Source organism: Corynebacterium sp. (assembly GCF_030152825.1).
In the GTDB taxonomy this organism is placed as follows: Bacteria; Actinomycetota; Actinomycetes; order Mycobacteriales; family Mycobacteriaceae; genus Corynebacterium.
In genome coordinates this window covers 1-49,210 of the sequence record NZ_JASLIP010000062.1, presented here as the reverse complement: position 1 = coordinate 49,210, position 49,210 = coordinate 1, and the positions used below count along the sequence as shown (strand labels likewise).

The window sequence follows — 49,210 nt, the reverse complement described above, 5'->3', positions numbered from 1 at the left end:
ATCTGCTCGCTGTGCTGCCTGCTGCAGCGCTGGGTCGGCTGGCTCGCACCACTGGGTCGCATGCCGCTCACGATCTACTGCATCCACGTGCTCACGGCGGATCGGCTGGCACCGGAATGGTTCGGCTTCTGGGTCAGCCTGGGCGGCGCCATCCTCATCTCTTATGCGTGGCTCGCGGTCTTTGACCGTGGACCGCTGGAAACACTGCTTCGCCGCATCACCGCGGCATTTGGAAAGGATAAAAATGAAGAAGTTCGCAGCTAGCGTGGCCCCCGGGGTGGTCGCAGCAGGAGCGCTCGCCATCGCACCCGCCGGAGCCATGGAGAGCAAGACCTTCGCCGGGGATACCGAGGAGGCCAAGCCGGTCGTTTCCGTCCGCGTCGATGATTCCGACCCCGACGAGGGCGTGTGCACCGGCACCGCCATCGACCCGCACTGGGTGATCACCGCCCGCCACTGCATCGACGCGGCCGCCAAGCCGGGCGGTTCGGTACGCATCGGCCAAGGTGATGAGCAGCGGGTATACAAGGTTGACCGTCACGAGGTTGCCCCACGCGGGGATATCGCCCTGCTCCACACTGAGCAGGAGATCAATCTCGACACCTTCGCCGAGGTCGCCGATGAGGTGCCTAACGGGGACGTGAACATCTACGGCTGGTCCTCCGACGGTTCCGGTGGCTCCACCAAGCTGCCGTCCGCCAAGACTAAGGTCCGCGGCGACTCGCCGCTCGCGCTCTACGAGGCCCCGAAGGCCCTCGACGTTGCCCTGAAGGACGGCGCGCGCATCCAGCCGGGCGACTCCGGTGGCGCGATCTTCGCCGATGGCAAGGTTGCAGGCATCATGTCCGCATGTCTGTTCGAGGACCCGGAGAACCCGACGGAGGAGGAGATGAAGTCGAACGCTGCTGTATCTGTCGCACCAGTGGCAGAGCAGGCCGACTGGATCCGCGGGATCATCGGCGGCGGTGATGCGAAGGGCGGCGACAAGAAGGAAGACTCCAGCGAACCTGCAGCCGCGGCGTCCTCGGAGGACTCCGGGAACACGGCCCGCAACGTCGGCATCGGCGCGGGCGTCGTCGTCCTCGTTGCGGCTGGCGCCTGGCTGCTGCTGCGTCGTCGCGGTGCCTAAGACCCGCCTAGTGGCCTGCTTTCTCACCGGCGGGCCTGCATGATCGCGCCTACACTTGGGGTGTAGCCGTTTAACCGCGGAATACATCGGCTCAGCCGAAACAGACTGAACCGAAGAATCTCAAGGACAAGGAGTAGTCATGGCAGAGACACGCGATCAGGGACCGAAGCCGTTCGTCGTCGATATCGAGAAGGAAACCCTCGATAACGAGACCTTCCGCACCGCCCTGTGGACCGGGGAACAGTTCCAGGTCACCGTGATGAGCATCCCGGTGGGCGGGGACGTCGGCCTCGAGGTTCACACCAAGGAGGACCAGTTCCTGCGCCTCGAGTCCGGTCGCGGTCGCGTAGAGATGGGCCCGTCCAAGGATGAGGTGACCTTCACCGAGGAGGTCTCCGCCGACTGGGCAGTCATCGTTCCGAAGGGGACCTGGCACAACATCATCAACATTGGTGATGAGCCGATGAAGCTCTACAGCATCTACGCACCGCCGCACCACGCGCACGGCACCGTCCACCAGACCCAGGCGGACGACGTCGACTAGAAAGCACGCTTCGCGCTCAAGACAAAGCGCCCGGCCTACCGGTCGGGCGCTTTTGCCGTCTTGTTATCGTGAACCTTCCCTTTCCGTTCTTTTCCAGGGCCTGCTTCGAGCCCTTTTTGAGATACCAATCCCCACCGAAAGGACCCCGTGAGCAGCACTGAATCCGAAAGACTCATCACCGTCAGCGCCACCGTGATCCAGGACTGCCAGGGCCGGGTGCTCTGTGTGCGCAAGGAGGGCTCGCCCTACTTCCAGCTGCCCGGCGGCAAGCCGGAAGCCGGGGAGACCAGTGCGCAGGCTGCCACGCGGGAGATCACGGAGGAGATCGGGGTGGCGCTCAAGGAGGAAGCCCTCAGCTTCCTAGGCATCTTCAGCGCGCAGGCTGCCAACGAGGACGGCTTTAAGGTGCGCAGCACCGTGTACACCCACCCGTACAACGAGGCGCTGGGGCAGGTGGCCGGTGGCCAGGCGGAGATCGCGGAGGCCCGGTGGCTGGACATCACCGCACCCGAGGAACTGGATGAACAGCTCGCCCCGCTGCTGGCCCAGCGCATCGGGCCGGCGCTGAAGCGCAGGATCAATTCGCTGACCGTGTTCACCGGTGCGAAGACCGGCACGGGGGAGGAGTACGTGGCACAGGCCCGCGAGTTTGGCCAGCAGCTGGCGGACCGGGGCATCACCTTGGTCTACGGCGGCGGCCACGTCGGGCTGATGGGGGAGATCGCCGACGGCGTCCTAGAAAACGGCGGCCACGTGGTCGGCGTGATGCCGCGGCACCTGGTGGATGAGGAGATCGCTCACCCCGGGCTCTCCGCGCTGCTGGTGGTGGACTCCATGGCCGAGCGCAAGCAAGTAATGACCGACCTGGCGGATGGCTTCGTCGCGCTGCCGGGTGGGGTGGGCACCCTCGACGAGGTCTTCGAAGTGTGGACCGGCCTCCAGCTCGGCACCCACGGCAAGCCAGTGGCGTTGTGTAACTCCCGGTTCTGGCAGCCGCTGGTCACGGGGCTGGCCGCGATGGCCGGCGAGGGCTTCATCCGCGCGGCGGACTTTGATTCGCTGATTCTCACCGAGGGCGCGGCCGAGACCTTGGAGCGCTTCGAAGACTGGCAGCCGCCGCGCCCACGCTGGTCTTAGCTCTGCTTCAGTGCGTCCGCTGCAGCGTCAAGGGTCTGATCCGTCGCACCCGCGGCTTGTTGTGCCGCGTAGCGCTCGTCGTACTCCTCGAGCTTGTCGAGCATCTCCTGGTGCTGAGCAGGCTCCCGGGAGTCCTCGTATTCGCCCTCACCCTCGTGCTGCTGCTCCAGCTCATCCTGCAGCTTCTCACGGAAGCGCTCATTCTCCGGCGCGGTACCGCGGATCAGTGTTGCGATGCGGCGCAGGTCGCGGGTAGACGCCTTGGCCGGAGCCGTGGCGTACTTCCAGATGCGGGAGCGGGCCTTGCCTTCTGCCTCGATGCGGCTGGCCGTCTTGAAGCGCCACAGGATCAACGCGCCCACGATGACCATGCCGATCCAGCCCAGGATCGGGAAGACCATGTTGATCAGGTCGCCGAAGCCCACGAAGCTCACGCCGAAGCCGACCAGCACACCCAGCAGGTACATCGGGCGGTAGGCCTCCGGCTTCTTGGCGGTTAGGCGGCGACCCAGGGCGTAGAACATGCCCAGAGCCGTGTTGAAGACCATGAACACCACGACCACGCTGGCGAAGTGGCTGAACCACGGTGCGATGTGCGTCGTCAGCGCCAAGATCGGGACGTCGGAGCCGAGGACCAGCGGGGCGGCCAGCAGCAGCATGATGACCTCGATGACCACCATGGTGCTGTAAATTAGCCCGCCCAGCAGGCCGCCGCGGATGGCGTTCTGCATGTTGGCGCTATCGCCACCGATGACCAGGATCATGCTGATGCCGGTGGCTAGCGTCATGCCCGTGTAGTTCAGGGCGGAGAGCCACCATGGGTGCACTGGGGACTCGTTCTGCGCGCCGATGGCGGCCAGCTCGGTGAAGGAGCCGTCCGGCTTATTCAGCAGCACCCACACGAAGACGATGAAGATCACCACGACGATTAGGGGCGTTGCCCCGCCGATGATCGTTGAGACGCGATCCACGTCCAACAAGCCCACCAGGGCGATGATGATCGTCAGGCCCAGGGCACCGATCCAGGGCTGAAATGCCCCATTGCTGCTCGACGACGGCACCGGCGCCGGCGATCATGATGAAGCCAATTGCAAATTGGGTGACCGTTGCCCCCGCATCCATCACCCTGGAGATGATCGGGTGCGAGATGCGGTTGAAGACGGAGGAGTGCTCCTCGGCGAGGAAGAAACTTCCCGCCGTCATCGCGACAATTGCGGCACCGGCGGTGGTGATGGCTGCGACGAGCACACCCCACACACCCATCGTGCCAAGCTGACAAAGTACTGGGTAACTTCCTTGCCAGTTGCGAAGCCAGCGCCGACCAGTAGCCCGACGAGCGCCAACCCAATTTTGATGCTTCTCATTCTTAAATTTTTCCTTGAAGGTACTTGCCGCTACTTCCGGAAGTTCACATCCGGAAGCAGCTCTAGCGCCTTCGCCCGGGCGAAACCATAAACCTGGGAGGGCTCGATTTCACCCGGCACCGACACCTCGTCGGGGTTGGTGAGAACTTCGACCAGGTAGGGCTTGGGGGAGTGCACTGCAGTGCGCAGGGCTTCGGCCAGTTCCTCTGGCTCGGAGACCTGCACCGTCTCCAAGCCCATGGCACGGCCAAGTTCAGCGAAGTCTGGATTATCCAAGTCAGTACCGTACTCCGGAAGGCCGACCTGTTCCATTTCCAGCTTCACCATGCCGAGCTTCGTGTTGTTGAAAACCACGACGGTGATCGGCAGATCGTAGGTCACCGCGGTGCGCAGATCGCCTGCCAGCATCATCAGTCCGCCGTCGCCTGCCATCGCCACCACCTGGCGGTCCGGGTACTCCGCCTGCGCGCCCAGCGCCATCGGCAGGGCATTGGCCATGGAGCCCAGGTTATAGGAGCCGATGAGGCGCCGGGTGCCGCGCATCGGCAGCAGCCGGGAGGGCCACACCGTCGACATGCCGGTATCTGAGGTGAAAATCGCATCGTCGGCGCAGACCTCGTCCAGCGCGGTGGCCACACCCTCCGGGCGGATCCGCTTGCTGGGGTTATCGCCCAGAGAACGCAGCTTGCCTAGCAGCGTTTCGTCGAAGTGCGGGTTGGCGAGCTTCTTCTGCCCATCCAGCCAGCGCTCGTAGCGCTTGCGCAGCCCTTCGGCCCAGTCCTTCTCATCCTTTTCGACGCCGGCGCTGCGCAGCGCGCCGATCAGCAAGCGGAGGCTTTCGGTGGCGTCGCCGACCAGGGCGACGTCGATCTGGGCGCGGCGACCGATGTGGCTGGCGTTGATATCCAGCTGAATCATCTGCTTGCCGGAGGGGATCCACTCCCGGTACGGGAAGTCGGTGCCGATCATGAAGATCGTGTCGGATTCCTCCATGGCTTTAATCGCCGCCGGGTTACCAATCAGCCCGGATTGACCAAGCTGCCATGGGTTCTCATCCTCCAGGAATTCCTTGCCCTTAAGCGTCAGCACCATCGGGGAGTCCAGGATTTCAGCCAGCTCCAGCAGCTCCTCGCGGGAGTTCTGTGCTCCGCGGCCGACCAACAGCGAGACCTTCTCCGCCGACTGTAGCGCGTTTACCGCCTCGCCGACCCGGTCGGCGGATGGGGTAGAACCCGTGGGCTTCGGCGCGAAGCGTGGGGTGGTGGCCTCCTTGGGCAGGGTCAGGCCGCCCACGTCGGCGGGGATGCTCAGCACCGCCACGCCACTCTGGGCGATCGCGGCGTTGACGGCCTGCTCGAAGAGGTAGGGCATCTGCTCGGCGGTGGTGACCGTCGCGGTGAAGACGGAGACGTCGTCGAAGAGGCGGTCGTTGTTGACCTCCTGGAAGAAGTTGGTCCCGATGGAGGCTTGTGGAACCTGGCCCACGATGGCCAGCACCGGGGCGTGGGACTTCTGGGCGTCATAAAGGCCGTTGAGCAGGTGGATCGCGCCGGGGCCGACGGTGCCCATGACCACCCCGAGCTCACCGGTAAGCTGGGCCTGCGCGGAGGCGGCGAAGGCGCCGGCCTCCTCGTGGCGCACACCGATCCAGTCGATGCGGTCCTCGCGCCGGATTGCGTCCGTAAGGGGGTTGAGGGCATCTCCCACCACGCCCCAGACCTTGGAGACCCCGTGCTCGGCCAGGGCCTTCACCATCATTTCGCCGACTGTCATAGCCATGGGTTCAATCGCTCCTCGAATTCAGACCTAAGTTTCTGTGTTTTTAAGAAGCAGTTGTGGCTGGTTGCTGGTCTAGATCGACCAGCCACAGTGGTGCCCTTTGAATCCCACTGTAACGGCCGGGTCAGAAGTCCGCAGTGCGCGTGCAGCGCCACAGCATGAAGAGCGGGCGAAGAATTAACGGAGGGCTTAACGCTGCGCGGAACCTTCGAGATTGGCCACCGGGGCCTGCAGCGCCCGCAGCGCGTAGAGGATCGCCGCGAGGTCCACGACCTCCTGCAACAGGGCGCCCGCGACCGCCGGGATGTACCCGAAGGCGGCCACCAGCATCAGCCCCACCGAGAGCGCGATACCGATGATGATCGCGGTCTTCGCGGTGCGTAGCGTGTGCCGGGCGATCTCGATCGCCTCGGCCAGGGGAGCGAGGCTGTCCTTCAGGATGACGGCGTCCGCGGCCTCGCCGGCCGCCGTCGTTCCCCGCACACCAAGGGCGACGCCGACGTCTGCGGCGGCGAGCACCGGGGCGTCATTGATACCGTCGCCGACCATCATCGTCGGGTGGGGAGCGAGGTTGCCCGCCAGCTCCACCTTGTCCTTCGGCAGCAACCCCGCGTGGACCTCGTTGATTCCCAGTTTTTCGGCCACGGCCTTTGCCGTCGGCTCTGCGTCGCCGGTGAGGATCGCAAGCTTGCCCACGCCCTGGTTCCGCAGCCAGCGAATCAACGCACCCGCTTCCGGGCGTACCTGGTCGGCCAGGTGCAGGGAGCCCGCGAATTGGCCGTCGACCGCGACATAGGCGTCCGTCTCCCCGGACAACACATCCGCCTCACTCGCTGTCGGGTCGATCTGCTGGATGAAGCTCAGCTTGCCGACCCGGACTTGGTGCCGGCCGACCTCGGCAGCTACACCATTCGTGGCGATTTCTTCGAAATCCGTGGCCGTGGGGACGGTGACTCCGCGAGCTTCGGCGGCCTGCATGATCCCATCGGCGAGCGCGTGGGTGGAGCCGCGCTCCGCAGCCGCGGCGAGCGCCAGGACCTCGTCTTCCTGCCAGCCATTGCTGGTATCGATGCGCTCCAGCTGAGGTTGGCCCGAGGTGAGGGTGCCGGTCTTGTCGAAGGCGGCGGAACGCACCGTGGCCAGCTGTTCCAGCACGCCACCGCCCTTGACCACCATGCCCCGCTCGGAGGCGCGCGACAGCCCGCCCAGGAAGGCCACGGGCGCTGCGATGATCAGCGGACACGGGGTGGCCAGCACGAGCACCTCGGCGAAGCGGGTGGTGTCCTGAGCGATGAACGCCGCCACCGCGGCGAGGAGAACGGCGAAAACCGTGAATGGAAGCGCGAAACGGTCGGCGATGCGCACGACCGGAGCCTTTTCCTCGCGGGCCGTGGCCACCAGGTCGATGATCCGTTGGTACTGAGAATCCGCGGCCACACGTTCCGCCCGCAGACGAAGAGCAGTCTGGCCAGCCAGGGAGCCGGACATCACCTCGTCGCCGGTGTACTTATCCACGCTGAGGGGCTCGCCGGTCAGTGCGGACTCGTCCACGCTGGCGTGCTCGGAGAGCAGCGTGCCGTCCACCGGGATCTGCTCGGATGGGCGAACCAGGATGACGTCCCCGACCGCGATGTCCGCCACCGCGATCTCCTCGACCTCGTCGGAATCCGCCGAGAGCAGGCGGAGGGCGTGCTGTGGGGCGCGGTTCAGAAGATTCGTGAGGTTGCGCTCCGCGCGGGCTTGCGCGTAATCCTCCAAGGCCTCGCCCCCAGTGATCATGAGGACGATGATCAGGCCCGCGACATACTCACCCACCAGCAAGGTGGCCGTCATCGACACCACGGCGAGGATATCCAGGCCGGTGTGGCCGCGCAGGAGGTCGCGGATCATGCCCGCGCCCACCCAGAGGATTACCGCCACGATGAAAATTGAGGCAAGCCACTGGGCGGCGACCGGCTGCTCCACCAGCCGGAGCGCGCCCGTCGTGGCCAGGATTACCAGCGCGAGGTAAACCAGCCAGTAGCGTTGGAGATTTTTAAGCATACGCACATATTCGCCTATTAATGCGCGTTTCGCTAGCAAGGATAGCCTATCTGAACTGCGGTTATGCTGGGCTTCGGAAACCTGAGGCTCGGCGGTCAGCCCCGATTCTCAGGAGCTGTAGCACAGTGGGCTAGTCCCGCAGGAACTCCAACCACCGGGGGAGCTCGCGCATCGTCTGCTGCATCCCCAACGCGTAGTTCCGCCGGAGCGCGCGTACCTTGCGCTCGGTGCTGGTGACCATCATGTTTTCCGGGTAGAAGATCATGGCCTTGCCCTGGCGTTCCAGCTCGGTCATCTGCTCCCGCACCGCGTTATAGCGCTCGTGCCTCGTCAGCGCTGCCTCCGCCACCGCCGGGTACTTGCGGTTGAACAGCCGGACCAACTGCGGAGAACCCATCGCCGGGCGGGTGTAGTTGCGCGGCTTCGTCGCCAGGATGAGGAACTTATCGAAGCCAGCCTCGATAGCATTCGGCAGCACGAGGCCACCCGTGGAACCCAGCGCACCGTCCACGTAGGGAACCCCGTCGACGAAGGCCGTCGGCATCAGGGTGGGGATCGTGGAGCTGGCTCGCACCTGACGCATCAGGTCCGCGTCGTCTTTCTGATCACCGCGACCCCAGGAGACCGTTTCTCCCGTGTCGGCACGCAACGCGCTGATCGAAAATGGGGTGTCGTCCGCGAAGAAGGTCTCGAAATCGAAGGGGATCGATGCATTCGGTAGCGCGGCCTGCTCGTAGATGAAGTCCGAGTTGAAATAGCCGTTGCCCCGGATGAAGGACGACATCCCGCCCGCCGTGGGGTGGGCAGGCAGGGTGATGAAGCTCTCGCGGGCGCGCAGCCGGTCGCCGGAGAGGAAGTTCACGGTGTGCGAGGCGCCCGCGCTCACCCCGCCGACCCAGCCGAACTTCACCCCATGGGCGAGCAGCTGATCGATGCAGGCCGCGGTGTAGCTATTGCGCATGCCGCCACCCTCCAGGACGAGGGCAACGTTTCTTGCATCCAGCATGTTTTCCCTACTTCTTCTTTATCGACGTCGCGGTCGCCTTGCACCCAGCGACGATGCCAAGCACGATGAGCCCGGCGACGAGCCCAAACCCGAGGCTACACAGGGTTTCGGCGGTCCAGGAGGCGAAACCTCCCCAGGATTCGACGGCACCGCTCGCAGCTGCGGCGACTTCGTGGGGCCAATGCCAGCCGAGCTCGTCGAAGGCGGAGAGCAGGATGTGGCCGCCCACCCAGAGCATCGCGAAGGTACCGATCACCGCGATGGTATTCAGCACCTTCGGCATGGCCGTGACCAGACCCCGGCCGAAGCGGGCGGCCGCGGGCTTGCCTGTGGCGATGAGTCGCAGCCCGATATCGTCGATTTTCACCAGCAGGCCCACGAAGCCGTAGACACCGAGCGTGATGGCGAGCGCGACGACGATGAGGATGAGAGTGCGGTTCAGGAAGGGTTCGGTGGCTACCTCGTTCAGCGAGATCACCATGATCTCCGCCGAGAGGATGAAGTCCGTGAGGATTGCCTGCTTGACCAGGGCGTCCTCCTCGACGACCTCCTCGCTCTCGGCGTCGTGATGGGCGACGATTCCGAGCTTTTCGGCGACCTTCTCCGCCCCCTCGAAGGAGAGGTAGACCCCGCCCACCATCAACAGGGGCATCAGCGCCCACGGGGCGAGCCAGCTCAGCAGCAGCGCCAGCGGCAAGATGATCACGAGCTTGTTGAACAGCGAGCCCCGCCCGATGCGGAAGATGATCGGCAGCTCGCGGGCAGGGGTCACGCCCTGAACGAACTTTGGGGTCACCGTGGCGTCGTCCACCACCACTCCCGCGGCCTTCGCGCTCGTGCGCCCGGCAGCTGCAGCGACGTCATCCACCGTGGCCGCGGCTTTCTTCGCGATCAGTGCGACGTCATCCAAGAGGGCGGCGAGTCCACCTGCCATAGTCCGGTTGAAGCCTTTCGGTTCTGAGGCGGGGCGCAGTCGCGCTCGCCCGGGTTACCAAGAAGGCTCAAGTTTAGTGTGCCGAGCGCTCCATGGGGAGGAGCGGACCGATAGCACCCGCTCCCAGGCACACGTAGTTGCCGACCGCGGGCGTGGAACGCTGCTGTGGGGTCGCCAGAACCTCGATCGTGTTCCCGCCCCCGGAGACCCGCACGTGCTGTTGATTCAGTTCGGCCGGGACAGCGACCCGGTGGGCGCGGGCGAGCGAGTCCTCGTAGCTTTCGAGCCCATTGGGGGTCAGGATGCGCAGCGTGACGGGGGTGCTCGCCGTGGTGTTTAGCACCCAGGTCCACTCGCCGAACTTCAGCGGCGCGCTGAGCTTCACCAACGTCGGTTTGTTCAGGGGGATCCGCTGCCCGCATTGTTTGCTGTCCGGCTGCTCGTTGACCGCGAGTTTTAGGACGTCCGCGGCCACCAACTTCCCCTCGTCGTTGAGGAACGTGGGTTGTGGCGTCCCCGCCGATACGCCGGGCCAGTCAGGCAGGGAGCGGGCGACGTCGCCGATGTCCACCCGCGGGCCGTCGTAGCGATTTGCGATCATGGCCGGGACGGGCTGGGGCAGAAGCGGGGCGGGTGCGGCCCGCAGGCTGGACTTGACGGTGCGCAGCCACTCGGCGGTGTCGTCGTCCTGCCAGCTATTCAGGTAGCCGACGGTGGTGGCGGTGGAGGAGGCGATGAATCCCACGGCGAGGACGGCCTGCACGATAGCGCGGGCCCGCGGAGCCCGGGACTTGTCCTTGGCACCATGACCGCGCGTGGAGGTTTCCCGCGGGGCACGATCAGCTGCCGCCGCGTGGCTAGCGAGCCGATGGTCGGGGAGCGCTCGGGCCTCTGCCTGCACAGCAGCCGCGGTGCACAACAGGACGGCAGCGGTGAAGGCATCGGCGTAATAATGCAGCGAGGCGGTGATCACGTCCGACGTGTTGGCGCCAGAGCGGGCCAAGGCTAGGGCTAGAAAAACCAGCGCCAGGTAACCCAACGAGAGCGCGAGTCCGCCGGCCCGCAGCCGAGTACCAGCGAGGCCCTGGCCATGCCGGAAAAGCCACACCGCCACGAGGGCGACTGTCCCGACCGCAGCGAGCCAGCCCACTGCAGCCGAGGGGGAGGCGAAGCTGCCACCAGGCGCCCAACGCTCGAAGCTCCACGGCCCACCGAGAACCCCGGGGAGGACCGCGTCCCGCAGTGCCCTCGGCACCGCGCCCCACACCACGGACCCCGAGGCCTCCCCAGCCGACGGCTCAGACCGGGTCACCGCGACATAGAGCACCGCCCACGCTGCGGTGACCAACCACCCAGGCGCAAGGGTGAGGACCCGCGTGCGTCGGGGCGCGGCGTCCGGACACTGCGGGTAGAGAAAGGACGGGAAGAACAGCGCCAACGCGGTGAGCACGGGGAGGATGGAAAGCGCCTTCTCCGTGAACAGCAGCCCGACGAAGACGGTGAGAGCCACCGCAGCTCCGCGCACAGCCAGCCGAGCGTGAGAAGCCGGCCTCGTCTGGCGCAGCAGCAACAGTGCCACCGCGCAGGCGATTTGCCAGGCCAGCGCGTTGATGGCCGCCGACCACCAGCCCAGCGCAGCCCCCAGGAATGGGGAGAAACACAGCAGGGCCAGCACCACCGGGCGACCCCGAGCGACACCGCTGGCAGCCCACAGCACAGCAGACCCAAAGGTGCCGAGCACGATCAGCGTGGCCGGCAGCCACCATTCCAGGGCGGCGATGCGGTCGACCGCCAGTTGGAGGGCGATCGCGGCGGGCATGAGGTGCCCGTCGTGGGGGAGGAAGAGTCCCGTGAACGAGCGCTGCTCTGGGGCGCCGTAGGTGGCGGGGATCAGGAAGTCATCCCAGTACAGGGTGCGGCCAGCCACCCGGTACGCGCTGAGCCCGGTGGCGGCGAGAGTGATGGCGAAAGTGGCAAACCGCACTGACCTCGCTGCGCCCATGGAACCCCCTGGTCAGCTGCTACTGGGCGGCGCGCACTGGCTGCACGGACATGTACTTATCCTTGCCCGTGCAGCCTTCGAGCCCCTTGAGCTCGATATAGGCAGAGCGGGTCTCCTCCGGCGGGTAGACGCGGATCCCGTCGGCGGCCTTCGGGCTGCACTCCTCAGGGCCCAGCGCCCCGACCTTCGTGATGCGGACGGAGGCGGTTGCGCGGTCGCCCGGCTGGAGGGTCACCTTTTCGGACCCGCCGGATTCCTCGCGATCGGCGCTGGCGCCCAGCTGCGTGCCGTTGTTATCGGTCACGAGGCTGACCCCGGGGTAGCCCTCGAGCGAGCACTCCTCGTCTCCAGTGTTCGTGAATACGACGTCCAGCAGGGTGCTGCCGGCCGCGCCCTGCATGTTGTCCGCATCGATCTTTAGGTCAGGGGTGGTGCACAGGCCGTCGCGCTTGCGCTCATCACCGGCGTCCGCCAGACCAGCGGAGTCGGACTCGGCATTGGCCGTGGATTCGCGATCCGTCTGCGAGGACAGCGACTGTGGCTCGGCGTCCTCGGGGTTGTCGGCGCCCCCGCTGCAGGCTGCGGTCAGTGCCAGTGCAGCTGCGCCCAGCCCTGCAGCGGCGCGCCGGGCCCACCGGGAAGCGTGCGTGCCTGCGGGGGAGGAGGCGGTAGCGCCCTTCAACGTGGCAGGGGTCGCAGGGGCGGTGCTCTTTCTGCCTAGCTGGGATGCGGGTTGGGCGTCGCTGCGCGGCTCGGACTGAATCATGAATTTTAGGATAACTAAGCTGCGGAAAAACCGAGAACCGGAAGGGATAAAAGTTGTGAAATCGTGACAATGCTGCCCCGGTATGCCGCGGCGCGGTACAGTGTCAGATAGTTATCTAGAACACAATTCCTAAACGCAATTTGTGGAGGTCACCTATGGGGTTCAACCCGGATTTCGAACCATTCAAGCTCCCAGAGGAGTACCAGGAGCTGCGGGACGCCATCCGCGGTCTTGCGGAGCGGGACATCGCCCCGTATGCGCAGGACGTCGATGAAAATGAGCGCTTCCCGGAGGAGGCCCTCAAGGCGCTGAACGAATCCGGGTTCAATGCGATCCACGTCCCGGAGGAGTGCGGTGGCCAGGGGGCGGACTCCCTCGCGGCGGTCATCGTGATCGAGGAGGTCGCCCGCGTCTGTGGCTCGTCTTCCCTGATCCCGGCCGTGAACAAGCTCGGCACCATGGGCCTCATCCTCAACGGCTCCGACGAGTTGAAGCAGGAAGTGCTCCCGGATATCGCCAACGGTGAGCTCGCCTCCTACGCGCTGACCGAGCGTGAGGCCGGCTCCGACGCTGGTGCGATGAAGACCCGCGCCGTGCGCGAAGGCGATGAGTGGGTCATCAACGGCTCCAAGTGCTTCATTACCAACGGTGGGCGTTCCTCCTGGTACACCGTCATGGCCGTCACCGACCCGGAGGCGGGAGCCCGCGGTATCTCCGCGTTCATGGTGCACAAGGACGATCCGGGATTCCGCGTCGGTGGGCTCGAGCACAAGCTCGGCATCAAGGGTTCTCCGACTGCGGAGCTGTACTTCGAGGACTGCCGCGTGCCGGCTTCCCGCATGATCGGCGAGGAGGGGACGGGCTTCAAGACCGCCCTGCAAACCCTGGACCACACTCGTCCGACCATTGGCGCGCAGGCTCTCGGCATCGCCCAGGGGGCTTTCGACCAGGCCGTGGCATATGTCAAGGAGCGTAAGCAGTTCGGGAAGGCCATCGCGGACTTCCAGAACACCCAGTTCATGCTTGCCGATATGAAGATGAAGATCGACGCCGCCCGGCTGATGATCTACACTGCCGCGTCCAACGCGGAGCGCGGGGTCGCCGAGGGCGGGGAGCGTCTGGGCCTGATGGCTGCCGGTTCCAAGGCCTTCGCTTCCGACGTCGCGATGGAGGTCACCGTTGACGCGGTTCAGCTGCTTGGGGGTTATGGCTTCACCCGTGACTTCCCGGTGGAGCGCATGATGCGCGACGCTAAGATCACCCAGATCTACGAGGGCACCAACCAGATCTGCCGCATGGTGATGGGCCGCCAGATTCTGGGCTAACTCAGCAGCGGGCTGCAGCCCACTGATCCGCCTCGGAGCGCCACACACCGCCCGGGGTGGATTTTCTGTTTGTGCGTGGCAAGGATCAGGGCTGCGCATGGACTCAAGCAGCATGATCTCCACGCCTTCGAGCTGCTAACCCTCCCGGGGGCCATAGCGGCCGCCCGATATGCTTAACCACATGCCACGTACCGTTCCCCAGGGGCCGCCGTACCAGTCGGTGGTGGGCTCCTTCCGCGAAGCCTTCAGCAGCCGACAGCGATTCCGCACGGAGGTGCTGGCCGGCCTAGCCACCTCCTTCGCTCTAATCCCCGAGGTCATTAGCTTCGCGATCCTCGCCGGTGTGAGCCCCGCGGTGGGGCTGTTTTCCACGGTTGTGCTGTGCTTCGTTATCGCGTTCACGGGTGGGCGCCCGGCGATGATCACCGGTGCCGCCGGCGCCACCGCCCTGGTCATCGCGCCCCTCGTGGCCAGCCACGGGACGGATTACCTCATCGTGACGGTCGTGCTGGCCGGCATCATTCAGGTGATCTTCGGTCTGCTGGGTGTAGCCAAGCTGCAGCGCTTCATCACACCCGAGGTCATGGCCGGTTTCGTCAACGCCCTGGGCATCATGATCCTCACCGCCCAGCTGGAGCACATCATCGGTGCCGACTGGCCGGTATGGGTGCTCTTTGCCATTGGCATCGCCGCTCTCCTGATCTTCCCGAAGATCACCGTCGCGATCCCCGCACCTCTGATCGCCATCGCGATCCTGACCCTGATGGTCGTGATCCTCGGCTGGCGGGTGCCGGATGTGGGGGACATGGGTGGGCTCACCGGTGGGCTGACCGAGGTGCGCATGCCGGATGTCCCATGGACTTGGGAGACCTTCTTCCTCGTGCTGCCTTATGCGCTGGGCTTTGCCGCCGTCGGTCTGGTGGAGTCGGTGATGACGGGCCAGCTGGTGGACGGGATGACCATGACCTCCTCCAACAAAACCCGCGAATCCTGGGGCCAGGGCGTGGCTAATATCGCTGCCGGCGCGCTGGCCGGAACGGGCGGCTGCGGCATGATCGGGCAGACGATGGTCAACGTTGAGGAATCCCATGCCCGCACCCGCTTCTCCTCGATTGCCGCTGGCGGGTTTTTGCTGCTATTCATCCTCTCGCTGCACCAGGTCGTCTCCGCCATCCCCATGGCGGCGCTGGCTGCGGTGATGGTCATCGTCTCCCTGAAGACCATCTCCTGGTACACCGTGAGCCCCAAGGGGTTGCTGCGGTTGCCGTGGCAGCACTCGCTGGTGATGATGTGCGTCTTCACGGCGACCCTGGCCACCAATAACCTCGCGGTGGGTGTGGTTTTGGGCGCCGCGGTGGGCGTGGCGCTCACAAAAATCGCCCCCACGGAAAGTGGGGGCGAGGCCGACTAGCGGCGAGCTCTGCGGCGCGTGGCACGTGGTCCCGATGGGCACGTGCGTGGCGCTAGCCGGTGATGACTATCGCTGCCGCTCTTAGCGGACGTTGATCATTGCCACGGTCGGGCTGAAGCCACAGTTGGACGGGCCGGAGTTCTTCTCCACCGTGGTCACGCCGCCCTCGAGCAGAGCCAGGACCGTGCCGGAGCCGGTCTTCGCTGCGCCATTGACGGTGCCTGGGCCCTTCGGGTTGATGCCGTTGTTCCCCAGCACGGTGGTGCCGATGCGGCCGTTGTTGATATTCACCCAGTGGACGCGCATCGGGATCGCCTGCTTCTTAGCGGCCGGGCCCGTGCCCAGTGCGGTGAAGACGAAGTTCACCTCACCCGCTGCCACACCAGGTAGCGGCAGAGCTGCCGGGCCCGGAACAGCCATGGCCGTACCGACGGCCTTATCCTTGCCACCGATGCACTTCATGGATACGGTCGGGAAAGCGAACTGGGTGAATGCCGGGCCGCCCTCCGGCAGGTAGACGCCAGGATCCTTGTCTCCATCACCACGGAAGAATCCGACCACCGACTCCAGGGCGGACTTGGCCTTGTCAGGCAGGCCAGGGGTGTTCGCGAACTGCTCGATCTGGTTCAGCACGTGTGGTGCCGGACGGCCGAGGTGATCGAGGGAGCCGACAGGGGCTGCCTGAGCAGGGCTGATGACGGCCGTGGCGCTGAGCGCCATCGCGGCGAGGGTTGTGGCGGCGCGGCGGCCCCACGTGCGCTTGAGAGAGGAAGTGGCCTTGACGTTCATTCCGGGTGGTGCCTTCCAGTGCTGGTTGCGGAGTATTTCGGACTGGCAAGCCTGGGGCTGCTCATCACCGCGCTACGGGCGAGGGGCAGTCAGCGCTTGCACAATTGTTGTTTGGTTTGGTCCACAATATCAGCACAGCGTGAAAAGTTGGGGAAAACGATAAAGCTTTTCTGGCGATCACCTGACCCCGGCGGCGGGGGAGTGCGCAGGGGTGACGAGCGCAGGCTGTGATAACGCATGCAGAAAAACTTCGAGGCATGTGGAAAAATAGTGGAGTCAACCGCGGCGCTAACATTGGCACCGTAGGAGTAGCCAATCGCTCATAGTCAATATTTTTAAGGAAGCGTTGAACTAGTGACCCATACCGAGTTTCGAAACGTCGCCATCGTCGCGCACGTCGACCACGGAAAGACGACTCTCGTCGATGCCATGCTGCGTCAGTCCGGCGCCTTCGACCCGCACGCGGAGGTCGAGGACCGTGTCATGGACTCCGGTGACCTGGAGCGCGAAAAGGGCATCACGATCCTTGCGAAGAACACCGCGATTCGCCGCAAGGGGCTCGGTAAGGACGGCTCCGACCTCGTCATCAACGTGATCGACACCCCGGGCCACGCCGACTTCGGCGGCGAGGTTGAGCGCGCCCTGTCCATGGTGGACGGCGTGGTGCTGCTCGTTGACGCATCCGAGGGGCCGCTGCCACAGACCCGCTTCGTACTCGGCAAGGCACTGGCCGCCAAGATGCCGGTCATCATCTGCGTGAACAAGACCGACCGCCCGGACGCCCGCATCGACGAGGTCGTCGAAGAGGCTCAGGACCTGCTCCTCGAGCTGGCATCCACCCTCGAGGACGAGGAGGCCATGGAGGCCGCCGAGTCCCTTCTGGAGCTGCCGGTGCTGTACACCTCCGGCCGCGAGGGCAAGGCGTCCACCGAAAACCCGGGCAACGGCAACGTCCCGAACTCCCCGGACCTGCAGCCCCTCTTCGACGTCCTGTACGACACCCTCCCGGAGCCTTCCGCCGACGTCGAAGGCCCGCTGCAGGCCCACGTCACAAACCTCGACTCCAGCTCCTTCCTGGGTCGCATCGGCCTGGTCCGCGTCCACTCCGGCGTGCTGCGCAAGGGCCAGCAGGTCGCGTGGATCCACTACGACGAGGAGGGCGAGCAGCACGTCAAGACCGCGAAGATCGCCGAGCTTCTGCGCACCGTCGGCGTGACCCGTGTGCCCGCCCAGGAGGTCATCGCCGGTGACATCGCCGCGATCTCCGGTATCGACGACATCATGATCGGCGATACCCTCGCCGACCCGGAGCACCCGAACCCGCTGCCGCGCATCGCCGTGGACGAGCCAGCGATCTCCATGACCATCGGCGTGAATACCTCCCCGATGGCTGGTCGCGGTGGCGGCGATAAGCTCACCGCCCGCATGGTGAAGACCCGCCTCGACCAGGAGCTGATCGGTAACGTCTCCCTCCGCGTGCTGCCGACCGAACGCCCCGACGCCTGGGAGGTCCAGGGCCGTGGCGAGATGGCACTGTCCGTTCTCGTTGAGACGATGCGCCGCGAGGGCTTCGAGCTCACCGTCGGTAAGCCACAGGTCGTGACCCGCACCGAAAACGGCCAGCTCATGGAGCCTTACGAGAACCTCACCATCGACACTCCAGAGGAGTACCTGGGCAACATCACCCAGCTGATGGCCGCCCGCAAGGGCCGCATGGAGTCCATGGATAACACCGGCTCCGGCTGGATCCGCATGCACTTCATCGTGCCCGCCCGTGGTCTCATCGGTTTCCGTACTGTCTTCATGACCGAGACCCACGGCACCGGTATCGCCAACCACTACTCTGCGGGCTACCAGCCCTGGGCTGGCGAGATCAAGGGCCGCCCGACGGGCTCCCTGGTCGCGGACCGCACCGGCCAGGTCACCGCTTATGCACTGATCAACCTCGCCGACCGCGGTCAGTTCTTCGTCGAGCCGGGCGCTGAGGTCTACGAGGGCGTCGTCGTCGGCGCGAACAACCGCGACGAGGACATGGACGTCAACGTCACCAAGGAAAAGAAGCTGACGAACATGCGTGCCGCGTCCGCGGACACCACCGTGACCCTGGCGAAGGCCCACGAGATGAGCCTTGAAGAGGCCATGGAATTCTGTGGCTACGACGAGTGCGTCGAGGTCGCGCCGGACGTCATCCGCGTGCGTAAGCTGGTCCTGAACGCAACCGAGCGTGCACGCGCCCGGTCCCGCGAAAAGGCTCGTAACAAGTAGTGTGCTCTTCGCCCGCGGCGGGGAGCCACCCGCCCGGACGTGATAGAGCGCAGTGGCGCTGACGGAGGTTGGTCTTGGCAATGACTCAGAGGCAGCCTCGTCAGCGCTTTTTTGCTGCCCTCGTGGCCACCCCGGTGGCGCTCAGCCTCGTCCTGTCAGGCTGCCAGGCCCGCCCTGGAGATGCCCCCACCGTGGAGGAACCGGCCGAACCCAAGGCCAAGGAGCCTAACGAGGAAAAGAACGAAGACACCCCGGATTCGAAGCTGCGGGAGATCAACATCGGCGTCGATGAATTCGACGGCAATCTGAACCCGCACATCGTCGGCAACCTGGGCCAATCCACGATGGCGGTCGCGGACCTCACGCTGCCGTCCGCGTTCAACCGCGTCGGCAACCGCTGGGTGATGAACAAGGACCTCCTGGTCAAGGTGGATGCCGATAACCCGGTGGCGCCGACCGAGGTGACCTACACCCTGCGCCCGCACGCCCAGTGGTCCGACGGCACCCCGATCTCCGGCAGTGATTTCCAGTACCTCTGGGATGAGCTGCGCACCCAGCGCATCGCGGAGAACGCTGCCCAGTACAGCAAGATCTCTGGGATCAAGGTCTCCGGGGGAGGCTCAAGGGTTCGCGTGAGTTTCAGCGAGCCACAGGAAGGCTGGCGGCAGTTGTTCCGGCATCTGCTGCCGAGCCATATCTACCGGGCTGAGGGGCAGCAGTTCGCCACGATGATGAACGAGCGATCGGTGGCCTCGGGCGGAGCTTATCGGGTCCACGCGGTGGACGCCGGGCGTGGCGTCATTGAGCTGCAGCGCAACGACCGCTACTGGGGTTCGGCCCCAGCCGCCACGGATAAGCTGATCCTGCGGGCGGTCCCGGATGTTCACACGGGGGCGCAGATGCTGCGCTCCCGACAGCTGCAGATGTACGCCGCCTACCCGGCGGGGCTGTCGTTGCTGACCCTCGGCGAGGTCCCGGATGTCCGCGGCACGCAGCGGGGCCGGAAGGTCCAGCTGAACTTCGCTCTCAACCTCGATGCGGAGCGGATGAACCAGATGGCTGTGCGCCGCGTAGCGTTGGCGGCGATCAAGCCTGGCACCGTGGCGCAGATCGTCTCCGGGAATAGGGACGTCGCCCCTCCGGAATGGGGCGAGCGGCCCACCGAACAGATGCCGGACGAGGCCCGGGCTTTGTTCGAGGAGAGGCCCTTCACCATCGCCGCTCCCAATAACGACAAGCAGGCGGCCATCGCCGCCCGCACGATCGCTGATGAGCTCAGCCGCAACGGGATCAACGCCCAGGCTCTGACTGTGGATGCGGAAAATCTGCTGGAGACGATGATCCCCGAGGGGGAGGTGGACGCTTCCGTGCTGTGGGGACGAACACCAGATACCCCCACGGACGTGGCCAACCAGTTCTCCTGCGTCCAGCCGGAGACGCTGCGTCAGGCTGAGGAGCGGGCTGCCGAGGATAAGACCTCGGGCGAAGACAGCAAGTCCGAGGAGTCGACGGTCAGCTCCGCGCCCAGCGAAAAGGACACCGAATCCGACAAGGCGAGCTCGCCGCCAGAACCCCGCGGGATGGAGACCACCCCGTCGCCGGAATCGGCAGAGGGATCCCCGCAGCGAACCTTCGGGGCGAACATCACGGGCCTCTGCGACCCGGAAATCGACGAGGCCATCGCCGAGGTGCGCGACGGTGAAGATTCCGCCGCGGCTATCGAGCAGGTGAACGCGCTGGTGCAGAACCAGTCCGTGCTGTTGCCACTCCTGCGCGATGAGCAGTACTACGCTGCGAGCCCAGAGTTCGTGGGCTCCGACAAGCCCGTCGAACAGTGGCCTTTCGATCCCTATAGTGGAATTTTCGTCGGCGGTGCCCGCTGGACGCGCCAGGACGTGGCGGAACCGACGACAGCAGCCCCAGAATCGGAGGTAGCAAGTTCAGATGACTAAGCCCGCCACCCACGCGGCACCGCGCCGGGTGATGTTCATCCACGCCCACCCGGATGATGAATCCCTGTTTACGGGCCTCTTGGTGGCCGCGAGCTCCCGGGTAGGTGCGGAGACTTCCGTGCTGACCTGCACGCTCGGTGAAGAAGGGGAGGTGATCGGGGAGAAGTACCAGAAGCTCACCTCCGAGCACTCCGACCTGCTGGGCGGTTTCCGCATCGGGGAACTACAGCAGGCCCTCGAGCGCCTGGGGGTTCAGCAGGGCCCGCAGTTCCTGGGCGGGCTAAGCCGCTGGCGGGACTCCGGGATGGCGGATACCCCGACGATCCGGCACCCCCGCGCCTTCGCCGGGGACTCGGAGGACAACTGGGAGCAGCAGGTAGAGCAGCTGCTCGAGGTGCTCCGCCGTGAGCGCCCGGAGGTGCTCGTCACCTACGGCCCCGACGGCGGCTATGGGCACCCCGACCACATCCGGGCCCACCGGGTGACTCACGAGGCAGTCCGCCGCCTCGCAGACGCGGGAGAGGAGGCCACCCCGCAAGAGATCTGGTGGGCCGTCACCCCGGCAGGGGCATTCCACGCGGCGATGGCGGGCGCGGAGGCGCCGGAAGGCTGGAGTGAGGCGAAGGACGGCGAGGTCGCGCTGGTCGCGGAAGAGTTTATCGACGCCTTCGTCCAGGGCACGCCCGAGGACGTCGCGGCCAAGCGAAAGGCGATGGCGGCGCACGCCACGCAGTTGTGGGTCGCCGACGGCACTCGAACGGACGTCAACCCCGAAGCTCGGGACGTGGTCACGCCGACGGGGGAGTACCTCTTCGCGTTGTCGAACCTCATTGGTCAGCCGATCCTGCCCGTCGAGGGCTATCAGCTCGGCTGGGTGAAGAACGCTGACCCAAACGCAAACAGACAGATCAGTCTGCTACACTTTGACTTCGTGGTTCCCAGCAACGGGACCGCCCAAGAACACGGTGACGACGGGAAGGCACGGGGTGAGAATGGCTGACAACGCGACGAGCCAAGACCGCCGTGCCGTCAATCCCGAAGGGGCGCGCCTGAACGAGCCTCACTGGGGAGACCCGAACCGCAGCCAGGTCCGCCGCGACACCACCCGCCGCGAGCGGATCGCGGGCATCGCCTGGCTGAGCGTTGGGGCTGCCTTCGGACTCTTCGTCTCCGTGCTCTACCTGGGCAGCCGCATCAGCATCGGCGAGGTGAGCATTCCGTTCCCATGGACGATCCTCTTCGCGGGAGTGTTCAACTGGATCATCACCAAAACCGCGCTGCTGTGGACCCCGAATAAAGCGATCGCCGCCATCCCCACGTGGATCTGGTTGGCGGGATTCATCGCGCTGCTGCTGTGGCCCGCTATCAGCTCCAGCGGGGATACCCTGATCCCGCAAAGCATCGCCACGCTCGGCCTGCTCGCAGCGGGGCTGCTGGGTGGCGCGATTCCGGTCATGTATATCGACCCCACGGCCGATCATGATTCGAATTGAACCCGCCCGAGTGACAGAATAAAGAGATAAGTGCTTAGCCGTTAGCGCTAGACCCGATAGTGCATAAGGAAGAATAATGACCTACACGATTGCGCAACCATGCGTCGACGTCCTGGACCGCAGCTGCGTCGAAGAGTGCCCAGTGGACTGCATCTACGAAGGCAAGCGCATGCTGTATATCCACCCAGATGAGTGCGTGGACTGCGGCGCGTGTGAGCCGGTCTGCCCGGTCGAGGCCGTCTTCTACGAGGACGACATTCCGGAGGAGTGGGAAGAGTACAACGACGCCAACGCTGCGTTCTTCGACGACCTGGGTTCCCCGGGCGGTGCTGCGGCGCTTGGCCCGCAGGACTTCGACGCCCCGATGATCGCAGCCCTGCCACCCCAGGCCTAAGCGGCTGGAAGGCCGACTTTCACTGTGTCGGCCGTGTGCCCGGCTCCCGGTGCTTCTGGTAGGGCACCGGGAGCTTTTCAATGAGGAGAGTGAATCCGTGACTCGACGGTCACCAGCTTTTCGCACCCCCGCTGCCGAGCGGCTTCCAGCGTTTCCCTGGGACACTCTGGCTGCGGCGACCCAGCGTGCTGCCGCCCACCCCGACGGGATGATTAACCTCTCCGTCGGCACGCCAGTCGACGACGTCCCCCCGAACGTCCAGCTCGCGCTGGCGGAGACCGCCTGGCAGCCGGGTTATCCGCCCACCGAAGGCTCCGCTGAACTCAGGGAAGCTATCGTGGCCGCGATGGCCCGACGCTTCGGGGTCACCGGGCTCAGCGAGGACGCCGTGGTGCCGGTCATCGGCACCAAGGAGGCGATCGCGAGCCTGCCGATGGACCTCGGCATTCACGCCGATTCGCTGGTGGTCATCCCGGAGCTGGCGTATCCGACCTATGAGGTCTCCGCGAAACTCGCGGGCTGCCGGGTGCTGCGTGCTGATTCGCTGCTGAAGCTGGGGCCCGAAACCCCAGCCCTGATTTACCTCAACTCGCCCGCGAACCCGCACGGCGCGGTGCTCGGTGTAGAGCACCTGCGCAAGGTCGTGGACTTCGCCCGGCAGCGCGACTGCATCGTCGTCTCCGACGAGTGCTACCTCGGCCTGGGGTGGGAGGCCACCGAGGTGGCCGACGCTCCCGTATCCATCCTCGACCCGCGGGTGTGCGATGGCGACCACCGCAACCTGATCGCGGTGCACTCGCTGTCGAAGACCTCCAACATGGCCAGCTACCGCGCGGGCTGGCTCGCGGGGGATCAGCAGCTCATGGCTGAGATTCTCGGGATCCGGAAGCACGCCGGGGGCATGGTGCCGGGGCCGATCCAGCACGCGATGATTGCGGCGCTGAGCTCCGATGATTTCGAGACCCTGCAGCGGCAGCGCTACCGGGAGCGCCGCGAGGTGCTGCTTGCCGGGCTGGCCGCTGGTGGCTTCACGGTCGAGCACTCCGAAGCCGGGCTCTATATCTGGGCTACCGAAGGACGGGACGCGTGGGAGACGGTGGACCGGTTCGCGGAACTCGGCATCCTCGTGGCTCCGGGGCACTTCTATGGCCCGGCGGGAACGCAGCACGTGCGGGTGGGGCTGACCGCCAGCGATGAGCAGACCGCTCAGGCCGCCCAGCGCCTCGCCGCGCTGGGGTAGGGCGCGGTCTAGATCCAAAGCCAACGGCCCCGGAAGCACAAAGCGTGCTTCCGGGGCCGTTGGCTTTTGTAAGCGACGGGCTGCGCCCCGGGCGGGGCCCGGGCGTAGCAGCCGGTGACGTCCTAGAGCGTCATCTCGTCGTGGTCCTGGGCAGCAGGGTTAACCTTGCCCACGATGTAGCCCAGTGCGGAGAGCACAGCAAAGGCGACAGCCACGGTGATGACCTGGCCACGAGCTGAGGGGTCCCAGAGCATGAGGATGGTGAGCCCCAGCAGTAGGGCAACGGTCAGCCACGGCAGGAACGGGTAGCCCCACATCCGGACTGTCATCTTGCCGCGGGCCTCCAGGGCCGGGCGCAGCTTGATCTCGGAGAGAACAATCATCACCCAGATCACCAGCAGCGAGCCGCCGACGGCGTTGAACAGGATGCCGATCAGGTTCTCTGGGCCCCAGACCTGCAGGGTCACGGAGAGGAATGCGAAGAACAGGGATGCCCACACTGCCGGGATCGGAACCTGCTTGGAGTTCGTCTTCCGGACGAACTTCGGCGCGTAGCCGGTGCCGCCAAAGCTGAACAGCAGGCGGGAGGTGGCGTAGATCTGGGCGTTACATGCCGAGAGCAGGGCCAGGACGATGACGATCTCCATGAGCATCACCGCGCCCGGGATGTTCGCCAGTTCCAGCACGCGGGTGAAGGGGGACTCTGCGGCGGTCTCAGCGTCACCCAGGGTGGAGTACGGAAGCAGGGCGGTGATCAGGAAGACCGAGCCCAGGTAGAAGACGGAGATGCGCCAGATGACGGCGCGCACGGCGGAGGCAATGGAAGTGGTGGGGTCCTTGGCCTCGGCTGCGGCGATTGTCACGATCTCGATTCCGCCGAATGCGAAAGCAACAGCGAGCAGGCCGGCAGCCATGCCGGAGATGCCGTTCGGCGCGAAGTCGCCGAAGTGGGACAGCCCAGGGCTCTCGAAGCCCGGGAAGAAGCCGAACAGCAGACCCAGGCCGATGACGAGGAAGATGATGATGACCGCGACCTTGATGAACGCGAACCAGTACTCAAACTCGCCGAAGCCACGCACGGCAGTGAGGTTGACGATGGTGAAGAAGACGACCGCGATCAGGCCAGGAATCCAGCCCTCCACGCCGAACCACTTACCCATGATGGCGCCGGCGCCGGTGATCTCGGCACCCATGACCATCACGAGCATGAAGTAATACAGCCAACCGAGGGAGAAACCCGCCCAGTTACCGAAAGCCAGGCGGCCATAGGTGGCGAAGGTGCCGGAGGCCGGACGCGCGGCTGCGAGCTCACCCAGCATCTGCATCACGAAGATGACGATGACACCGGCGACGATGTAGGACAACAGGACAGCGGGGCCGGCCGCCTCGATGCCAACGCCTGTTCCGAGGAACAGGCCGGCGCCGATGGCCGAGCCGAGGCCCATCATGGTGAGGTGTCGGGTTTCAAGCCCCTTGCCGAGGGTGGAGCCGCTCGCTGGGGTTGCCGCTGTGGTGTCGGCAGCCGACTGAGTATTGGGGGAATTCATGAATGAATTAGACCATATTCACGCGCGCGCCAGACAATGGAGTCCACTTCTTTTCCCACTTCCGGGCCTGCTGGGGCACGCACTGCACCTGTTAAGGGGGAATGCTGGCCGTGCCAGGGGATTGCCGGCGGCTACGTGTCCTAGGTCACCGTTAATATGAGTAGCGATGACTACTGAAGACTCCACCCCCAACTTTCCGGCCACCGATTCGGCCAATCTCTCCGATTTTCGTTTCCGTGGGCCCGTTCTGTACCGGGGGACCCCGGACTCGGAGCCGAAGGACTCCACGACCGATCAGCGCCTGCTTCAGCCCCAGGACAGCACTGACTGGCTGCACACGGATCCGTGGCGCGTGATGCGGATCCAGGCCGAGTTCGTCGACGGCTTCGGCGCACTCGCGAAGATCCCGAAGGCGATCACCGTCTTCGGCTCCGCACGCGTCCGGGAGGACCACGAGTATTACAAGCTCGGCCAGCAGATCGGCGCGCTGATCGCCCGCAGCGGCTATGCCACGATCACGGGCGGTGGGCCAGGCCTGATGGAGGCTGCGAACCGGGGTGCAGCAGATGCGGGCGGGCTCTCCATCGGCCTGGGCATCGAGCTGCCCCACGAGCAGCGCCTCAACGACTGGGTGCAGCTGGGCATGAACTTCCGCTACTTCTTCGTGCGCAAGACGATGTTCCTGAAATACTCCCAGGCCTTCATCTGCCTGCCTGGCGGTTTCGGCACCCTCGACGAGCTCTTCGAGGCCCTGGTAATGGTTCAGACCCAGAAGATCCAACGCTTCCCGATCATCCTCGTCGGGACGGAATTCTGGGGCCCACTGCTGGACTGGATTAAGGAACGCCTCGTCGAGGAGAAGATGATTTCTCCCGAGGACGTCGACCTGATTCACCTCACGGACGACCCCGAGGACGCCATGGAATTTTGCCACCGTGCGCACGATAAGCACACCGAAAGCTTGAAGCGCCGCCGCGAGGACCTGGAACGCGAGCGCGGTCGGATCGAGGAGGAGCTGGAGATGCTCCGCCGGGAGCAGCCCTAGGAGAAGCCACAAGGATGTACTGGATCTTTTCGATTGCCGGCGCGGCACTTGTCGCGGGGCTTCTCGTTTACCTGGTGGGGCGTGTATTTGGCCCGGGGGAGTACGCCGGGCCACGAGCAGATCACCCCGCAGAAAGGCAGGCAGCGGAGTTCCGGGAGAACTGTGAGCTCACCGGGGTGAACCTGCGGCAGGTGAAGTTCACCCGCTCCCTCCGCGGGTACGACGCCGCCGAGGTTGACGCTCTGCTCGACCGGCTCGCCACCCACCTCGGCGACCCAGGCCAGCCGGGCGACTATAAACAAGCATCCCCAGCCGCCGGGGATAATAAGGAAGATCAACAAGCAGCAGAAAGGGCATAAACCGTGGCTCCCATTCCCAAGATTCCGCAGGCTGTACCCAAGATCACCTTCGGCGCGCCCGTCGAGGGAACCGAAGTGCTGAATGTGCGCTTCGACGCGGACCGCGACTCTGCCCACGGAGTTGAGATCAGCGCGAACGGAGAACCCGTCGAGTGGGTCGTGGGGCTGCCTGTTGCACCCAAGCGGGCCTCCGACTTCTCCGAGCACACCGACTTCCTCGACGACGGCTGGCGTGCCCGCGGGGCGCAGGTCATCCGCCACATGAACCAGGTCGTCGCAGGCCATCCGGTGCGCGCCAAGCGACATCTCGTCCAGCTTCACCTGCCCGCCAACATCAAGCCGCGCCAGCTACGCTCCCTCATCATCGGCGCGATCGTCGGTGGTCACGAGTTCGTCACCACGAATGAAAAGCGACCGGGTGCGGTGCGTAACCTCCACCTGGCGTGGGACAACCCAGCGCAACGCAACATCGACAATCGCACAAATCTGGGGCTGCGCCGCGCGGTGCGCGATGGCGTGCAGCTTGGCAAGGCAACCTGCCTGTCCCGGGATCTCGCGAACGCCCCCAGCAACGTGAAGTCCCCTGAATGGCTGGCCAGGCGCGCGAAGAAGCTGGTCGGGAACATCCCGGGCGTCAAGGTGAAGATCCGCGACGCCGAGTGGTTACGTAACAAGGGCTTCGGCGGCATCATTGCGGTGGGCTCCGGATCCTCCCGGCCGCCGGTCATGGTGGAGATGGTGTGGGATCCCGAGAGCATCGGCCTGCCACAGCGCCGCAGCCCCATCGCCATGGTCGGTAAGGGAGTGACCTTCGATACCGGTGGTATCAGCATCAAACCCGCCGCTGGGATGGACCTCATGCGCACGGACATGACCGGCGGGGCGAGCGTCATCGCCGCCTTCCGGGCACTCGCGGAGGGACAGGTGCCGCGCAAGGTCGTGGCGATCGTCCCGATGGCGGAGAACATGGTCTCCGGGGACGCCTACCGCCCGGGGGATGTCGTTGAACACTACGGTGGCATCACCTCCGAGGTGACCAACACCGACGCCGAGGGCCGCATGGTCCTGGCCGACGCGATCAGCTACGTGGCCAAGAAGTACGAGCCGAACGCCATCATCTCCATCGCCACGCTCACGGGTGCCGCGAAGTTGGCCCTGGGTCTGCGCACGGGAGCGGTGTTCGCGCCCACCCCGCAGGTAGCGCTGAAGCTCGCGCGCCGGGGCGCCCAGGTCGGGGAGCAGTGGTGGCCGCTGCCACAGCCGAAGTACCTGGAGCAGGCGGTGGATTCGAAGATCGCGGATGTCCGCCAGGCACCGAAGGGGCCGGGTGCGATCACCGCGGCGATGTTCCTCCGCCGGTTCACCCGCGGGGTGGATCTGATCCACCTGGATATCGCTGGTCCGGGGCGTGCGGAGCAGACCTACGCGGAGGTCTCGCCGGTCGGTACCGGGTTCGGTGCCCGCACGCTTGTACAGTGGTTAGCCAAATAGTTTATAAAAGAAGTTCTTGAGGCTTTAATGAAGGAGCGCGACTGTGCTTTCTGATGTGATTGATCTGCTGGCGGACCCGGTGGACGGAACCGCGCTGTCGGCTGGTGACGCGCAGTGGCGAACCCTCGTGTCCGACTCGGGGCATAGCTACGACATTGCCCGCCAGGGCTACGTGACGCTCGCCGGCGGGGCCGGGCTTCGGTACTCGGGTGATGACGCCGCGATGATTAGCGCCCGCGAAACCTTCCTCACCGGCGGGCACTTCGCGCCCTTCGTCGAGGCCGTCACCCACAAGGTGGAGGACGTGCTGGACGACGCCGGGGTCGCGCCGAGTAGCCACCCAGGGCTGGTGGAGATCGGTGCGGGCACCGGCTACTACCTGAGCCACGCGCTCGATACCATCGAAAACTCCCGCGGCGTGGGCATCGACGTCTCCACCGCGGCGGTCAAGCGCCTGGCTAAGGCCCACTCCCGCATTGGCGCTGTCGTCGCAGACGCCTGGTCGCGACTGCCGATCCAGGACGAGTCCGTGGACGCCATCATGGTCGTCTTCGCCCCACGCAACGCTGCCGAGTTCGCTCGCATCCTGAAGCCGGGCGGGGAGGTCGTCGTCCTCACTGCGGACGCCGGTCACCTGCACGAGCTCCGCGAGCCGCTGGGCATCATCGAGGTTGAGGAGGGCAAGGTCGAGCGCATGATCGAGCAGGCCTCCGGCCACCTCACCCCGGTCGGGGAGTCGGAGACCGTGGAGTTCGAGATGCCCCTCGACCAGGATTCCATTGCCGCGCAGATCGGCATGAGCCCGTCCGCTCGCCATATTCACTCCAAGGTGCTCGCCGAGCGCATCGAGAACCTGCCGCCGCGGATGAATGTCACCGCGCGCGCGAAGATCACCCGCCTCGCGAAGGCCTAACGCGAGCAGCAGGGGGGCAAAGCCCCCCGCTGTCGCTGACACTGTTGTTGACGCCTCTCCGCGACGCGCGCTCACTAGCGGCCAGCCACGTCAGCTCCCCACAGCAAAGCTAAAGCCCGGGCAGGGAACACGCATTCCCGCCCGGGCGTTGGCATTCCTCACGCAGAAAAGCCGTGGCAGATTCTCCGAGTTAGTCTAGATCCAGCAGGTCGTCGATAGCCCCGGCTTCGATATCCCGATCAGCTTGCGCAGAATCTGCGATGATCTGCTCCTGGGCGGCGGCCGAGTTAAGGCCCGCGTGCAGACGCTGCAGCTGGCGGCCCAGGGTGACCATCGACACCTCGGTGCGGGCTCCGTCGGTCGCGGTGACCTCCACGTCCCGGACCGGTACCGCAGCGGAGATGCTGCTCGTCAGGGTGGCCGCACCTCCGTCGGCGTAGACCTCGCACAGCGGGCCGTCGATGAAGACCGTGAGCACGTCGGCCTCCGGGCCCGCGAGGGGAGCGGTGCGCGTCTCTCCGTCACGGGTGACGGAGACCGTGTCCTTGGTGTAGGTGATCAGCGCGATCTCCCCGCCATCCATGTTGCGCACGCTGAGCTCCACCTGGCCCTCACCAGGGTTGAGCTGGCCGGTCCAGATCAGCCCGAAGTCGGAGAAGGCGTGCACGGCCTGCGGGGCGCCAACGATGTCCTGGTACAGCGACCCGTCCAGCAGGGTGAGCGCGCGCGGCGTGGACAGGCAGTTGGCCCAGTCCGCGCCGGTGCTGGCGTCTGGGTGGGCGCCCACCAGGCCGATCAGCGCGGGAGTGTCGCCCGGGATAATGCGGGGACGGGTCAGGTCGTGGCCGTGGTCCAGGACGCGGAACTCACCCTGGGGCCGGAAAGTGACCTTCCCTGCGGCGGGGGTTTCGATACGTCCGACGAGGTAGCCGGTGACCTCGCCGCCCTCGGCCTTCCACGTACCGTCGTCGCGGTAGGTGAGGATGAGGACGTGGTAGTCCTGACCATCACCCTGGTCGGTCATCTTGACCAGACGCGGGGCGAACGGGCGGGATGCGGGCAGGGACACGTCGCCGTCGATCTCGACGGCACCTGCGACGCGCCAGCGCTGACGATCCTCGGAGAGGAGCCACACGATTTCGGCATCTTCGTCATTGACAAGGTTCAGAGCCAGCATGCCCCAGCCGTCCTCGCCGAGGGGGACCATACTCGGGGTGACCAGGTCAGCGACCGGGTGGGCGGAATCGTCGACGTCGATGGGGCCCAGGCGACGCACGCCGGCGGCCACGGCCTTCGGGTCGTCGGACACTTCGTTGAGGGTGGCGAGGTCGTCGATCCGGGCGCGTTGGATGCGGAAGCTGCGCGCGCCGCGGCGGCCGTTCGCGACCTGGCTGCCCAGCAGCTCCTCGCGCTTGGCGCCCGCGTCGCGTGGCTCGGAGGTGACGAAGATCAGTTCAACGGTCTCCGGGGCGCCGTCTGCGGCCGGGAGGGTGAGTGCGGAACCCGCGAGGACGTCCAGCTCCTCGCCCTCTGGCTTGAGGACGTCGTCGTTGATGTCCCAGTCGTAGGGAATGTGGGAGGCGGTGACGTGCGCCCACCGCGAGCCGTTGCTGCGCTTCGTGCGGAACTGGTGGAAGACGTGGATCGCGCCATCGGCGAAGACGGCTCCCGCCGGGGCCTCGAGCACACCGCGTTCGGCGGTGATGTGAAGCTCTGGGGCCTGGTGGGGAAGCTCCGCGTCAGTACCTGCATGCTGCGGGTTGACCGGCGCGGAAGTGTGTTCTGCGGAAGGGTTAACCATGACCCCGTTTATACCAGCGGATTGCGTGCGAGGTCGGGCGGAGTTCGCCCAGCTAGGGCCCGCCCGGACGCTGCCGCCGGTGGGAAGGGGGCAGCCGTGGGGGCGAAGGAGGGGCTAGTGCTTCGTGATGATGGTGGCGCCGGCGCCGACGGGCAGGCGGGCGGCGGTCACGCCGTCCAGGCTCGTGATGTACTCGTCGGCCTCGCGGGCGCAGACGGACTGGCGATCGGTGCGCTCCGCGTCGGCGAGGGTGCCGTCCAGCAGCGTGTCCAGCAGGAGGAGGACGCCACCGTGGCGGAGCGTCGGGAGGGTGGCCGCTACGGTGGCCTCGATGTCCTCGACCGCGCACTCTGCAATCGCGAGGTCGTAGCTGGTGGAAGCGAGCCGGCCGATGACGTCCAGGGGTCGGCTGGGCAGGAAGCGGAAGCCGTTGCTGGCGATGCCGATCTGCTTGAAGGCATTCTTCGCGAGCTGCTGGTGCTGGACCTCTGGCTCGATGCAGGTCAGGTGCGCCTGGGTGGCGCCAGCGGCGTAGAAGCCGCGGAAGAGGTGGGAGCCCAGCAAGCCGCAGGCGGGGGACATAATGATTCCGGTGGGGGTGTGGCCGCCCAGTGCCGCGCGTCCCGCGGTGTTGGACGCAAGGAATCGGAGCAGTTCTGCGGTCACGGCGTCCGGGACGAGCAGACCGAATTCGCGTGCCGCTTCGGCCGCAGCGGCGAGTGCCTCATCGGCAGGGGCGGTCTGCTCGACGTAGGACTTGATGGTGTTGATGCTGGAATTATTTGCAGAGTTCACGATTATCGAGACTATGGCACTGGGCCCTGGACTGGGCTCAGGACATGCCTGATAGGGCGGGGTTTTTAAGGAAATAGAAACGCTTGTTAATCACTGTGGCTTAAGTGGGATGGCGGCCGAAGTTCACAGCGTTTCTCCAGTTGGAAACTACCCCGTAGGGAACTTGGCATGACATGCTAAAAACATGACTCACGCGAACGCCAGCCGCCACCCCCAGGTTGACGGGCCGGCGACGAGCCCTGCCACCACCGCCGCATTCGATGCCGGCGAGTCTGAGATGCCCTCCTGGTCCGAGCTGGTGGCCGAACACGCCGATCGCGTCTACCGCCTGGCATATCAGCTTTCCGGCAATCAGCAGGATGCCGAGGACCTGACCCAGGAAACCTTTATGCGGGTGTTCCGCAGTCTCAAGCACTACCGTCCCGGCACCTTTGAGGGGTGGCTGCACCGCATCACCACCAACCTCTTCCTGGACATGGTGCGCCACCGATCCAAGATTCGGATGGACGCGCTGGAGGAGTACCCGGAGTACTGGACCCCGGCTGCCTCCTCGGAGCCCACGCCTGAGACTGCATTCGAGCTCAACCACCTGGATCCCGCCTTGGACGCAGCGCTGGCCGACCTGCAGCCGGAATACCGCGTGGCGCTGGTGCTTAGGGATGGGCTGGACATGAGCTACGACGAAATCGCCGTCACTCTTGGCGTGAAGTTGGGGACGGTGCGCTCCCGCATCCACCGCGCCCGTGCGCAGATGAAGGCTAGGCTCGTGGAAAAGCAGGGTGAATTGCACTACGTCGGATCCTAAGGTGGGAGCTATGGAGATCGGTCACTTGGGGCCGGAGGCCATCGCCGCCCTCGTGGACGGGGAACTGAGCCCCCGCGCGGCTGAACGCGCGCGCATCCACCTCGTGCACTGTGCGTACTGCCGCCGCGAAGTACTGTCCCAGCGCGAGGTCGCCCAGGCGATGCGTACCGCCATGGCGCCCCAGGCCGGCTCGGGCCACGCAACTGAGTACGAGGGACAGGGACTGCCCGCCGCGCTGTTGTCGCGTTTGGCGGCGATCCCGGAGGACTCGGTCGATCCCCGGGCGGCTGCGCGAAACGGTCACAACACGCGTGCCGCTGGCGTCGCCACTGCTGGCGACCGTGGCCGAGCGGCTGCGCGCAGTGGGGAAGACAGCGCCGAGCAGAAGCTGAATTTCGATATCGCCGGTAGGCGATTCCCGCGCACGCTGGCGGCGAAAATCGAGCTGTTCATTCACCAGCTTCGCGACGCCAGGAGGTCTTAAGTCCGCTTGTCCGGTGGGCTAAAGTGGAGGCGTGTTTTCTTCCATCAGTTGGTTCAACATCCTGGTGCTGCTGATCATCGGGCTGATTGTTATCGGCCCGGAGCGGCTGCCGGGGATGATCAAAGATATCCGCGCAGTAGCGTTGGCCTTTCGCAACCTCGTGAACGACGCGCGTCACCAGCTGGATGAGGACTTCGGCCCTGAGTTCAAGGAGTTCCAGAAGCCGCTAAGCCAGATCAACGAGTACCGCCGGATGGGGCCGCGCGGGCTGGTGACCAAGGCTCTGTTCGATGGGGACGACGCCTTCTTCAACGACCTGGAGAACACCGGCCGTCAGTTGGCTGACTCAGTAAACTCGGTGACCAATCCGGCCGGACACACAAGCGCCGAGCGGCCCTCCTCGCAAGCTCCGCTGCCCGACTCCCAGGCGGGGGCGGGGGCCCAGGGCGCCGGGAGCGCCTCCAACGCGGCGTCGGCCGGTGCGTCCAGTCCCGGTGCGTCCGCTCAGGGAGCATCGGGAGGCACCCCGGTGGGCACGCCGAGCCAGCAGCCCCAGCAGCCCGCGGCGGGGGAGCGCAGCGCGTCGCCATGGGCAGCAGGGGTGTGGGACGACGTTCTCTAACACCCACTGGGAGCCCTAGCCGGGAGCGCCGTGCACTTTAGCTGTCCCGTCAGGGGGCTGTGGGAAGTCAAACGCCCGCTCGCTGAAGATTCAGCGAGCGGGCGTTTGACTTCGTTCCCAGGGCTACTTGCGGGTGACTCCCAGGCCGAGGGACTTGCCGGCCAGGGAGGAACGCCGCAGCGCCAGGTGATCGGCGATTGCGCCGAAGGCCTGGGCCGCCTCGGAGTTCGGCTCCGAGAGGGCGATCGGGTTACCCAGGTCGCCGCCAATGCGCAGGTTCGGGTCCAACGGGATCTGACCCAGTAGCGGCACCTTCGTGCCCGCGATCTGCGACAGGCGATCGGCCACCAACTGGCCACCACCGGAGCCGAAGATCTCGTTCTTCGAGCCATCCGGCATCTGCATCCAGCTCATGTTCTCGATCACACCGCCGATGCGCTGGCGAGTCTGCTGCGCGATGGAGCCAGCACGCTCCGCGACCTCCGCGGCAGCCGCCTGCGGAGTCGTCACGATCAGCAGCTCAGCGTTCGGCACCAGCTGGGCGACCGAGATTGCCACGTCGCCGGTGCCCGGCGGCAGGTCGAGCAGCAGGATGTCTAGGTCGCCCCAGAACACGTCGCCGAGGAACTGCTGGATCGCGCGGTGCAGCATCGGGCCACGCCACACGACCGGGGAGTTATCGCCAACAAAGTGGCCGATGGAGATCAGTTTCACGCCGTGCGCCTGCAGCGGCATGATCATCTCGTCGACCTGGTGCGGCCGGTCGGTGCTGCCCATCATATTCGGGACGGAGTGGCCGTAAATATCGGCGTCGATCACGCCGACCTTCAGGCCACGGCGCTGCAGGGAGACCGCCAGGTTCACGGTGGTGGAGGACTTGCCCACACCACCCTTGCCGGAGGCCACAGCGTAGACGCGGGTCGTGGAGTCCGGCTGCGCGAACGGGATCACCGGGTCGGCGGCGTCGCCGCGGACGATCTTGCGCACCTCGCGTCGCTGCTCGTCGCTCATCACGTCGGTGGTGACGGTGACAGTCTCGACGCCGGCCACGCTTTCTGCGGCCTTCCGCGTTTCCTCCGTGAGGTGGGACTTCATCGGGCATCCTGCGATGGTGAGGTAGATCTCGACAGCCACGTCGGCGCCGTCGATCTCGATGGACTTCACCATGCCGAGTTCGGTGATCGAGCGGTTCAGCTCGGGATCCTCGACCTTCGACAATGCGTTGCGAATATCAGATTCTTGAACCATGGGCATCGCCTTAAATCTGCTTCTTTACCTATAAGTGTTTTCGAGGGTCTGGGTCACGAAAACTGACCCTCAAGCCAATAAGCCACTGTACCTTGGGCGCGGTCGCTTTATTCAACCTCGGCACCCGTCACTTGCTTCGCTGCAGGCCCGCTAGGCCTCGCCACGTGGGGATTCGCCTGCACGTCGAGCGCCCTCCGCCGTCTCGCGCTCGTCTTCGTCGTGGGCGCGGTCCTCGAGTTTGTCCTCAATGCGGCGCATCAGTTCCGAGAGTTCGTCGAGCTCGCGACGCAGGTAGTCGCGGGTGACCGTTTCGCCCACCGCGATGCGCACGCCCGCTAGCTCCCGGGCCAGGAATTCGGTGTCAGCCTTGGTTTCCGCAGCGCGGCGCCGGTCCTCGTTCAACGCCAAGCGGTCGCGGTCGTCCTGCCGGTTCTGAGCCAGCAGGATCAGAGGTGCCGCGTAGGCCGCCTGCGTGGAGAAGGCTAGGTTGAGAAGGATGAAGGGATACGGATCCCAGTTCCACCACATGCCACCGATGTTGAGGCAGATCCACACCACCACGATGAGAGTCTGCCAGGCGAGGTACTTGCCGGTGCCCAGGAAGCGGGCCACTTTCTCCGCGCCCGCGCCGACGGCATCGCCATTGAAGGAAAACAGCGAGCGGCGTGCCCCGGTGACCGGGGTGTCGAGGGCGGGCTGGCTGCAGTTCTTAGGCATCCGCGTCACCTTCCTGCAAGGACGTCTGTGCTTCCTTATGTGCTTCGCCGCCGACGCGCCAGTCCTGGTCGCGCCAATCTTCCGGCAGCAGGGCGTCTAGCAGGTCGTCGACGGCGAGCACCCCGAGCAGGTGGTTCCCCTCGTCGACCACGGGTGCGCAGACCAGGTTATACGTAGCGAAGAAGCGCGCCGCGGTCTCGTGGCTATCGGCCACCGACAGGGCCGGTAGGTCGAGGTCGAGCAGCTCGCTGACCAGGGTGGCGGACGGGTGGCGCAGTAGCTTCTGTAGGTGCACGCAGCCTAGGTAGTGGCCAGTGGGGGTGGACTGGGGCGGGCGCACCACGAACACCAGGGAGCTCAAAGAGCTGGACACATCGGGGTTGCGGGCGTGCGCCAGCGCCTCAGCGACCGTCGCCTGTGGGGTGAGGATGATTGCCTCGGAGGTCATCACGCCACCGACTGTGTCCGCGGAGAAGCTCATCAGGCGGCGCACGGGGGCGGAGTCCTCGGGATCCATGAGGTCGAGGAGAACATCCGAGGTGCCAGCCGGGAGCTCGGCGAGCGCATCAGCGGCGTCGTCCGGCTCCATCTCCTCCAGAACCTCGGCTGCGCGCTCCACGCCGAGCTGATTGAGGATCGTGATGCGGGAGTCTTCCGGCAGCTCCGCGACGACATCCGCGAGGCGCTCGTTCGGGATCTCCCGGGCCAGCCTGGTCTGCTGTTCTTCCGGCAGGTCGTTCAGCGCGATGGCGATGTCCGCGGCGCGCATTTCCTGGAAGGACGCCAGGAGCTCGGCGTTGGTATCCGCAGGCCCGGTCCCGCTCGCGCTCAGGCCTTGGATGCGCGAGAGCGGCACCACCGCGACCTTCCCCAGGCGGCCGAGGCGGCCGCGCTGGGCGACGGCGACGCGGCTGACTTCCCAGTCCCTGGTGCGGGACTGCTTCAGCTCCACGTCCACGATCTCCAGCGCCTGGCCGTGCAGCTCGGCGTGTTCGGGATCGTCCGTGTGCACCTTGGAGCCCACCAGCTCGTGCTGAATGCTGATCTCGCCGGAGCGGGACTGGAAGGGCTTCAGGTTCACCGAGCTGGAGGTCGCCATGACCTCCGAGGGGTTGATGCTGGCCACGCGAAGGATCGGCAGAAATATCTGGCGTTTATTGGGCAGGGCTATAACCAGCCCCAGGACGTGGCTGCGATGCTGGTAGATGGTGACCACCACGTCCCGCACTCGGCCGATGGAGTCCCCGTAGGGGCCCATCAGCATCATTCCGGCCAGTCGGCCTGCATAAACGCGAGTTTCTGTCATGGTAGCCAAGAATACTTGAGTGCCCACGCAGCCACGATGCCTGGCCGGATGACAGGCCCGCGATAGGATGAGGAGCATTCCTCGCAGCCAAGCCTTTCGCTGCGAACCCTAAAAGCTGTGAAATCCACCCAAGGAGAGCTGCAAGCCGTGTTTCTTCCGCGCAATGCCGATGCTGGGCGCACCCCGAAAAGAAAGCGTGTGGTGGTAGCTGGACTGGCGCTGGCACTTGTGGCACCGCTTTCTTCCTGCGCGGATAAGGACCACATCGTGATCGGGGTGCCGGACGCCGGCACCGGAACCCACGGCGGGCCACGCATGGAGAAAGAACTAATCGAGCCGCTGGCGCAGGAGTACGTCGAGCAGTTCGAGGACATCACCGAGGACACCCCAGAGGTCTCCACGACGCCGATCTCCGCCGATCAGCGAATCAGTCAGCTGCGGGAGGGCAAGGTCAGCATGACCTTCGGCTGTGTGGGTGAGCTGCTGGACATTCTCGACCCCGCCAAGGGCAGGGAGGTACGGGATATGTACGCGGCGGAGGAGAAGCCCGACCGCGTGGAGTGGCGGGATATCACCCACTCCACGATGCTCTCGGCGCTCCCACCGGAGCTGGCGGCAACCCACCCCGGAGCGGCAGTGATCTGCGAGGACGAGACCCTGCCACAGAACATTGTCGCCCTGTGGGCTAAGCCGCAGCCAGACCGTTATGAACTGCGCGCGGCCAATAACGTCGCCGGCGGGGTGTCCACCGAGAAGCTGCGTGCGACCGCAGCGGGCGAGGACTACGTCCAATAAGCGAGGGCTTGGGGGAGCGCGAGTCCTAGCAAAGCGCACGCAACCCAAGGGCTCGCCAAGAAGAGCAGGGGGCGCCTCGTAGCCCGGCGGGCGCGCGAAGGGAGCTCGGCTAGAAAACTGGCGGCGTAAAGAGCGCTTCCAGACGCAAGAAAAAGCTCCCCCAACCAGCTGGCTGGGGGAGCAAGGGGGCAATCTGCCGATTAGTCGGCGAAGGCCTCCTCGAGCAGTGCCTTCTCCTCAAGCTGGTGGACCTTAGCCACACCCGTTGCGGTGGAGGACTGCGGGCGACGGGACACGCGCTTCAGCTGGATACCCGGCAGGTACTCAGGCAGCTGCAGCGCGATGAACGGCCATGGACCCTGGTTGGCCGGCTCGTCCTGCACCCAGCGGAACTCCGCGTTCGGGTAGTTGGATAGAGCGTCGCGGATGCGGTTGAACGGCAGCGGGTGCAGCATCTCCAGGCGGATGATGGCGACATCGTCGCGGCCATCCTTCTGGCGCTTCTTCTCCAGCTCGTAGTAGATCTTGCCGGAGCACATCAGGACGGTCTTGATGTCCTTGTTCACGCCGTTCTGGTTCGGGTCGTCGATCACCGAGGTGAACTTCTTCGTATCCGTGAAGTCCTCAACAGCGGACACCGCGGCCTTGTTGCGCAGCATCGACTTCGGGGTGAAGACGATCAGCGGGCGGGTCAGGGAGCCCAGCGCGTGGCGGCGCAGCAGGTGGAAGTAGTTCGCCGGGGTACTCGGCTGAGCCACGGTCCAGGAGCCTTCCGCGGACATCTGCAGGAAACGCTCGATGCGGGCGGAGGAGTGGTCCGGGCCCTGGCCCTCGTAGCCGTGCGGCAGAAGCATGACCAGGTTGGACTTCTGGCCCCACTTCGCCTCACCGGAGGAGATGTACTCATCGATGACGGTCTGGCCACCGTTGGCGAAGTCACCGAACTGTGCCTCCCACAGGGTCAGCGCGTCGGTGTTACCCACGGAGTAGCCGTACTCGAAGCCCAGGCCCGCGTACTCGGTGAGCGCGGAGTTGTAGGCCTCGAAGCGGCCGCCGTTGCCGGTGTCCTCAGCCAGGGACTGCAGTGGGCTGTAGCGGTCGAAGTCCTCGTTGTCGAAGAGGACCGCGTGGCGCTGGGTGAAGGTACCGCGCAGGGAGTCCTCGCCGACGAGGCGGATGAGCTTGCCCTCGGCAGCCAGGGAACCCAGGGCGAGCAGCTCGCCGAAGGCCCAGTCGATGTTGCCGTTCTCGCTCATCTCCTTACGGCGCTTGATGAGTGGCTTCACACGGTGGTGGGCGTTGAACCACTCCGGGGTCTCGTAGAACTTGTCGCCGATCTGGCGGACCAGGTCCTTGGAGATGGAGGTGTCCAGGCCGTGCGGCAGCTTCTGGGAGCCGGTGATGCCGGTCTGCTCTGCCGGGGGAGTGCCCTTCTCAGCCTCGCGGACCTGGTTGAACACGGTCTCAAGCTGGTCGTGGAAGTCCTGTGCAGCGCGCTCGGCCTCCTCCTCGGAGATATCGCCGCGGCCAATGAGAGCCTCGGTGTACTGCTCGCGAGAGGTCGGAAGCTCGTTGATGATGTCGTACATCAGCGGCTGGGTCATAGACGGGTCGTCGGCCTCGTTGTGGCCGCGACGGCGGTAGCTCACCAGGTCGATGAAGACATCCTTGCCGAAGCGGTTGCGGTAATCGACCGCCAGCTGTGCCACCCAGACGACAGCCTCCGGGTCGTCACCGTTGACGTGGAAGACCGGGGCGTCGAAGCCCTTGGCCAGGTCGGTGGCGTAGTAGGTCGAACGGCCGGAGTCCGGGGTCGTCGTGAACCCGATCTGGTTGTTCACGATGACGTGGACGGTACCGCCGACGGAGTAGCCGTCCAGCTTGGAGAGGTTGATCGTCTCCTGGACGATGCCCAGGCCGGTGAAGGCGGCGTCGCCGTGCAGCAGGATCGGCATGACCGAGCCCTTGGCGTCCTCACCGTGCTTCTCGACGAGCAGGTCCTGCTTCGCGCGGGAGATGCCCTCCATCACCGGGTTGACTGCCTCCAGGTGGGACGGGTTGGCAGTCAGGGTGATATTGATCTCGTTGTCGCCGAACATCTGGATGTAGGTGCCCTCGGCGCCCAGGTGGTACTTCACGTCACCGGAACCACCGGCGGAGCCCGGGTCGATGTTGCCCTCGAACTCGGTGAAGATCTGGGCGTAAGGCTTGCCCACGATGTTGGCGAGCACGTTCAGGCGGCCACGGTGGGCCATGCCGATGACAACCTCGTTGAGCTTCGAATCCGCAGCGCGGTCGATAGCCGCATCCATCAGTGGGATCAGAGTCTCCGCGCCCTCCAGGGAGAAGCGCTTCTGGCCGATGTACTTGGTCTGCAGGAAGTTCTCGAAGGCCTCAGCGGAGTTCAGCTTCTGCAGGATGTACTTCTGCTCGGCGGAAGAGTACTTCGGCTGGCCACCCTCGACGTGCTGCTGCAGCCACAGACGCTCGTCCTTGTCCATGACGTGCGCGTACTCGTAGCCGACCTTGCGGGTGTAGGCCTTACGCAGGGTGTCGAGCACCTCGCGCAGGGTCATGGTCTCGCGACCGTTGAAGCCACCGACGTTGAAGGTGCGGTCGAAGTCCCACAGCGTCAGCCCGTGGGATTCGATGTTCAGGTCGGAGTGGTCCGGCACCGGCAGGCCCGGCTGGACCCAGTGCAGTGGGTCGATGTCCGCGATGAGGTGGCCGCGGGAGCGGTAGGCCTCGATGAGCTGCGCGACACGGGTGGACTTGTCCACACCGGTGTTCGGCAGGTCCTGGGACCAGCGGATCGGCGCGTATGGGACATGCATGGCCTGGAAGATCTCGTCCCAGAAGCTGTCGTTGATCAGCAGGCGGGACATGGTCCGCAGGAACTCGCCAGACTCCGCACCCTGGATGATGCGGTGGTCGTAGGTCGAGGTGATGGTAACGAGCTTGCCGATGCCCATCTCGCCGAGGCGGTCGACGGAGGTGCCCTGGAACTCGGCCGGGTAATCCATCGCACCAACGCCGATGATCGCGCCCTGGCCGTTGGTCAGACGTGGCACGGAGTGCCGGGTACCGATGCCACCCGGGTTGGTCAGGGAGATGGTCACGCCCTGGAAGTCGTCCATCGTCAGCTTGCCGACGCGGGCACGAGCGACGATGTCCTCGTAGGCGTTGACGAACTCGGAGAAGTTCATCTTCTCCGTCTCCTTGATCGCTGCCACGACCAGGCTACGGCTGCCGTCCTTGTTGTTCATGTCGATCGCCAGGCCCAGGTTGATGTGCTCCGGGGTGACGACGGTCGGCTTGTTGTCGACGACCTTGTAATTCAGGTTCATGTCCGGGTGAGCCTGAACCGCGCGGATCAGGGCCCAGCCGATGATGTGCGTAAAGCTGATCTTGCCGCCACCGCGGGCAAGCAGCTGCTGGTTGATGATCGCGCGGTTTTCGAACATGAGCTTCGCTGGCATGTCGCGGACCGTGGTTGCGGTCGGGATGCTCAGCGAGGCATCCATGTTTTTAGCGATGGCGCGGGCGGCGCCCCGCAGCACCTGCTCACCAGCCTCAGGGGCCTCTACCGGCTGCTTCGGCTCCGGCGGGGCGACGCGCTTCGGGATGGCGTCATAAGCCTCGACGACGCGCTCGTCGGCGTCGCCGCGCAGGCCACCGCGTCGGCCGGAAGCGGCGGTGGCGGCGCCAGCGGAGGCGGCAGGAGCGCTCTGGGTGCTCGTAGCGGCACCGTTATCTGCGCCCGCAGAACTGCCGGCGAGTTCGCCGTTCTTCTCGAAGTACTTCCGCCATTCGGGGTCAACCGACTCCGGATCCTTCTTATACTGCTGGTACATCTGATCGACCAGCCATTCGTTCTGACCGAAATTCGCGCTGCTCACAGCAGTTCCTCGCCTCTTTTCATCATGACTTCAGTCTCGCTGTAACAGCCTACACGATGTGCTATGCGATTTCGCTTCCAGGTGGCGCGTCACCGACCGACGAAAAACGGCGTGTGACCTAGCGAGATTCCCGGGATGCAGCGACGAGGTCCGCGTATCTGCCGCTGGATTCCAAAAGCTCCTGATGACGGCCTTGTTCAACAATTTGTCCGGCGCTGACGACCGCAATATTGTCAGCCAGCTCCGCGGTGGAGAGCCGGTGGGCGATGATGATCGCCACCCGCGAACGCGTAGCCAGTGCGATTGCCCGAACCACGTCAGCCTCGACCGCAGGATCGATATTCGCCGTCGCCTCATCCAGGACCATGACGTCCGGGTCGATGAGCTCCGCGCGAGCCAACGCGATGATCTGCTGCTGGGCAGAGGACAACCCCCGGCCCCGTTCGCCGACCTCGCCGGCGAAGCCGCCGTCGATGCCGGCGATAACCTCCGTGCCTCCGATGGCAGCGATGGCCGCGGTGATCTCCTCCTGGCTCGCAGCCGGTCGACCATAGGCGATGTTCTCGGCCACCGTGCCACGGAACAGGTGCGCTTCCTGCGGGACGTAGCCCACCCGAGCGCGCCAGGCCCGCAAGGGGAGCTGCTGGAGGTCGAGGCGCTGCACTCCGGAGCCACCCGGCGCGAAAACGGCGGTGATGGACCCCGCCGTTGGCTGGTACCACCGGATGACCAGCTTCGCGATCGTCGACTTCCCGGCGCCCGTCGCGCCAACGAGGGCGGTCGTGCCGCGGAAGCTCAAGCGCGCGCCCCGCAGGGAGTCCTGCTCGGCACCGTCGTAGCGGAAATTCACGTCAGAGAAGTCCACCGCGGCGACCTTGCCCGGCAGCCTGGCATCGGCGCCGTCGTCCCCAGTGCTGGGCTCGGTAGGGACGGCCAACAACTCGGAGATTCGCTCGAAACTCACCGCAGCCTGCTGGAACTTGTCGAAGATCTGCGAGAGCTGCTGGACGGGGCCGAAGAAGAAGGTCAGGTACAAGCTGAAGGCGACCAACGCGCCGTGGCTCGTCGTGCCCTCCGCGACCCGAGCGGTCCCGAAAAAGAGGACGGTCGCCTGGGCGAGCTCGGTGATGAAGGAGATGCCGGGGAAGAAGATGCTGACCGCTGCCTGTGCGCGGGTGCGCAGCCCCACGTACCGCTGCGACTGCTCCCCGATGCGCTCGGAAAGCACCGGGCCGAAGCCGTAGGCCGCCCCGGTGTTCAGCCCATTGACCGCCTCCTGGAAGTGGGCGTTGACCGTGGAGACCTGGGAACGGGCTGCCCGGTAGAGGCGCGAGGAGCAGCGGCGGAAGACCCAGGCGCCCACCCCGATGACCGGCAGGAACAGCGCGGTGATACCCGCCAGCGCAGGGTCGGTCCAGATGAGCATACCCAGCACACCCAGCAGCATCGTCGTGGAGACGATGGCCTGGGAGAGCCCGGTTTGCAGGAAGCTGGAAAGGTTATCGATATCCGTCGTCATTCGGGTCATGACCCGGCCCGAGGCGTTCTGCTCGAACCAGCTCATGGGCAGCCGGTGGAGGTGCTCGAAGCTGCGCACGCGAAGGGCGTAGAGCAGTCGCTCGCCGGTGTGTGTGGTGAGCACCGTGTTGCACGCGCTGGCGGCCCAGGAAACACAGACCAGGAGCAGGGCGCCGAGCCCCAGGGAGAACAGTGCGCTGCGGTCTGACCTGCTGATTCCCTCGTCGATGGCCTTGCGCACCAGGGATGGCAGCGCAATATCGGCGACCAGCCCCAGCAGGAGCGTTGCCACGATGACCGCGGTCGCGACCGGGACGAGCCCCACCAGGGTGCGCAGCCGCAGCGCGGGGCTCGTGTTCTCGGACTCCGGGCCGGCGGGCGTGGAGTTGTGGGAGGTCGACTCCTGCCGTGCCGGGGTGACGCGGCGCAGCGCTGCGGCGTCGGCATCCAACAGGTTCGTGAACCTCGCAGCGTCGGCCGCTCGTGCGCGCCCCTCCTCGCCGTGGGTGCCATCGGTGGCGCCGAGCAGCTCCTGATTCGCGTTTTCCTGGATCTCCTCCCAACTGCGCGGCCACAGCGGACGGGCCGGGGGAGCGGGCAGGCTGATGACGCCCGTTTTCCCGGCGTCGGCGTTAGTCGCGCCCGGGTGTTCGGGCGCTGCCCGGTGGTCGACGATCACCATCGTCAGGTTGCCCTCGCCCGCGCGCTGATGGAGATTGGCGATGATCTTCTGTTCGGTGACGGTATCGATCGCGCTGGTGGCACTGTCCAGGATCAGGATCCTGGGATTGCGCAGCACCGCGCGGGCCAGCGCGATGCGCTGCCGCTGTCCACCCGACAGCGTCAGGCCGCGCTCACCCACGATGGTGGAATAACCCCCGAGCTCGTCGATGAAGTCGGCAGCGCAGGCGATGCGGGCTGCCTCCGCCACTTCGGCGTCGCTCGCCTGAGTTCCCATGCGGATGTTCTCCGCGATGGACATGGAGTAAAGGAAGGGCTCGTCGAAGACGATCGTCGGCCACTGGTCGGGTGCCAGGTCGCCCAGCCGCACCGCGGTGCTGCCCGCGTAGGCCTCAAAATCGGCCGTAACGTCCGCCGACTGCCCAGCCAGGGCCAGCGCCAGCGCCGACTTCCCGGACCCCGCAGGTCCCGTGATGTAAGAGGTGGAGCCGGGAGTGACGTCCACGGCGAGGTCCTCGCCCGCCCGGGTGCGGAAGGTGCCCCGGACCCCGACGGGGCCATCCGGGAGTTTTCCCGGGTTCTCAGGCACCTGCCGTTGGGGGAGGGCGAGGATATCCTGCACGCGGGAGACGGCGGCGTTCGCCAGGTGCAACATCACCAGCATCCCGGCGCCCATGCGCGTCATCCGTGACAGCAGGGTGACGTAAGCCGACGCCGAGAGGAACTCGCCGATGGTGATCGCGCCCCGCATCGCGAGCAGGCCGCCGACAACCACGGTGGCGATCAGCGCGATCTGGGGGACGGCAGCCAACGCCGGCTGGAAGCGGGCAGTGAGCCGCCCGACGTGCAAGCGCATCCCGAAGAGCCTGCGGGCCCGCGCCATGAAGCTGGTCTGCTCGCGGTTCTCTTGGACGAAGGCCTTGACGATGCGCACGCCCGTCACGGTCTCCTCCACCTGGCTGGCGACGTCCGCGGCCTGCTGTTGGGCCTCCCACGTCGCGTCGTAGAGCCGGCGGCGGGAGAAGAAGGCGATGGCGGCGAGCACCGGAAGCTGAATGCTGAGCAGCACTGCCAGTGGCCAGGAGAGCCAGAACATGATGGCCAAGATCAGCACGACCTCCACGAAGATGCTGCCCATGATGGGCAGCATCGCCAGCATCCCCTGGATCTGGTTCAAATCCGAGATGGTTCGGGAGACCACCTGCCCGGTGCGCACCTGGGCCATCGCCGCCGGCGACGCGCCCTGCAAGGCTGCGAGGCACCGCATCCGGATGTCGTGCTGGACGTCGACGGAGAGCTTCCCGGCGAAGAAGCGCCGCGCACCGTGGGTGCAAAACCGGGCGAAAGCCGCCGCGATCAGCAGGCCGATCGCGCCCCGGCTACCGTCAATCGCCCGGCCGGCGAACAGCGGGATCAGCACGGCCGCGGCGGGCATGAGAACGCTCAGCAGGGTAATGATGCCCAGCTGCATGCGGTGAGCGCTCAAGGGGGCGCGGAGGAAAGCAAACACGATAGCTATCAGCCTATCGCCTGCACCAGGTACGCAAAGCCCGCCACCACGGCAGCGGGCGACGTCGAAAAGCGGAAGCCGGGAGAAACGGCCCCGGCGCGAGAGAAATAAACCGGGTTAAGATCAACCCAGGAGACGAACCGCGCCGCGGAGAGAGGATTCCTCAATGGGATTTTTGGAAAACATCGCCCAGGCCCTCGACGTTGAGGGCATCGAGTCCCGAGCCAACGATGGAACGCTGTTCGTTCCAGTCTCTGCGGAAGTGGAGATCCAGTTCGAGCTGATCGAAGGGGTAGCCGGAGTCAGCACGCCGGCCGCGAATGTCTTCGTCGCACTCGCCGACGTCACCGATGAGGACGAGGACTTCGACGCCGCCCTGGTCGGCGTGGTCTTCACCCCGGAGGCCGCGGTCGAGGCGGTGAACCGGCACATGGCCACCGACGAGGTGATCACGGTGCTCAATGAACTGCTCGACGGGCAGGATCCCCGCGTCGAGGACCTCGAGTTCGGACAGGATGATTACGACCCCCTCGTCCTGTGCGCGAACCTCAGCGCGAATTCCAAGGTCACCGTGAAGATCTCGGAGGGCCAGGGGGCGCCGACCGCTGCGGTGAGCTTCGTGGTGCTGCCCGATAGCGTCTTCGATCTCGCGGAGAACATCGCCGCGGAGATCCTCGTCGATGAGGAGGATGAGCAGGACCCGGCGAAGCTGGACATGCTGGACGCCACCCTGAACGAGCTGCGCACGCAGTACCAGGAGGTCCTGGACCTCGGCGTGTTCGAGGATTTCAACCAGCTCTTCGACGTGCTCGCTTATGTTTCGCAGCAGGCCGAGGACTGGGAGGACCTCCTGGTCACTCTCGACGACGGCTCCGAGGACCCGTTCTTCGAGTGGGTCGAGGTCGAGGACAGTGACGTTGAGGACGACGACGTCGCTGTCGACGGGGAGGACGGCGACGTTACGGCAGGCGGTGAGGAGCGCTAGGGTTCCGCTCACCGTGGCTGGCGGGGACGGGTGCTCGGGCGCGGTTGGGGTGTGGGCTAGCATGGCTAGCGTGATGATGGGCACAGTCCCCGGCCCGGTGCCGGGAACATGCTGTGCCACCCAGCGTTGAGCGAGGACCGCAGGAGGGGAACGTGACCGAGGTAGCCATCATTGGGGCCGGCATGGCCGGCCTCGCAGCGGCTCGCACGCTCTCCCAGGCCGGGGTGCGCTGCACCCTCTTCGACGCCGCTGACCGCGTGGGCGGGCTGGTGCGCTCGGAGCAGCACGGCGATATCACCGTGGACCGGGGGCTGCAGTTCTTCAACACCTGGTACCCGGCGGTCAAGGAGATCCTGAACCCCGGGGAGTACTCCGCCCTCAAGATCAAGAACTTCCAGCCGGGGATTAACACCGTCACGCGTGCGGGCTCCGCGCTGATCATCGACCCCGTTCGCGCGCCGTCGATGGTGCCGAAGCTGCTGCGCTCGGAGTTCAGCTCCGCCCTGCGGCTGGGTGAGCTCGTGCGCATGCGCAACTGGCTGCGCAGCGAGCTGATGCACCGCTCCTCCCTGGAGCTGCGTGGTTCCAGCCGCTTCGGGCACGCCAGCGACGAGCCGGTCGCGGAGTCGCTCACCAAGGCCGGCATCACCGGCCCGGTCCGCCAGAACGCGGTCGACCCGATCCTGCGCGCCTTCCTCTACGATCAGGGCGGGGAGACCTCCGCGGAGTTCGCGAAGTGGGTTTTCGTCACCCTGTTGCGCGGCACGCTGGCCCTGCCGGAGCGCGGAATGGGGGACCTGGCGGCGACGATGGGGCGCCTGGGTGGCGTCCGCGTCGAACTAAACTCCCCGGTCGCCGCGGTGGACGTCCAACCGGGTGGGGTGGAGCTCACGGTCAACGGCAAGATCGAGCGCTTCTCCCATGCGATCGTGGCCACCTCTGCGCAGGCGGCCCATGACCTGATCGGCACCGTGGTGCCCGAGCACCGCGGGCAGAGCACCTGGTGGTTCACCGTGAGCGACGAGGTGCACAGCGACCGCCTCGTGACCGTGGACGGCAGCGGCGAGCTGTGCATCGACCTGGCCGCCGAGGTCACCTCCGTGGCCCCGGCCTACGCGCCGGGAAGCCAGCTGATCGGCGCCGCCGCCTCCCACCCACACAGCAACGGGGACTTCGACGCGGCCCGTGACCTGCCCACCGAGCAGGAGGTCCGCCGGGACGTGGCCAGCATTTACGACTGCAGCCCCGAGGGCCTGGAGCTGGTCACCCGCCACGACATCCCAGACGCCCTGCCGCTGGTTGGGCCCAATCACGCGATCCAGGCACAGCCGGCAGCTGAGGTGCTCGACGGGCGGGTGGCGGTGGCCGGCGCGCACACCGCGACCTCCACGATCGACGGCGCCATCCGCTCCGGGCAGCGGTCTGCCCGTGCGATCGCGGAGCTGCTGGCAGAAAAGTAGCGCCGTGCCGGGCGGCTGACCCTGGGGCCGCCGGAGGGCGAGCACAATCCCACAAAAAATCCTCGCACCGGCGTGCGGGGATTCTTTACTTCAAGGGGCGGGATTAGGCAGCGGCAGCCTCGGCCTTGTTCTTCCGATCGATGAAGTAGTAACGGATGGACATCGCCAGGGTGAAGACCACGCCCGCGATGAGGGCGGAGTGGAAATCCGACATCCAGAACATCGTGCCGAAGGTCAGCAGGATCATGGCGATCGCGAAGTACTGGCCCAGCGGCCACAGCGGCACCGTGAACTGCGCGTGGGAAACCTCCTCGGAGTTGAGGTGCTTGCGGTAGGCCAGGTGGCTGATGAGGATCATCAACCACACGAAGATCGTGGCGAAGGTGGCCAGCGCGGCGATGTCCTGGAACAGGCGCTCGGCGGTCGGGTTGATCAGCTGCAACACGATGCCGATGACCAGAACGATGAGCAGCGCACTGATAGTGGAGACCGGCACGCCGTTGCGCGGGTCGATCTTGGCGAACATCTTTGGGGCAAGCTTCTGGCGAGCCATGCCGTGAATCACGCGGCCGGCGCCGTAGAGATCCGAGTTGATCGCGGACAGCGCCGCGGAGAGCACCACGACGTTCAGCAGCGCGGCGGCCCAGCCGATGCCCAGGGAGCTAAAGATCTGCACGAACGGGGACTGCTCGCCGGTGATCTCGCGCCACGGAATCACCGCGACGATGACGAAGATAGCGAGCACGTAGAACAGCAGGATGCGCATCGGCACCGTGTTGATGGCCTTCGGAATCGTCTTCTCCGGGTCCTCGGCCTCAGAGGCCGTCACGCCGATGATCTCCGTGCCACCGAAGGCGAAGAGCACCAGAATGAGGGCGGACAGCACGCCAGTGAAGCCATTCGGGAACAGCCCGCCGTCGTTCCACAGGTTCGAGATGCCGACGGTGCCGCCGGTGTCCACGTTGAACACGAGGATGGCCGCGCCACCGAGGATCATGGCGACCACCGCGGTCACCTTGATCGTCGTGAACCAGAACTCCAGCTCACCGAACCAGCGGGCGGAGGCGAGGTTCGCCGCCCCCACGATGATCAGCGCCACCGCGACCCACACCCAGGAGGCCGTCTCTGGGAACCAGAACTTCATGTACAGCGCCACGGCCGTGAGGTCGGCCAGGCACACGATAATCATCTCGAAGGCGTACATCCAGCCGGTGATGTACCCGGCCCATCCGCCCAGGTAGCGGCGGCAGTATTCCGCGAAGGAGCCAGCGACGGGGTGGGCCACGGACATCTCGCCCAGGGCGCGCAGCATGAAGTACACGATCGCGCCGCCGAGCAGGTAGACGAAGATCACGCCGGGGCCCGCCGCGCCGATCGCGCCGGCGGAACCGTAGAACAGCCCGGTGCCGATGGCCGAACCCAGCGCGATGAAGTGGATGTGCCGGTGGCGCAGTGCGCGCCGCAGCTCGCCCTGGTGGCTGTCAGTCGTGGATTCGCCCGCCGTGGCAGTCTCGGGCGCTGGTTGTTGCGACATGGGATTGTCCTCCGGATTCCATCAAGCCGCGAAAGTCAGATCGATATCAGCCGTAGTATGCCACGTCACACCCGGGGCAAAAGATTCGGGTCGGTGCTGGATTGGTAGTGGGGCTGCACCGG

The 49,210-nt window shown here is 65.7% G+C and carries 39 protein-coding genes and 1 pseudogene; 22 read left to right on the top strand and 18 right to left on the bottom strand.

Translation table 11 applies throughout. The features are described from left to right. The 4 genes and pseudogenes from Q1V78_RS07250 to Q1V78_RS07235 all read left to right on the top strand — a co-directional run. A pseudogene (locus Q1V78_RS07250) lies at window positions 1–264 on the top strand (DUF418 domain-containing protein); the annotation flags it as partial. Then, a complete protein-coding gene (locus tag Q1V78_RS07245; RefSeq protein ID WP_300613130.1) occupies window positions 245–1,129 on the top strand; it encodes a trypsin-like serine protease in 885 nt (294 codons plus the stop codon). The pseudogene Q1V78_RS07250 and the gene Q1V78_RS07245, both read left to right, overlap by 20 nt. 139 nt (window positions 1,130–1,268) lie before the next feature. Further along, window positions 1,269–1,673 carry a cupin domain-containing protein gene (locus Q1V78_RS07240; protein ID WP_070760984.1) on the top strand — a complete coding sequence of 135 codons (405 nt, stop codon included), beginning with the start codon at window positions 1,269–1,271 and terminating at the stop codon, window positions 1,671–1,673. Between the two features lie 147 nt (window positions 1,674–1,820). Continuing rightward, window positions 1,821–2,810, top strand: a complete 990-nt coding sequence (locus Q1V78_RS07235) for a TIGR00730 family Rossman fold protein (protein ID WP_300613125.1) — start codon at window positions 1,821–1,823, stop codon at window positions 2,808–2,810. Here the strand turns inward: Q1V78_RS07235 and Q1V78_RS07230 are convergent. The 8 genes from Q1V78_RS07230 to Q1V78_RS07195 all read right to left on the bottom strand — a co-directional run bounded on the left by Q1V78_RS07230 (window position 2,807) and on the right by Q1V78_RS07195 (window position 12,704). Continuing rightward, window positions 2,807–3,781, bottom strand: a complete 975-nt coding sequence (locus Q1V78_RS07230) for a hypothetical protein (protein WP_300613121.1) — start codon at window positions 3,779–3,781, stop codon at window positions 2,807–2,809. The two genes, Q1V78_RS07235 and Q1V78_RS07230, sit on opposite strands and share 4 nt — an antisense overlap. Continuing rightward, a complete protein-coding gene (locus Q1V78_RS07225) occupies window positions 3,693–4,058 on the bottom strand; it encodes a hypothetical protein (RefSeq protein ID WP_300613119.1) in 366 nt (121 codons plus the stop codon). Before Q1V78_RS07225 ends, Q1V78_RS07230 begins: the two co-directional genes overlap by 89 nt. A gap of 146 nt (window positions 4,059–4,204) precedes the next feature. Then, window positions 4,205–5,953 carry a thiamine pyrophosphate-dependent enzyme gene (locus Q1V78_RS07220; protein WP_300613118.1) on the bottom strand — a complete coding sequence of 583 codons (1,749 nt, stop codon included), beginning with the start codon at window positions 5,951–5,953 and terminating at the stop codon, window positions 4,205–4,207. A gap of 189 nt (window positions 5,954–6,142) precedes the next feature. Further along, window positions 6,143–7,996 carry a heavy metal translocating P-type ATPase gene (locus tag Q1V78_RS07215; protein WP_300613117.1) on the bottom strand — a complete coding sequence of 618 codons (1,854 nt, stop codon included), beginning with the start codon at window positions 7,994–7,996 and terminating at the stop codon, window positions 6,143–6,145. 130 nt (window positions 7,997–8,126) lie between these two features. Beyond that, complete coding sequence (locus tag Q1V78_RS07210) at window positions 8,127–9,002, bottom strand: patatin family protein (protein WP_300613115.1); 876 nt, start codon at window positions 9,000–9,002, stop codon at window positions 8,127–8,129. Window positions 9,003–9,009: 7 nt separating this feature from the next. Continuing rightward, window positions 9,010–9,936: a DUF808 domain-containing protein gene (locus Q1V78_RS07205; RefSeq protein ID WP_300613113.1), complete on the bottom strand. Its 927-nt coding sequence runs from the start codon at window positions 9,934–9,936 to the stop codon at window positions 9,010–9,012. Window positions 9,937–10,009: 73 nt separating this feature from the next. Beyond that, window positions 10,010–11,920, bottom strand: a complete 1,911-nt coding sequence (locus tag Q1V78_RS07200; protein ID WP_300613111.1) for a hypothetical protein — start codon at window positions 11,918–11,920, stop codon at window positions 10,010–10,012. 37 nt (window positions 11,921–11,957) lie between these two features. Next, complete coding sequence (locus tag Q1V78_RS07195) at window positions 11,958–12,704, bottom strand: DUF4232 domain-containing protein (protein ID WP_300613109.1); 747 nt, start codon at window positions 12,702–12,704, stop codon at window positions 11,958–11,960. A gap of 155 nt (window positions 12,705–12,859) precedes the next feature. Between Q1V78_RS07195 and Q1V78_RS07190 the strand changes: the two genes are divergently transcribed. Beyond that, window positions 12,860–14,029 (top strand): acyl-CoA dehydrogenase family protein, encoded by a 1,170-nt coding sequence (locus Q1V78_RS07190; protein ID WP_300613107.1) that lies wholly within the window; start codon window positions 12,860–12,862, stop codon window positions 14,027–14,029. A 181-nt stretch (window positions 14,030–14,210) separates the two neighbouring features. Beyond that, entirely contained in the window at window positions 14,211–15,440 is a 1,230-nt protein-coding gene (locus Q1V78_RS07185; RefSeq protein WP_300613105.1) for a SulP family inorganic anion transporter, read from the top strand. Between the two features lie 81 nt (window positions 15,441–15,521). Here Q1V78_RS07185 and Q1V78_RS07180 read toward each other — a convergent pair whose 3' ends face one another. Beyond that, window positions 15,522–16,229 (bottom strand): hypothetical protein, encoded by a 708-nt coding sequence (locus Q1V78_RS07180; protein ID WP_300613103.1) that lies wholly within the window; start codon window positions 16,227–16,229, stop codon window positions 15,522–15,524. Window positions 16,230–16,583: 354 nt separating this feature from the next. Here Q1V78_RS07180 and typA point away from each other — a divergent pair, with 354 nt between their 5' ends. The 6 genes from typA (at window position 16,584) to dapC (ending at window position 23,573) form a co-directional block, all read left to right on the top strand. Beyond that, window positions 16,584–18,494: a translational GTPase TypA gene (typA, locus tag Q1V78_RS07175; RefSeq protein WP_300613101.1), complete on the top strand. Its 1,911-nt coding sequence runs from the start codon at window positions 16,584–16,586 to the stop codon at window positions 18,492–18,494. 80 nt (window positions 18,495–18,574) lie between these two features. Further along, window positions 18,575–20,446, top strand: a complete 1,872-nt coding sequence (locus tag Q1V78_RS07170) for an ABC transporter family substrate-binding protein (RefSeq protein WP_300613099.1) — start codon at window positions 18,575–18,577, stop codon at window positions 20,444–20,446. Further along, a complete protein-coding gene (gene mshB, locus Q1V78_RS07165; protein ID WP_300613097.1) occupies window positions 20,439–21,446 on the top strand; it encodes an N-acetyl-1-D-myo-inositol-2-amino-2-deoxy-alpha-D-glucopyranoside deacetylase in 1,008 nt (335 codons plus the stop codon). The genes Q1V78_RS07170 and mshB overlap by 8 nt, the downstream gene beginning before the upstream one ends. Further along, on the top strand, window positions 21,439–21,939 hold the full coding sequence (locus Q1V78_RS07160) for a hypothetical protein (protein ID WP_300613095.1): 501 nt from the start codon (window positions 21,439–21,441) through the stop codon (window positions 21,937–21,939). Before mshB ends, Q1V78_RS07160 begins: the two co-directional genes overlap by 8 nt. A 76-nt stretch (window positions 21,940–22,015) precedes the next feature. Then, window positions 22,016–22,333 (top strand): ferredoxin, encoded by a 318-nt coding sequence (gene fdxA / locus Q1V78_RS07155; RefSeq protein WP_012359913.1) that lies wholly within the window; start codon window positions 22,016–22,018, stop codon window positions 22,331–22,333. Window positions 22,334–22,430: 97 nt separating this feature from the next. Then, window positions 22,431–23,573 (top strand): succinyldiaminopimelate transaminase, encoded by a 1,143-nt coding sequence (gene dapC, locus Q1V78_RS07150; RefSeq protein WP_300613092.1) that lies wholly within the window; start codon window positions 22,431–22,433, stop codon window positions 23,571–23,573. A 122-nt stretch (window positions 23,574–23,695) separates the two neighbouring features. Here the strand turns inward: dapC and Q1V78_RS07145 are convergent, their stop codons facing one another. Beyond that, a complete protein-coding gene (locus tag Q1V78_RS07145; protein ID WP_300613090.1) occupies window positions 23,696–25,120 on the bottom strand; it encodes an amino acid permease in 1,425 nt (474 codons plus the stop codon). Between the two features lie 166 nt (window positions 25,121–25,286). Between Q1V78_RS07145 and Q1V78_RS07140 the strand changes: the two genes are divergently transcribed. The 4 genes from Q1V78_RS07140 to Q1V78_RS07125 are packed head-to-tail and all read left to right on the top strand — an operon-like array spanning window position 25,287 to window position 28,928. Next, window positions 25,287–26,165 carry a TIGR00730 family Rossman fold protein gene (locus Q1V78_RS07140; RefSeq protein ID WP_300613088.1) on the top strand — a complete coding sequence of 293 codons (879 nt, stop codon included), beginning with the start codon at window positions 25,287–25,289 and terminating at the stop codon, window positions 26,163–26,165. 14 nt (window positions 26,166–26,179) lie between these two features. Next, the gene (locus Q1V78_RS07135) at window positions 26,180–26,524 is read left to right on the top strand and encodes a DivIVA domain-containing protein (RefSeq protein WP_300613087.1); all 345 of its coding nucleotides are present in this window, start codon (window positions 26,180–26,182) and stop codon (window positions 26,522–26,524) included. 3 nt (window positions 26,525–26,527) lie between these two features. After that, on the top strand, window positions 26,528–28,015 hold the full coding sequence (locus tag Q1V78_RS07130; protein WP_300613085.1) for a M17 family metallopeptidase: 1,488 nt from the start codon (window positions 26,528–26,530) through the stop codon (window positions 28,013–28,015). A 43-nt stretch (window positions 28,016–28,058) separates the two neighbouring features. Then, window positions 28,059–28,928 (top strand): methyltransferase domain-containing protein, encoded by an 870-nt coding sequence (locus Q1V78_RS07125; protein WP_300613083.1) that lies wholly within the window; start codon window positions 28,059–28,061, stop codon window positions 28,926–28,928. A 190-nt stretch (window positions 28,929–29,118) separates the two neighbouring features. Here Q1V78_RS07125 and Q1V78_RS07120 read toward each other — a convergent pair whose 3' ends face one another. Further along, on the bottom strand, window positions 29,119–30,729 hold the full coding sequence (locus tag Q1V78_RS07120; RefSeq protein WP_300613081.1) for a hydrolase: 1,611 nt from the start codon (window positions 30,727–30,729) through the stop codon (window positions 29,119–29,121). A gap of 114 nt (window positions 30,730–30,843) precedes the next feature. Next, window positions 30,844–31,524: an O-methyltransferase gene (locus tag Q1V78_RS07115; protein WP_300613079.1), complete on the bottom strand. Its 681-nt coding sequence runs from the start codon at window positions 31,522–31,524 to the stop codon at window positions 30,844–30,846. Between the two features lie 184 nt (window positions 31,525–31,708). Here Q1V78_RS07115 and sigE point away from each other — a divergent pair, with 184 nt between their 5' ends. Genes sigE through tatB form a run of 3 tightly spaced genes read left to right on the top strand, consistent with a single transcriptional unit; the run spans window position 31,709 to window position 33,435 of the window. Beyond that, on the top strand, window positions 31,709–32,329 hold the full coding sequence (gene sigE / locus Q1V78_RS07110) for an RNA polymerase sigma factor SigE (RefSeq protein WP_300613077.1): 621 nt from the start codon (window positions 31,709–31,711) through the stop codon (window positions 32,327–32,329). Window positions 32,330–32,339: 10 nt separating this feature from the next. After that, the gene (locus tag Q1V78_RS07105) at window positions 32,340–32,813 is read left to right on the top strand and encodes an anti-sigma factor (RefSeq protein WP_300613075.1); all 474 of its coding nucleotides are present in this window, start codon (window positions 32,340–32,342) and stop codon (window positions 32,811–32,813) included. A gap of 31 nt (window positions 32,814–32,844) precedes the next feature. Then, the gene (gene tatB, locus Q1V78_RS07100) at window positions 32,845–33,435 is read left to right on the top strand and encodes a Sec-independent protein translocase subunit TatB (RefSeq protein WP_300613073.1); all 591 of its coding nucleotides are present in this window, start codon (window positions 32,845–32,847) and stop codon (window positions 33,433–33,435) included. A 123-nt stretch (window positions 33,436–33,558) separates the two neighbouring features. Here the strand turns inward: tatB and Q1V78_RS07095 are convergent, their stop codons facing one another. The 3 genes from Q1V78_RS07095 to Q1V78_RS07085 form a co-directional block, all read right to left on the bottom strand. Next, window positions 33,559–34,689 carry an Mrp/NBP35 family ATP-binding protein gene (locus tag Q1V78_RS07095; protein ID WP_300613071.1) on the bottom strand — a complete coding sequence of 377 codons (1,131 nt, stop codon included), beginning with the start codon at window positions 34,687–34,689 and terminating at the stop codon, window positions 33,559–33,561. A 144-nt stretch (window positions 34,690–34,833) separates the two neighbouring features. Further along, window positions 34,834–35,400, bottom strand: coding sequence for a DUF1003 domain-containing protein (locus tag Q1V78_RS07090; protein ID WP_300613069.1), 567 nt, complete (start codon window positions 35,398–35,400; stop codon window positions 34,834–34,836). Continuing rightward, a complete protein-coding gene (locus Q1V78_RS07085; RefSeq protein ID WP_300613067.1) occupies window positions 35,393–36,706 on the bottom strand; it encodes a CBS domain-containing protein in 1,314 nt (437 codons plus the stop codon). Before Q1V78_RS07085 ends, Q1V78_RS07090 begins: the two co-directional genes overlap by 8 nt. 228 nt (window positions 36,707–36,934) lie before the next feature. Here Q1V78_RS07085 and Q1V78_RS07080 point away from each other — a divergent pair, with 228 nt between their 5' ends. Beyond that, window positions 36,935–37,501 carry a hypothetical protein gene (locus Q1V78_RS07080; RefSeq protein WP_300613065.1) on the top strand — a complete coding sequence of 189 codons (567 nt, stop codon included), beginning with the start codon at window positions 36,935–36,937 and terminating at the stop codon, window positions 37,499–37,501. A 200-nt stretch (window positions 37,502–37,701) separates the two neighbouring features. On the opposite strand, the gene Q1V78_RS07075 is transcribed toward Q1V78_RS07080, so the two are convergent. Then, window positions 37,702–41,400: a multifunctional oxoglutarate decarboxylase/oxoglutarate dehydrogenase thiamine pyrophosphate-binding subunit/dihydrolipoyllysine-residue succinyltransferase subunit gene (locus Q1V78_RS07075; protein WP_300613063.1), complete on the bottom strand. Its 3,699-nt coding sequence runs from the start codon at window positions 41,398–41,400 to the stop codon at window positions 37,702–37,704. Between the two features lie 118 nt (window positions 41,401–41,518). Then, a complete protein-coding gene (locus Q1V78_RS07070; protein WP_300613061.1) occupies window positions 41,519–45,109 on the bottom strand; it encodes an ABC transporter transmembrane domain-containing protein in 3,591 nt (1,196 codons plus the stop codon). A gap of 166 nt (window positions 45,110–45,275) precedes the next feature. Here Q1V78_RS07070 and Q1V78_RS07065 point away from each other — a divergent pair, with 166 nt between their 5' ends. Beyond that, window positions 45,276–46,094, top strand: a complete 819-nt coding sequence (locus tag Q1V78_RS07065) for a hypothetical protein (RefSeq protein ID WP_300613059.1) — start codon at window positions 45,276–45,278, stop codon at window positions 46,092–46,094. A gap of 152 nt (window positions 46,095–46,246) precedes the next feature. Beyond that, window positions 46,247–47,554, top strand: a complete 1,308-nt coding sequence (locus tag Q1V78_RS07060) for an NAD(P)/FAD-dependent oxidoreductase (protein WP_300613058.1) — start codon at window positions 46,247–46,249, stop codon at window positions 47,552–47,554. Between the two features lie 103 nt (window positions 47,555–47,657). On the opposite strand, the gene Q1V78_RS07055 is transcribed toward Q1V78_RS07060, so the two are convergent. After that, the gene (locus Q1V78_RS07055; protein WP_300613057.1) at window positions 47,658–49,088 is read right to left on the bottom strand and encodes an amino acid permease; all 1,431 of its coding nucleotides are present in this window, start codon (window positions 49,086–49,088) and stop codon (window positions 47,658–47,660) included. Window positions 49,089–49,210: the final 122 nt, after the last annotated feature.

Excerpts from the sequence above, each read along its gene's own strand:
- Q1V78_RS07120 (WP_300613081.1), bottom strand. The coding sequence starts at position 30,729 with ATGGTTAACCCTTCCGCAGAACACACTTCCGCGCCGGTCAACCCGCAG.
- Q1V78_RS07245 (WP_300613130.1), top strand. The coding sequence starts at position 245 with ATGAAGAAGTTCGCAGCTAGCGTGGCCCCCGGGGTGGTCGCAGCAGGA.
- Q1V78_RS07105 (WP_300613075.1), top strand. The coding sequence starts at position 32,340 with ATGGAGATCGGTCACTTGGGGCCGGAGGCCATCGCCGCCCTCGTGGAC.
- Q1V78_RS07205 (WP_300613113.1), bottom strand. The coding sequence starts at position 9,936 with ATGGCAGGTGGACTCGCCGCCCTCTTGGATGACGTCGCACTGATCGCG.
- Q1V78_RS07140 (WP_300613088.1), top strand. The coding sequence starts at position 25,287 with ATGACTACTGAAGACTCCACCCCCAACTTTCCGGCCACCGATTCGGCC.
- Q1V78_RS07135 (WP_300613087.1), top strand. The coding sequence starts at position 26,180 with ATGTACTGGATCTTTTCGATTGCCGGCGCGGCACTTGTCGCGGGGCTT.
- Q1V78_RS07095 (WP_300613071.1), bottom strand. The coding sequence starts at position 34,689 with ATGCCCATGGTTCAAGAATCTGATATTCGCAACGCATTGTCGAAGGTC.
- Q1V78_RS07085 (WP_300613067.1), bottom strand. The coding sequence starts at position 36,706 with ATGACAGAAACTCGCGTTTATGCAGGCCGACTGGCCGGAATGATGCTG.
- fdxA (WP_012359913.1), top strand. The coding sequence starts at position 22,016 with ATGACCTACACGATTGCGCAACCATGCGTCGACGTCCTGGACCGCAGC.
- Q1V78_RS07190 (WP_300613107.1), top strand. The coding sequence starts at position 12,860 with ATGGGGTTCAACCCGGATTTCGAACCATTCAAGCTCCCAGAGGAGTAC.
- Q1V78_RS07210 (WP_300613115.1), bottom strand. The coding sequence starts at position 9,002 with ATGCTGGATGCAAGAAACGTTGCCCTCGTCCTGGAGGGTGGCGGCATG.
- mshB (WP_300613097.1), top strand. The coding sequence starts at position 20,439 with ATGACTAAGCCCGCCACCCACGCGGCACCGCGCCGGGTGATGTTCATC.
- Q1V78_RS07065 (WP_300613059.1), top strand. The coding sequence starts at position 45,276 with ATGGGATTTTTGGAAAACATCGCCCAGGCCCTCGACGTTGAGGGCATC.
- Q1V78_RS07160 (WP_300613095.1), top strand. The coding sequence starts at position 21,439 with ATGGCTGACAACGCGACGAGCCAAGACCGCCGTGCCGTCAATCCCGAA.
- Q1V78_RS07180 (WP_300613103.1), bottom strand. The coding sequence starts at position 16,229 with ATGAACGTCAAGGCCACTTCCTCTCTCAAGCGCACGTGGGGCCGCCGC.
- Q1V78_RS07145 (WP_300613090.1), bottom strand. The coding sequence starts at position 25,120 with ATGAATTCCCCCAATACTCAGTCGGCTGCCGACACCACAGCGGCAACC.
- Q1V78_RS07220 (WP_300613118.1), bottom strand. The coding sequence starts at position 5,953 with ATGGCTATGACAGTCGGCGAAATGATGGTGAAGGCCCTGGCCGAGCAC.
- Q1V78_RS07170 (WP_300613099.1), top strand. The coding sequence starts at position 18,575 with ATGACTCAGAGGCAGCCTCGTCAGCGCTTTTTTGCTGCCCTCGTGGCC.
- Q1V78_RS07055 (WP_300613057.1), bottom strand. The coding sequence starts at position 49,088 with ATGTCGCAACAACCAGCGCCCGAGACTGCCACGGCGGGCGAATCCACG.
- Q1V78_RS07195 (WP_300613109.1), bottom strand. The coding sequence starts at position 12,704 with ATGATTCAGTCCGAGCCGCGCAGCGACGCCCAACCCGCATCCCAGCTA.
- Q1V78_RS07215 (WP_300613117.1), bottom strand. The coding sequence starts at position 7,996 with ATGCTTAAAAATCTCCAACGCTACTGGCTGGTTTACCTCGCGCTGGTA.
- Q1V78_RS07090 (WP_300613069.1), bottom strand. The coding sequence starts at position 35,400 with ATGCCTAAGAACTGCAGCCAGCCCGCCCTCGACACCCCGGTCACCGGG.
- Q1V78_RS07185 (WP_300613105.1), top strand. The coding sequence starts at position 14,211 with ATGCCACGTACCGTTCCCCAGGGGCCGCCGTACCAGTCGGTGGTGGGC.
- sigE (WP_300613077.1), top strand. The coding sequence starts at position 31,709 with ATGACTCACGCGAACGCCAGCCGCCACCCCCAGGTTGACGGGCCGGCG.
- Q1V78_RS07240 (WP_070760984.1), top strand. The coding sequence starts at position 1,269 with ATGGCAGAGACACGCGATCAGGGACCGAAGCCGTTCGTCGTCGATATC.